Annotated in this window: 53 protein-coding genes and 1 tRNA gene (1 of these 54 only partly in view); 26 read left to right on the top strand and 28 right to left on the bottom strand. The window is 69.5% G+C overall.

Going from position 1 to position 55260, the window contains the following annotated elements; all coding sequences use genetic code 11:
- From F0Q34_RS08995 to F0Q34_RS08985, 3 genes are all read right to left on the bottom strand, one after another.
- Positions 1 to 143, bottom strand: the start of a protein-coding gene (locus F0Q34_RS08995; RefSeq protein ID WP_149811877.1) for a tellurite resistance TerB family protein. It extends 688 nt beyond the left edge of the window; the window shows 143 of its 831 coding nt (coding positions 1-143); its start codon is at positions 141 to 143; its stop codon lies beyond the left edge, outside the window.
- A gap of 74 nt (positions 144 to 217) precedes the next feature.
- Positions 218 to 1189: a D-2-hydroxyacid dehydrogenase gene (locus F0Q34_RS08990; RefSeq protein ID WP_149811876.1), complete on the bottom strand. Its 972-nt coding sequence runs from the start codon at positions 1187 to 1189 to the stop codon at positions 218 to 220.
- Between the two features lie 18 nt (positions 1190 to 1207).
- Complete coding sequence (locus F0Q34_RS08985; RefSeq protein ID WP_149811875.1) at positions 1208 to 1957, bottom strand: aspartate/glutamate racemase family protein; 750 nt, start codon at positions 1955 to 1957, stop codon at positions 1208 to 1210.
- Positions 1958 to 2066: 109 nt separating this feature from the next.
- Between F0Q34_RS08985 and F0Q34_RS08980 the strand changes: the two genes are divergently transcribed.
- The 12 genes from F0Q34_RS08980 (at position 2067) to F0Q34_RS08925 (ending at position 15075) form a co-directional block, all read left to right on the top strand.
- Positions 2067 to 2795 carry a GntR family transcriptional regulator gene (locus tag F0Q34_RS08980; protein WP_149811874.1) on the top strand — a complete coding sequence of 243 codons (729 nt, stop codon included), beginning with the start codon at positions 2067 to 2069 and terminating at the stop codon, positions 2793 to 2795.
- Between the two features lie 21 nt (positions 2796 to 2816).
- A complete protein-coding gene (locus F0Q34_RS08975) occupies positions 2817 to 4112 on the top strand; it encodes an NAD(P)/FAD-dependent oxidoreductase (RefSeq protein WP_149811873.1) in 1296 nt (431 codons plus the stop codon).
- Between the two features lie 50 nt (positions 4113 to 4162).
- Positions 4163 to 5197, top strand: coding sequence for an amino acid ABC transporter substrate-binding protein (locus tag F0Q34_RS08970; RefSeq protein ID WP_149811872.1), 1035 nt, complete (start codon positions 4163 to 4165; stop codon positions 5195 to 5197).
- Positions 5198 to 5274: 77 nt separating this feature from the next.
- Positions 5275 to 6861, top strand: a complete 1587-nt coding sequence (locus tag F0Q34_RS08965) for an ABC transporter substrate-binding protein (protein WP_241665403.1) — start codon at positions 5275 to 5277, stop codon at positions 6859 to 6861.
- 9 nt (positions 6862 to 6870) lie between these two features.
- The gene (locus tag F0Q34_RS08960; RefSeq protein ID WP_456316239.1) at positions 6871 to 7848 is read left to right on the top strand and encodes an ABC transporter permease; all 978 of its coding nucleotides are present in this window, start codon (positions 6871 to 6873) and stop codon (positions 7846 to 7848) included.
- A complete protein-coding gene (locus F0Q34_RS08955) occupies positions 7848 to 8693 on the top strand; it encodes an ABC transporter permease (RefSeq protein ID WP_149811870.1) in 846 nt (281 codons plus the stop codon). Before F0Q34_RS08960 ends, F0Q34_RS08955 begins: the two co-directional genes overlap by 1 nt.
- Positions 8690 to 10303, top strand: a complete 1614-nt coding sequence (locus F0Q34_RS08950) for an ABC transporter ATP-binding protein (protein WP_149811869.1) — start codon at positions 8690 to 8692, stop codon at positions 10301 to 10303. The genes F0Q34_RS08955 and F0Q34_RS08950 overlap by 4 nt, the downstream gene beginning before the upstream one ends.
- A 13-nt stretch (positions 10304 to 10316) precedes the next feature.
- On the top strand, positions 10317 to 11603 hold the full coding sequence (locus F0Q34_RS08945) for an ArgE/DapE family deacylase (RefSeq protein ID WP_149811868.1): 1287 nt from the start codon (positions 10317 to 10319) through the stop codon (positions 11601 to 11603).
- Complete coding sequence (locus F0Q34_RS08940; protein ID WP_149811867.1) at positions 11600 to 12838, top strand: Zn-dependent hydrolase; 1239 nt, start codon at positions 11600 to 11602, stop codon at positions 12836 to 12838. The genes F0Q34_RS08945 and F0Q34_RS08940 overlap by 4 nt, the downstream gene beginning before the upstream one ends.
- A 4-nt stretch (positions 12839 to 12842) precedes the next feature.
- Positions 12843 to 14327 (top strand): M81 family metallopeptidase, encoded by a 1485-nt coding sequence (locus tag F0Q34_RS08935; RefSeq protein WP_149811866.1) that lies wholly within the window; start codon positions 12843 to 12845, stop codon positions 14325 to 14327.
- Positions 14324 to 14725: a VOC family protein gene (locus tag F0Q34_RS08930; protein ID WP_206667981.1), complete on the top strand. Its 402-nt coding sequence runs from the start codon at positions 14324 to 14326 to the stop codon at positions 14723 to 14725. The genes F0Q34_RS08935 and F0Q34_RS08930 overlap by 4 nt, the downstream gene beginning before the upstream one ends.
- A 275-nt stretch (positions 14726 to 15000) precedes the next feature.
- Positions 15001 to 15075 (top strand) — tRNA-Gly (locus tag F0Q34_RS08925).
- Between the two features lie 316 nt (positions 15076 to 15391).
- On the opposite strand, the gene F0Q34_RS08920 is transcribed toward F0Q34_RS08925, so the two are convergent.
- The 4 genes from F0Q34_RS08920 to F0Q34_RS08905 form a co-directional block, all read right to left on the bottom strand.
- A complete protein-coding gene (locus F0Q34_RS08920; protein WP_149811865.1) occupies positions 15392 to 16744 on the bottom strand; it encodes an MFS transporter in 1353 nt (450 codons plus the stop codon).
- Between the two features lie 308 nt (positions 16745 to 17052).
- On the bottom strand, positions 17053 to 18027 hold the full coding sequence (locus F0Q34_RS08915) for a glutathione S-transferase family protein (protein WP_149811864.1): 975 nt from the start codon (positions 18025 to 18027) through the stop codon (positions 17053 to 17055).
- Positions 18028 to 18154: 127 nt separating this feature from the next.
- Positions 18155 to 18595 (bottom strand): DoxX family protein, encoded by a 441-nt coding sequence (locus F0Q34_RS08910; RefSeq protein ID WP_149811863.1) that lies wholly within the window; start codon positions 18593 to 18595, stop codon positions 18155 to 18157.
- A 41-nt stretch (positions 18596 to 18636) separates the two neighbouring features.
- Entirely contained in the window at positions 18637 to 19269 is a 633-nt protein-coding gene (locus F0Q34_RS08905; protein ID WP_306419384.1) for an FMN-dependent NADH-azoreductase, read from the bottom strand.
- Positions 19270 to 19468: 199 nt separating this feature from the next.
- On the opposite strand from F0Q34_RS08905, the gene F0Q34_RS08900 reads away from it, so the two are divergent.
- The 6 genes from F0Q34_RS08900 (at position 19469) to F0Q34_RS08875 (ending at position 25870) form a co-directional block, all read left to right on the top strand.
- On the top strand, positions 19469 to 20413 hold the full coding sequence (locus tag F0Q34_RS08900; protein ID WP_149811862.1) for a LysR family transcriptional regulator: 945 nt from the start codon (positions 19469 to 19471) through the stop codon (positions 20411 to 20413).
- 459 nt (positions 20414 to 20872) lie between these two features.
- A complete protein-coding gene (locus F0Q34_RS08895; protein WP_149811861.1) occupies positions 20873 to 21727 on the top strand; it encodes an ABC transporter permease in 855 nt (284 codons plus the stop codon).
- 3 nt (positions 21728 to 21730) lie between these two features.
- The gene (locus tag F0Q34_RS08890) at positions 21731 to 22474 is read left to right on the top strand and encodes an ABC transporter ATP-binding protein (RefSeq protein WP_149811860.1); all 744 of its coding nucleotides are present in this window, start codon (positions 21731 to 21733) and stop codon (positions 22472 to 22474) included.
- A gap of 100 nt (positions 22475 to 22574) precedes the next feature.
- Positions 22575 to 23519: an ABC transporter substrate-binding protein gene (locus F0Q34_RS08885; RefSeq protein WP_149811859.1), complete on the top strand. Its 945-nt coding sequence runs from the start codon at positions 22575 to 22577 to the stop codon at positions 23517 to 23519.
- Positions 23520 to 23531: 12 nt separating this feature from the next.
- Positions 23532 to 24836: an O-acetylhomoserine aminocarboxypropyltransferase/cysteine synthase family protein gene (locus tag F0Q34_RS08880; RefSeq protein WP_149811858.1), complete on the top strand. Its 1305-nt coding sequence runs from the start codon at positions 23532 to 23534 to the stop codon at positions 24834 to 24836.
- Between the two features lie 14 nt (positions 24837 to 24850).
- On the top strand, positions 24851 to 25870 hold the full coding sequence (locus F0Q34_RS08875) for an isopenicillin N synthase family dioxygenase (protein ID WP_149811857.1): 1020 nt from the start codon (positions 24851 to 24853) through the stop codon (positions 25868 to 25870).
- 120 nt (positions 25871 to 25990) lie between these two features.
- On the opposite strand, the gene F0Q34_RS08870 is transcribed toward F0Q34_RS08875, so the two are convergent.
- From F0Q34_RS08870 to F0Q34_RS08845, 6 genes are read right to left on the bottom strand one after another with little or no spacing between them, the layout of a single operon-like run.
- The gene (locus tag F0Q34_RS08870) at positions 25991 to 26986 is read right to left on the bottom strand and encodes a Bug family tripartite tricarboxylate transporter substrate binding protein (protein WP_149811856.1); all 996 of its coding nucleotides are present in this window, start codon (positions 26984 to 26986) and stop codon (positions 25991 to 25993) included.
- Positions 26987 to 27044: 58 nt separating this feature from the next.
- Positions 27045 to 28184 (bottom strand): mandelate racemase/muconate lactonizing enzyme family protein, encoded by a 1140-nt coding sequence (locus F0Q34_RS08865; RefSeq protein ID WP_149811855.1) that lies wholly within the window; start codon positions 28182 to 28184, stop codon positions 27045 to 27047.
- Positions 28181 to 29356 (bottom strand): mandelate racemase/muconate lactonizing enzyme family protein, encoded by a 1176-nt coding sequence (locus F0Q34_RS08860; RefSeq protein ID WP_149811854.1) that lies wholly within the window; start codon positions 29354 to 29356, stop codon positions 28181 to 28183. Before F0Q34_RS08860 ends, F0Q34_RS08865 begins: the two co-directional genes overlap by 4 nt.
- Complete coding sequence (locus F0Q34_RS08855; protein ID WP_149811853.1) at positions 29353 to 30345, bottom strand: hydroxyacid dehydrogenase; 993 nt, start codon at positions 30343 to 30345, stop codon at positions 29353 to 29355. Before F0Q34_RS08855 ends, F0Q34_RS08860 begins: the two co-directional genes overlap by 4 nt.
- Before the next feature lie 3 nt (positions 30346 to 30348).
- Positions 30349 to 31488, bottom strand: coding sequence for a mandelate racemase/muconate lactonizing enzyme family protein (locus F0Q34_RS08850; RefSeq protein WP_149811852.1), 1140 nt, complete (start codon positions 31486 to 31488; stop codon positions 30349 to 30351).
- Between the two features lie 38 nt (positions 31489 to 31526).
- Positions 31527 to 32285 (bottom strand): FadR/GntR family transcriptional regulator, encoded by a 759-nt coding sequence (locus F0Q34_RS08845; protein ID WP_149811851.1) that lies wholly within the window; start codon positions 32283 to 32285, stop codon positions 31527 to 31529.
- Positions 32286 to 32348: 63 nt separating this feature from the next.
- Between F0Q34_RS08845 and F0Q34_RS08840 the strand changes: the two genes are divergently transcribed.
- The gene (locus F0Q34_RS08840; RefSeq protein WP_149811850.1) at positions 32349 to 32672 is read left to right on the top strand and encodes an NIPSNAP family protein; all 324 of its coding nucleotides are present in this window, start codon (positions 32349 to 32351) and stop codon (positions 32670 to 32672) included.
- A gap of 43 nt (positions 32673 to 32715) precedes the next feature.
- Here F0Q34_RS08840 and F0Q34_RS08835 read toward each other — a convergent pair whose 3' ends face one another.
- Positions 32716 to 33621 carry a LysR substrate-binding domain-containing protein gene (locus F0Q34_RS08835; RefSeq protein WP_149811849.1) on the bottom strand — a complete coding sequence of 302 codons (906 nt, stop codon included), beginning with the start codon at positions 33619 to 33621 and terminating at the stop codon, positions 32716 to 32718.
- Positions 33622 to 33738: 117 nt separating this feature from the next.
- On the opposite strand from F0Q34_RS08835, the gene F0Q34_RS08830 reads away from it, so the two are divergent.
- The 3 genes from F0Q34_RS08830 to F0Q34_RS08820 are packed head-to-tail and all read left to right on the top strand — an operon-like array spanning position 33739 to position 36192.
- Positions 33739 to 34890, top strand: a complete 1152-nt coding sequence (locus F0Q34_RS08830; RefSeq protein WP_149811848.1) for a muconate/chloromuconate family cycloisomerase — start codon at positions 33739 to 33741, stop codon at positions 34888 to 34890.
- A gap of 40 nt (positions 34891 to 34930) precedes the next feature.
- Positions 34931 to 35206, top strand: coding sequence for a muconolactone Delta-isomerase (catC, locus tag F0Q34_RS08825; RefSeq protein WP_149811847.1), 276 nt, complete (start codon positions 34931 to 34933; stop codon positions 35204 to 35206).
- A 14-nt stretch (positions 35207 to 35220) separates the two neighbouring features.
- Positions 35221 to 36192, top strand: a complete 972-nt coding sequence (locus F0Q34_RS08820; RefSeq protein WP_149811846.1) for a Bug family tripartite tricarboxylate transporter substrate binding protein — start codon at positions 35221 to 35223, stop codon at positions 36190 to 36192.
- 75 nt (positions 36193 to 36267) lie between these two features.
- On the opposite strand, the gene F0Q34_RS08815 is transcribed toward F0Q34_RS08820, so the two are convergent.
- Positions 36268 to 37869: an ABC transporter substrate-binding protein gene (locus F0Q34_RS08815; RefSeq protein ID WP_149811845.1), complete on the bottom strand. Its 1602-nt coding sequence runs from the start codon at positions 37867 to 37869 to the stop codon at positions 36268 to 36270.
- A 247-nt stretch (positions 37870 to 38116) separates the two neighbouring features.
- Entirely contained in the window at positions 38117 to 38332 is a 216-nt protein-coding gene (locus F0Q34_RS08810; RefSeq protein WP_149811844.1) for a DUF1127 domain-containing protein, read from the bottom strand.
- 109 nt (positions 38333 to 38441) lie between these two features.
- Here F0Q34_RS08810 and F0Q34_RS08805 point away from each other — a divergent pair, with 109 nt between their 5' ends.
- Positions 38442 to 39422, top strand: a complete 981-nt coding sequence (locus tag F0Q34_RS08805; RefSeq protein ID WP_149811843.1) for a transcriptional regulator GcvA — start codon at positions 38442 to 38444, stop codon at positions 39420 to 39422.
- 69 nt (positions 39423 to 39491) lie between these two features.
- Here the strand turns inward: F0Q34_RS08805 and F0Q34_RS08800 are convergent, their stop codons facing one another.
- Positions 39492 to 40754 (bottom strand): MFS transporter, encoded by a 1263-nt coding sequence (locus tag F0Q34_RS08800; RefSeq protein WP_241665402.1) that lies wholly within the window; start codon positions 40752 to 40754, stop codon positions 39492 to 39494.
- A 335-nt stretch (positions 40755 to 41089) separates the two neighbouring features.
- On the opposite strand from F0Q34_RS08800, the gene F0Q34_RS08795 reads away from it, so the two are divergent.
- A complete protein-coding gene (locus F0Q34_RS08795; protein ID WP_149811842.1) occupies positions 41090 to 42712 on the top strand; it encodes an ABC-F family ATP-binding cassette domain-containing protein in 1623 nt (540 codons plus the stop codon).
- Between the two features lie 103 nt (positions 42713 to 42815).
- On the opposite strand, the gene F0Q34_RS08790 is transcribed toward F0Q34_RS08795, so the two are convergent.
- The 11 genes from F0Q34_RS08790 to F0Q34_RS08740 all read right to left on the bottom strand — a co-directional run bounded on the left by F0Q34_RS08790 (position 42816) and on the right by F0Q34_RS08740 (position 54415).
- Positions 42816 to 43946, bottom strand: a complete 1131-nt coding sequence (locus F0Q34_RS08790) for a branched-chain amino acid ABC transporter substrate-binding protein (protein ID WP_149811841.1) — start codon at positions 43944 to 43946, stop codon at positions 42816 to 42818.
- Between the two features lie 100 nt (positions 43947 to 44046).
- Positions 44047 to 44763 (bottom strand): ABC transporter ATP-binding protein, encoded by a 717-nt coding sequence (locus tag F0Q34_RS08785; protein ID WP_149811840.1) that lies wholly within the window; start codon positions 44761 to 44763, stop codon positions 44047 to 44049.
- Positions 44760 to 45587, bottom strand: coding sequence for an ABC transporter ATP-binding protein (locus F0Q34_RS08780; RefSeq protein ID WP_149811839.1), 828 nt, complete (start codon positions 45585 to 45587; stop codon positions 44760 to 44762). Before F0Q34_RS08780 ends, F0Q34_RS08785 begins: the two co-directional genes overlap by 4 nt.
- The gene (gene livM, locus F0Q34_RS08775) at positions 45587 to 46897 is read right to left on the bottom strand and encodes a high-affinity branched-chain amino acid ABC transporter permease LivM (protein ID WP_149811838.1); all 1311 of its coding nucleotides are present in this window, start codon (positions 46895 to 46897) and stop codon (positions 45587 to 45589) included. Before livM ends, F0Q34_RS08780 begins: the two co-directional genes overlap by 1 nt.
- Positions 46894 to 47808, bottom strand: a complete 915-nt coding sequence (locus F0Q34_RS08770) for an ABC transporter permease subunit (RefSeq protein ID WP_149811837.1) — start codon at positions 47806 to 47808, stop codon at positions 46894 to 46896. The genes livM and F0Q34_RS08770 overlap by 4 nt, the downstream gene beginning before the upstream one ends.
- A gap of 200 nt (positions 47809 to 48008) precedes the next feature.
- Positions 48009 to 49229 carry an MFS transporter gene (locus tag F0Q34_RS08765; RefSeq protein WP_149811836.1) on the bottom strand — a complete coding sequence of 407 codons (1221 nt, stop codon included), beginning with the start codon at positions 49227 to 49229 and terminating at the stop codon, positions 48009 to 48011.
- A 148-nt stretch (positions 49230 to 49377) separates the two neighbouring features.
- Positions 49378 to 51357 (bottom strand): acetyl/propionyl/methylcrotonyl-CoA carboxylase subunit alpha, encoded by a 1980-nt coding sequence (locus F0Q34_RS08760; RefSeq protein WP_149811835.1) that lies wholly within the window; start codon positions 51355 to 51357, stop codon positions 49378 to 49380.
- A 5-nt stretch (positions 51358 to 51362) separates the two neighbouring features.
- Complete coding sequence (locus tag F0Q34_RS08755) at positions 51363 to 52985, bottom strand: carboxyl transferase domain-containing protein (RefSeq protein WP_149812119.1); 1623 nt, start codon at positions 52983 to 52985, stop codon at positions 51363 to 51365.
- Positions 52986 to 53351: 366 nt separating this feature from the next.
- Positions 53352 to 53531: a hypothetical protein gene (locus F0Q34_RS08750; protein WP_149811834.1), complete on the bottom strand. Its 180-nt coding sequence runs from the start codon at positions 53529 to 53531 to the stop codon at positions 53352 to 53354.
- 112 nt (positions 53532 to 53643) lie between these two features.
- Positions 53644 to 53856, bottom strand: coding sequence for a hypothetical protein (locus F0Q34_RS08745; RefSeq protein WP_149811833.1), 213 nt, complete (start codon positions 53854 to 53856; stop codon positions 53644 to 53646).
- A 352-nt stretch (positions 53857 to 54208) separates the two neighbouring features.
- Positions 54209 to 54415 (bottom strand): cold-shock protein, encoded by a 207-nt coding sequence (locus F0Q34_RS08740; RefSeq protein ID WP_149811832.1) that lies wholly within the window; start codon positions 54413 to 54415, stop codon positions 54209 to 54211.
- 214 nt (positions 54416 to 54629) lie between these two features.
- On the opposite strand from F0Q34_RS08740, the gene F0Q34_RS08735 reads away from it, so the two are divergent.
- Both F0Q34_RS08735 and F0Q34_RS08730 read left to right on the top strand, forming a co-directional pair.
- The gene (locus tag F0Q34_RS08735; RefSeq protein WP_149811831.1) at positions 54630 to 54968 is read left to right on the top strand and encodes a hypothetical protein; all 339 of its coding nucleotides are present in this window, start codon (positions 54630 to 54632) and stop codon (positions 54966 to 54968) included.
- A gap of 106 nt (positions 54969 to 55074) precedes the next feature.
- On the top strand, positions 55075 to 55260 hold a 186-nt coding region (locus F0Q34_RS08730), incomplete at its 3' end, for a hypothetical protein (RefSeq protein ID WP_206667980.1).

The raw sequence follows: 55260 nt of genomic DNA, 5'->3' as shown, positions 1-55260 counted from the left end.
CAGAACTCGGGCGGGGTGGGGGGCGTGGCTGCCCCAGGATGGGTCCAGGGCGAGACACCCTGGCCCTGCGGAGGCTGCCGTGCCTGGCCGGGCGCCCCCGCGGCACCGAGGAACTGGTTGAGCAGAGCCTTTGCGTCGATCATGCCGCAACAGATCGGGTGGCGGCCCGCTGGCCGCAAGATTGCGGCCGGTTCATCTTTTCCGGGAAAGCGGCCGCTCAGACGACCTGGTTCACCAGCTTCGTGCCATTCTCCAGCGCCGCCAGGTTCTGCATCAGCAGGCGGATGACGTTGCGCTCATAGAACTGCGTCTCGCCCGCCGAATGCGGCGTGATAATGGTGTTCGGCGCGTCCCAGAGCGGGGAGGCGGGGTCCAGCGGCTCCTCCACGAAGGTGTCGAGCCCGGCGCCCCGGATCTGGCCCGCACGCAGCGCCTCGGCCAGCGCCGCCTCATCGACCACCGGGCCGCGCGCCACGTTGATCAGCAAGGCGGAAGGCTTCATCGCCCGCAGCACCTCGGCCGAGACGATGCCGCGCGTTTCCGGCGTCAGTGGGCAGGTCAGCGCCAGCACGTCGGCCTCGGTGGCCAGGGCCTTCAACTCCTCCGGCCCGCGCAGCTCGATGCCGTCCGGATTGGCGCCGGCGCGGTTGCGCTTCAGCCCGATCACTCGCATGCCGAACGCCCTGGCCAGCCGCGCCAGGCGCCCGCCGATGCCGCCGAGGCCCAGGATCACCATGGTGGAGCCTTCCAGCTCCGCCTCGCGCTCGGCGGGATTGGAGATCATGCCGCGCCATTCATGCTTCCGCTGGTTCAGCACCGCCTCGTTGACGCGGCGGGTCAGGCTGAGCAGCAGCGCCATGGCATGGTCGGACACGGCGTTCACATTGACGCCCTGGCCGCTGCACAGATGCACGCCGCGCGCCTTCAGCGCTTCCAGGCCATAGCGCTCGGTGCCGGCGCTGATCGACTGCACCAGCTTCAGATTCGGCGCGTGGTCGAGGATGTCGTCGGTCCAGAAGCCGGAGATCACCAGCGCCTCGACATCGGCAAGGTTGGCCATCATCTCGGCCTTGCTGCCGTAGACCTTGGCCGGGCCGCTCCAGCCCTGGGCGCGCAGCGCGGCGCCGAGGTCATAGGCGCCATGGGCGAGGCAGAGCACGGGCGCGTCGCCCTTCCAGGTCTTGGCCATGGGATGGCCTCCCCGGGGTCAGGCGAAGTCGCGCGGGCGGATGCCGGCGTGGAAATAGCTGATCATAGAATAGATGTCATAGACTGGCAGGCCCAGCGCCCGCTGCAGCGCCGCCGCGTAGGGCGGCATGTTGGTGCATTCCAGCACGATGGCGCCGACCTCCGGATGCTTCGCCACCAGCTCGCGCCCGGCGGCGAGGATGTCCTGCTCGGCCAGGTCGACATCCATGTCGTCCTTTTCCGCCTTGATCAGCACGCGAAAGAATTCCTGGCCGTTTTCCGTGCCCACCACGGGGATGTCCTGCGGCACGCCGGCGGCTTCCAGGTGGCGCGGCGTCAGCGTGGCGCTGCTGACGGTGATCAGCCCGACCCGCTTGCCGGGCGGCAGCATCGCCTGCACCCAGGGCACCTGCATCAGCGAGGAGGTGGCCACCGGCACCCCGACATGCGCCGCGATCTCGCGCTGGAACAGCGACAGGAAGCCGCAATTGGTGGTGATGGCCTCAGCGCCGAGGCGGACCAGATCCTCCGCCGCGTCCAGGAAGTCCTGCAGCAGGCCGTTGGCGCCGTTCAGCACCACCCGCTCCGGGCTGGCGCCGCGCACCACGCGGAACAGCACGGGGAACGGCCAGGTGGCGCCATTGCCCATGTCGCCCAGGATGCGCGGGAAGCGGGCTTCCAGCATCAGGATGCCAAGAGGAGCGCCATAAACGGCCTTGCCGCCGCGGGCGATGCCGCGGCGCGCGGCGGGCAGGGGAAGCGTGGTCATGGAAAAAGGCCTGCTGGTAGGGATCGGCGGCAGTCTGGCGGTGCTTGCGAAGGGGCGTCAAGTCTGTGCGTTGACCTGTATACAGTTTTGTATCTACCGTGGTGACACAATGACCGATGCCGATGCCCATCCTGTTTCCGGCGACGCGCCGCTGCGTTCCGCCGACCGCGTCTACGCCCGGATCAAGGCGATGGCGATCTCTTATCGCCTGCGCCCGTCGGAGCGGATCAACGAGGTGGAGCTGGCGCGCCAGCTCGGCGTCAGCCGCACGCCCTTGCGCGAGGCGCTGAACCGGCTGGCCGCGGAGGGCTTCCTGGAGGCCACGGCCAATCGCGGCTATTCCGTGCTGCCGCTCGATCCCAAGCGGGTGCTGACCTTTTACGAATACCGCGCCATGCTGGAAATCGGCGCGCTGCGCCTGGCGGCCGCCCGCGCCACGGATGAGGCGCTGTGCGGCCTGGCCGGGCTGGCGCAGCGGACGCGGGAGATGGCGGCGCAGGATGCCTTCGCCCAGCTGACCGCGGACGAGGCCTTCCACACCCGGCTGGTGGCGCTGGCCGACAATGCCGAGATGCTGCGCTCCCTCCGCTCCCTGAACGAGCGCATGCGCTTCATCCGCTGGATCGACCTCGACAAGGGGCGCGGCGAGCATTGGACGGATGAGCACATGGCGATGGTGGAAATGCTGCGCGCCCGCGACGCCGAAGCGGCGGCGGCGCTGATGCAGGCGCATATCGCCCGGCGCCTGGACCGGATCACCGAGATGATCCGCGCCGGCTTCGCCGAGATCTACACCGGCAACACCCTGGCCGCCCGCATCCTGGGCGACGCCGCCTGACATTCCTCGCAGAGGTTCCGCATGACCGACCGTTCCGCCCGGACTTCCGCCAGCCGCCATGTGGTGGTGATCGGCGCCGGCATTGTCGGCGCCGCCAGCGCCCTTGAGCTGCTGCGGGACGGGCATCGCGTCACCCTGCTGGAGCCGGGCACCCCCGGCGGGGAGCAGGCGGCCAGCTATGGCAATGGCTGCTGGCTGTCGCCGCAATCGGTGATTCCGCCGGCCGGCCCCGGCGTGTGGAAGAAGGTGCCTGGCTATCTGCGCGACCCGCTGGGGCCGCTGGCGATCCGCTGGTCCTATTTCCCGCGCGTGCTGCCCTGGCTGGTGAAATACCTGCTGTCCGGCTGGACGGAGGCGCGGGTGCTGCGCGTCGCCCAGGCGATGCAGCCGCTGCTGCATGACGGGCCGGCACTGCACCGCCGCCTGGCCGCGGAGGCCGGCGTGCCGGAGCTGATCGAGCAGCGCGGCGACATGTACATCTATCCCGACCGCGCCGCCTTCGAGGCGGAGGCCATGTCCTGGCGCATCCGCAAGGCGGTGGGCATTCCCTGGCTGGAACTGTCCGGCGAGGAGCTGCGCCAGCGCGAGCCGGAGCTGGACCGCCGCTACACCTTCGCCGTGCTGATGGAGCAGGGCGGGCATTGCACCGATCCCGGCGCCTATGTGGCGGCGCTGGTGGCGCATGCGGCGGCGCAGGGCGCCGCGCTGCGGCGGGACAGGGCGACCGGCTTCCGCATCGAGGCCGGGCGGCTGAAGGCGGTGCGCACGGGAACGGGCGAGATCGCCTGCGACGCCGCCGTGATCTGCGCCGGCGCCCATTCCAAGGCCCTGGCTGCCGCCGCCGGGGATGACGTGCCGCTGGAAACCGAGCGCGGCTACCACGCCGTGCTGAGCGACCCGGAAGTGCGGCCGCGCACGCCGATGATGCCGTCCGACGGCAAGATGGCGATCACCCTGACCCGCGGCGGGCTGCGCTGCGCCGGGCAGGTGGAGATCGCCGGGCTGGAGGCAGCGCCGAACTGGAAGCGGGCCGAGATCCTGCGCGACAAGCTGCTCGGCTGCTTCCCCAACCTGCCGCGCGACCTGCCGGCCGACCGCGTCAAGGTGTGGATGGGGCACCGCCCCTCCATGCCGGACGGCATGCCCTGCATCGGTCCCGCCCGCGCCACGCCGGACATCCTGCATGCCTTCGGGCATGGCCATGTCGGCCTGGTGTCTGGGCCGCGCACGGGCCGGGTGGTGGCGCAGCTGCTGGCGGGGCGGGCGCCGGAAATCCCGGTGGAGGCCTTCTCCGCCCGCCGCTTCCGCGCCCGATAGCCCGGCCCGCGGCCAAACCCGCTTCATCCCGCACTGCAAGGATTGTTTTCATGACACGACGCCTCCGCATCCTGGCCCTTCTGGCGGGGCTGGCGGTGCCGGCCCTGCCGCCGCCCGCCGAAGCGCAGACCCGCGGCGGATCGCCCACCCTGGACGCCATCCGCGCCCGTGGCGCGCTGGTCTGCGGCACCTCGCCCGACCTGCCGGGCTTCGCCTTCCTGGGCGAGCGGGGCGAGTTCAGCGGCCTTTACATCGATTTCTGCAAGGCGGTGGCGGCCGCGGTGCTCGGCGACGCGGCCAAGGTCCGCTATGTGCCCACCACCTATGCCAACCGCCTGACGGCGCTGCAGGCGGGCGAGATCGACATCCTGTCCTCCAACACCACCTGGACCATGCCGCGGGAAGCGGCGCTGGGGCTGATGTTCACCGGCGTGCTGTTCTATGACGGGCAGGGCTTCCTGGTGTCGCGGAAGCTGGGCGTCGCCTCGGCGAAGCAGCTCGACGGCGCCAGCGTCTGCGTGCAGCCTGGCACCACCACGGAAAAGAACCTGGCTGATTATTTCCGCGCCAGCGGCATGCGGCTGAACCCGGTGGTCATCGAAAGCGTCGAGGAGATCCGCAACGCGCTGGTCGCCGGCCGCTGCGATGCCTTCACCGTCGGCACCTCCACCCTGGCCGCCTTCCGCGAGGGGCTGGGCGACCGCAAGGAGGATTACATCGTCCTGCCCGAGATCATCAGCAAGGAGCCGCTCGGCCCCGTGGTGCGCAAGGGCGATGAGCGGTTCTTCGACGTGGTGCGCTGGACCCAGAACGCCATGATCCTGGCGGAGGAATTCGGCATCACCAGCGGCAACCTGGCCAGCCGGATGGACGACGCCCAGCCGGATGTGCAGCGCCTGCTCGGCCGTTCGGACGATTTCGGGGCCATGCTGGGCCTCAACCGCCAATGGGCGGTGGATATCATCCGCCAGGTGGGCAATCTCGGGGAAGTGTGGAACCGGCATGTGGCGCCGATGGGCCTGCCGCGCGGCCGCAACGCCCTCTACACCGAGGGTGGCCTGCAATACGCCCCGCCGATCCGCTGAAGCCGCCAGGGCCATGGGCTTGTCGATATGGCTGAACCAAGGCTAGCGTTCGGCCAGGGAAGTTCATGGAGACGACAATGGCTGTTTCGCGTCGTGGCCTCATGGCCACTGCCGCCGCCCTGCCTTTTCTGATGCGCGCGGAGGATGCCCTGGCCCAGGGCATCCAGCCCAAGCGTGGCGGAACGCTCGCCAGCATCGTCAATCCCGAGCCGCCGATCCTGCATGTCGGCATCAACAACCAGGCGCCGACCCTGATCGTCGGCGGCAAGATCTTCCAGGGGCTGCTGCGCTACGACCCGCAGCTGAAGCCCATGCCGGAGCTGGCGAAAAGCTGGGAGATCAGCCCCGACGGGCTGGAATACACCTTCCACCTCCAGGAGAACGTCAAGTTCCACGACGGCAAGCCGATGACGGCCGACGACGTGGTGTTCTCCATCATGAAGTTCCACATGGAGGTCTCACCCCGCGCCCGCGGTGTCTTCGCCCGCATCAAGGACGGCGTGGCGGTGAACCCGACCACGGCGAAGTTCGTGCTGTCGGAGCCTTTCGAGCCTTTCATCCTGATGTTCGACAACACGGTCTCGGCCATTGTGCCGAAGCACCTGTTCGACGGGCAGGATTACCGGCAGGCGCCGGCGGTGCAGAAGCCGATCGGCACCGGGCCCTTCAAGTTCGCCGAATGGCAGCGGGGCAACTTCATCCGCCTTGAGCGCTTCGAGGAATACTGGAAGCCGGGCCAGCCCTATCTGGACGCCATCATCTACCGCGTGGTGCCGGACAGCCAGAGCCGCCGCCTGGCGCTGGAAAGCGGCCAGGTGCAGCTGACCCAGTCCAACGATATCGAGCCCTTCGACGTGCCGCAGATGCGCGCGCGCCCCAACCTGGAGGTGAAGACCACAGGCTGGGAGTATATGGGCCCGCTGATGTGGATGGATTTCAACCACCGCGTGAAGCCGCTGGACGATGTCCGGGTGCGGCGCGCCATGACCATGGCGGTCAACCGGGACTTCATCGCCCAGCGCCTCTGGTTCGGGATCGGCAAGCCCGCGACGGGGCCGTTCCACAGCGCCACGCGCTTCTACGATGCCTCCGCCAAGGCGCCGGCCTATAATGTCGAGGCCGCCAAGAAGCTGCTGGACGAGGCCGGGCTGAAGCCGAACGCCCAGGGCGTGCGCTTCACCATCAAGCATCTGAGCCTGCCCTATGGGGAGGTGTTCACGCGGCTCGGCGAGTTCCTGCGCCAATCCTTCCGCCAGGTGGGGGTGGACCTGCAGCTTGAAAGCGTCGATGTCGGCACTTGGTCCCAGCGCACGGCCAACTGGGAGTTCGACACCACCATCAACTATCTCTACCAGTATGGCGACCCGACGCTGGGGGTGGAGCGTTCCTATGTTTCCACCAACATCAAGAAGATCCTGTTCTCCAACGTCGCCGGCTACGAGAACCCGAAGGTGGACGAGCTGTTCAAGCAGGCCCGCGACGCCGCCGACCCCAAGGTGCGCCAGCAGGCCTTCAGCGAGGTGCAGAAGATCCTGGTGGAGGACGTGCCGCTGCTGTGGCTGATGGAGATGTCCTTCCCCACCATCTACGACAAGAAGCTGAACAACGTCATCACCTCGGGCTCCGGCGTGCATGCGAGCTTCGACGACGTGTTCATGGCCTGACGGATGGAGTTGTCGCGTTTCCCCGCCTATCTGGCGGGGCGCCTCGTGAAGGCGGCGATCGTGGTGCTGGCGATCGTCGTCTGCAATTTCTTCCTGATCCATGCCGCGCCGGGCGACCCGGCCAGCATCATCGCCGGGCAATCCGGCGCGGCGGACGCGAAGTTCCTGGAACAGCTCCGGGCGCAGTTCGGGCTGGACCAGCCGCTCTACGTGCAGCTCTGGGTGTATCTGAAGGGCGTGCTGACGCTGGATCTCGGCTTCAGCCACCGGCAGCAGGCCAGCGTCGCGGCGCTGCTGTGGGACCGGCTTCCGGCCACCCTGCTGCTGACCGGCGCCGCCTTCCTGTTCGCCATCGTCATCGGCGTCACCATGGGGGCGCTGGCGGCGCGGCGCGTCGGCAGCTGGTCGGATTCCGTGATCACGGTGCTGGCGCTGACCTTCTACGCCACGCCGCTGTTCTGGGTCGGGCTGATGCTGGTGCTGCTGTTCAGCGTGACGCTGGAATGGTTGCCCTCCTTCGGCATGATGTCGGTCGGGGTGGAGCTGTCCGGCTTCGCCTGGCTGCTGGACATCGGCAAGCACCTGCTGCTGCCGGCACTGACCCTGGGGTTGTTCTACGTCGCCGTTTACGCGCGCCTGACGCGCGCCACCATGCTGGAGGTGGCGGACCAGGACTTCGTCAAGACCGCGCGCGCCAAGGGCGTGCCCGAGGGCCGCATCCTGCGCCGCCACGTGCTGCGCAACGCCATGCTGCCGGTGATCACCTTCGCCGGCATCCAGGCGGGGCAGCTGATCGGCGGCTCGATCCTGGTGGAAACGGTGTTCGCCTGGCCAGGCATCGGGCGCCTGGCCTTCGAGGCGCTGCTGGCGCGCGACTACCAGGTGCTGATGGGCGTGTTCTTCTGCACCAGCGTCATGGTGGTGTTGTTCAACCTCATCACCGACCTGCTCTACGCCATCGTCGATCCGCGCGTGGAGGTGTCGTGATGCGCGGCTTTTGGCGCAATTTCTGCCGCAACCGCGGCGCCGTGGTCGGTCTGGTGATCCTGCTGCTGGTGATCGCCACCGCCATCGCCGCGCCCTGGCTGTATCCCGGCAGCCCGTGGGACATGGCCGGCATGCCCTTCGCCCCGCCGGGCGAGATGGGGATGATGCTGGGCACGGACAGCCTCGGGCGCGACGTGGCGGCGGGCATCGCCCATGGCGCCCGCGTTTCCCTGCTGGTGGGCGCGGTGTCCACCGTGGTGGCGCTGGTGATCGGCATCGGGCTCGGCGCCATCGCCGGCTATCTGGGCGGGCTGGCGGACGATCTCGTGATGCGCTTCACCGAGTTCTTCCAGACTATTCCCTCCTTCGTGCTGGCCATCCTGCTGGTGGCGATCTTCACGCCCACCATCGGCTCCATCGTCTTCGCCATCGCCGTGGTGTCCTGGCCGCCCGTGGCACGGGTGGTGCGGGCCGAGTTCCTGTCGCTGCGCTCGCGCGAGTTCGTCCAGGCCTCGGAAGTGCTGGGCAAGTCGCGCATCAGCATCGTGTTCGGCGACATCCTGCCCAACGCGCTGTCGCCGATCGTGGTGCTGTCCTCGCTGATGGTGGCCTCGGCCATCCTGCTGGAAAGCGCGCTGTCCTTCCTCGGCCTCGGCGACCCGAACATGATGAGCTGGGGCTTCCTGATCGGCTCCGGCCGCAGCGTCATCCGCATGGCCTGGTGGATGAGCGTGTTCCCCGGCATCGCCATCTTCCTCACCGTGCTGTCCCTCAACCTGGTGGGCGAGGGGTTGTCCGACGCGCTCAACCCGCGCCTGGCGCGCAACCGCGGGGGCAAGGCATGACCCGGCTTCTCACTGTCGAGAACCTGACCGTCGGCCTGCCCGCCGGCGCCGACCGCCCGCACGCGGTGGAGGATGTTTCGCTGCATCTCGATGCGGGCGAGATCCTGTGCGTGGTGGGCGAAAGCGGCTCGGGCAAGTCGATCACCGCCAACACGGTGATGGGGCTGCTGCCCAAGGGCCTGCCGGTGAAGGGCGGCGCCATCACCTTTGAGGGCGAGCCGCTGCTCGGCCTGTCGGCGGAGGCGATGCGCTCCCGCCGCGGCCGCCGCATGGCCATGGTGTTCCAGGAGCCGATGACGGCGCTGAACCCGCTGATGAAGGTGGGCGACCAGATCGCCGAGGCCCTGGCCGTGCATGGCAAGGGCGCGGAAGCGAAGGCGCGCGTGCCGGAATTGCTGGCGGCGGTGAACCTGCCCGACCCGGCGGCCATCGCGCGGATGCACCCGTTCCGCCTGTCCGGCGGGCAGCGGCAGCGCGTCATGATCGCCATGGCGCTGGCGCTGGAGCCGGCGCTGCTGATCGCCGACGAGCCGACCACCGCCCTCGACGTGACGACGCAGGCGCAGATCCTGCGGCTGATCCGCGAGATCCAGCAGCGGCGCGGCATGGGCGTGATGTTCATCACCCATGATTTCGGCGTGGTGGCGGAGATCGCCGATCGCGTCGCGGTGATGCAGCGCGGCCGCATCGTGGAGCAGGGCACGGCGTCCGAGGTGCTGAACGCGCCCCGCCATCCCTATACCCGCACCCTGATCAGCGCCGTGCCGCATGGCCGCGCCTCGGACCGCGCCGCGATCGGCCCGGAGCCGGTGCTAGCAATGAAGGGCGTCACCAAGACCTATCAGCGCGGCGGCTGGTTCGGCGCGCGCGCCGTGGTGAAGGCGGTGCACGATGCCGACTTCACCCTGAACAAGGGCGAGACGCTCGGCCTCGTCGGCGAAAGCGGCTCCGGCAAGTCCACCCTGGCGCGCTGCGTGGTCCGGCTGGTTGAGCCTGAACAGGGCGAGATCCTGTTCCACGGCGCCAATCTGCGGCCGCTGTCGCGCCAGGGCTGGCTGCCCTACCGCAAGCGCATCCAGATGGTGTTCCAGGACCCCTACGCCTCGCTCAATCCCCGGCGCAAGGTGGGTGACGCGATCACCGAGGGCCCCGTCACCCACGGCGTCAGCCCGGCCGAGGCGCGGCAGCGCGCGCTCGAATTGCTGAGGCTGGTGAAGCTCGATCCTTCGGCGATGGACCGCTACCCGCATGAGTTCAGCGGCGGGCAGCGGCAGCGCATCGGCCTGGCCCGCGCCCTGGCGATGCAGCCGGAACTGCTGATCGCCGACGAGCCGGTCTCCGCGCTGGACGTGTCCGTGCAGGCCCAGGTGCTCGACCTGCTGGCGGAGATCCGCCAGCGCCTCGGCCTCACCATGCTGTTCATCACCCATGACCTGCGCGTGGCGGCCCAGATCTGCGACCGCATCGCGGTGATGCAGCGCGGCGCCATCGTCGAGCTTGGCCCGACCGCCGAGGTGTTCGGCGCACCGAAGCATCCCTACACGCGCTCATTGCTCGACAGCATTCCCGGCCGGGGCTGGACTCCGCCCGAACTCGCCGAAATCAGCTGAAGGAGGACCGTCCATGTCCCTCGATCCCGGTGTTCGCCGCGCCATCCTCGATGCCGTCGCCGCCCTGGAGGCGGACTCCGTCGCGGCGCTGGAGCGGCTGGTGCGCTGCCCCTCCACCCTCGGCAACGAGGCCTCGGCGCTGGAGGAGATGGCGCGCAACTACGCGGCGCTCGGCCTGGAGCCGCGCCGCGTGCCGACCGTGCCGGAGGAGCTGGCCTCGCATCCCGGCTTCTCGCCGCCGCTGATCTCCTATGAAGGCCGCGACAACGTCGTGGCCGTGCACCAGCCGCGCGAGCGGAAGGGCCGCTCCCTGGTGCTGCAGGGCCATGTGGACGTGGTGCCGGAAGGCGCCGCCGACATCTGGGCCACGCCGCCCTACGAGCCCTCCATCCGCGGCGGCCGCATGTATGGCCGTGGCGCGGGCGACATGAAGGCCGGAGACATCTCCAACGTCATGGCGTTCCGCGCGCTGCAAATGGCCGGGCTGCAACCGGCGGCGGAAGTGCAGTTCCACTCGGTCATCGAGGAGGAATGCACCGGCAATGGCGCACTGGCCTGCATGGTGGCGCTGCCGAAATGCGATGCCGTCATCATCCCTGAGCCGGGCCCGGGTGTGGAAGGCCTCTACACCGCCGAGGTCGGCGTGATCTGGGCCTGGGTGACGGTGACGGGCCGGCCCGTCCACGTGCGCGACATGCAGGCCGGGGTGAACGCCATCGAGGCGGCCTATGTCATCTCCCAGCGCTTCAAGGCCTATGAGTCGGAGATGAACCGGGCGGAGAACATCCATTCCTCCTTCTTCGGCGTGAACCACCCGGTGAACGTCAATTTTGGCACGGTGCAGGGCGGCGAGTGGAACAGCTCCGTCCCCACCCGCGCCAAGATCGGCCTGCGCGTCGGCATCATGGTCGGCAACACGGCGAAGCAGGTGAAGGCCGACATTGAGCGGCTGGTGGCGGAGGCTTCGGCCGATGAGCGGCTGCGCGGCACCAAGGTGGCGCTGGAATTCGCCGGCTTCATGGCCGACCCTTGCGTGTTCAACAAGGAAGCGCCCATCGTGCAAATGGTGCAGCGCCATTTCGCGGAAGCGAATGGCCGCGAGCTGCGGGACTACCCGGCCTCCGGCCTCACCGATGGCCGCTTCTTCGAGCTGTACCAGAACACGCCGGTCGCCTGCTTCGGCCCGGATGCGGATTCCATCCATGGCATCGACGAAAGCGTCAGCCTGGAAAGCTTCCACGCCACGACGCGCACCATCGCGCTGACCATGGCGGAATGGTGCGGGGTGGAAAAGGCATGAGCAACCTTCCGGTATCCGGCGCCAGGCTGTGGGACAGCCTGATGGAGATGGCGAAGATCGACGCCACGCCGAAGGGCGGCAACAACCGCCAGACCCTGACCGATGGCGACGGCCAGGCACGCGCCCTGCTGCGGCGATGGGCCGAGGCGATCGGCTGCTCCGTCGCGGTGGACCGCGTCGGCAACATGGTGATCCGGCGGGAAGGGCGCGATCCGTCGCGCGCGCCCGTCGCCATGGGCAGCCATCTCGACACCCAGCCCTCGGGCGGCAGGTTCGATGGCGTGCTGGGCGTCCTCGCCGGGCTGGAGGTGCTGCGCGCGCTGCATGAATCCGGCACCGAGACCGAGGCGCCGATCGTGCTGGTCAACTGGACCAATGAGGAAGGCGCCCGCTTCTCGCCGCCGATGATGGGCAGCGGCGTCGCCATGGGATTGTTCGAGGAGGCGGAGATCCTGGCCAAGCAGGACCCGGCCGGCGCTGTGTTCGGCGAGGAACTGCGCCGCATCGGCTGGCAGGGAGATGCCGATCCCGCCGCGCTGCAATCGCTCGGCGCCTATTTCGAGCTGCATATCGAGCAGGGCCCGACGCTGGAGGCCGAGAACATCCCTGTCGGCATCGTCGACCGCGCCCTGGCGCAGCTTTGGCTCGACATCACCGTCACCGGGGAGGAAGCGCATGGCGGCTCCGCCATGGCGCCGCGGCGGGACGCGATGATGGGCGCGGCGCAGCTGGTGCAGGCGGTGGAGGAGATCGCGCTGGCCGAGGGCGGGCGCGGCACGGTGGGCCGCCTGACCGTGCAGCCGGACAGCCGCAACGTTGTGCCGTCCCGCGTCTGGTTCAGCGTCGATTTCCGCCATGGCGAGCCTGCCGCGCTGGCGCGCATGGACGCCGCGCTAAGGCAGCGCGCCGCGGACATCGCCGCGCGGCGCAGGATCGGCATCGATGTGGCGCATTTCTGGGATTTCCCGCTGACGCCCTTCAGCGAGGACCTGGTGGCCGCGCTGCAGCGCGCGGCCGAGGGGCGCAACCTGCGCAGCAAGCGGATGCCCACCGGCATCGGCCATGACGCCGTCTACCTCGCACGCCGCGTGCCGACGGCGATGATCTTCGTGCCCTGCGAAGGCGGCGTGAGCCACAACGAGGCCGAGAACATCACGCCCGAATGGGCCGAGGCCGGCCTTGTCGTGCTGGCCGACGCCGTGCTGGCCACCGCCAATTCCATCCGTGAAGGATAATCCCATGCGCATCGCCATTGGCGGCTTCCTGCACGAAAGCCATTCCTTCGCCCCACGCCCCACGGGCTGGCCGGAGTTCCGTAAGCCCGGCGGCTTTCCCGGCTATGTGCGCGGCGGCGCCCTGGTGGAGACGCTGCGCCCGACCTCCGTCGCCAGCGCCGGCGCCATCGCCGAGGCGGAGGCGCGCGGCTTCGAGCTGGTGCCGCTGTCCTGGTGCTTCGCCAACCCGGCCGGCCCCGTCAATGAGGAAGCCTTCGAGCGGATCTGCGCCTGCCTCGTCGCCGACCTTGTCCGGGTGCTGGACGAAGGGCCGCTGGATGGCGTGTATCTCGACCTGCACGGCGCCATGGTCGCGGAGAACTTCCCCGATGGAGAGGGCGAGGTGCTGCGCCGTGTCCGCGCCGTGATCGGCCCCGACATGCCGCTGACCATCAGCCTGGACCCGCATTGCAACCTGACGGCGCAGATGGTCCGGCTGTGCGACGCGGTGGCGCCCTATCGCACCTATCCGCATGTGGACATGAAGGCGGCCGGCGCCCGCGCCATGCGGCTGCTGGCGGAGCGCATCACGCGCGGCGCCCCCTTCGCCAAGGCGTTCCGCCAGGCCGAATACTGGATGCCGCTGACCACGCAATGCACCATGGTCGAGCCGATGGCGGGCGTGATGGATGCGCGGGAAGCGATCGCCGGGCAGGAAGGCGCGGCCGAGCTGGCCTTCTGCTTCGGCTTCCCCTACGCCGATTTCGCCGATTGCGGCGTCGCCCTGGCCGCCTTCGCGGACAGCCAGAACGCCGCCGATGCCGCCGCCGACGCGCTGGCCGGCGTGCTGGCCGAGCGGGAGCCGCTTTTCGCCGGCAGCGCGCTGCCGGCGGCGGAAGGCGTGGCCCGGGCGGTGGAGCTGGCCGCCACGGCCGGCAAGCCGGTGGTGATGGCCGACACCCAGGACAATCCCGGTGGCGGCGGCCATGGCGACACCACGGGGCTGCTGGCCGAGCTGGTGCGCCAGGGTGCGCCGGCGACGCTTGGCCTGATCAACGACGCGGAAAGCGCCGCCGCCTGCCACGCGGCGGGGGAGGGGGCGGAGCTGTCCCTGCGGCTGGGCGGCAAGTCGGATGGCGTGCCCTTCGAGACGCGCGCCAGGGTGCTGCGGCTGAGCGATGGCCGCTTCACCTGCACGGGACCGATGAATCGTGGCAACCCGGCCGATCTCGGCCCCACCGCGCTGGTCGCCATCGGGCCGGTGAAGGTGATCGTGGTCAGCCGCAAGATGCAGGCGCATGACCAGGCGCTGTTCCGCCATATCGGCGTCGATCCGGCGGCGGAGAAGATCCTGGCGCTGAAAAGCAGCGTGCATTTCCGCGCCGATTTCCAGCCCATCGCTTCCGAGGTGCTGGTGGTCGCGGCGCCCGGGCCGGTGGTGGCCGATCCTTCCTCGCTGCCCTTCCGCAACCTGCGCCCTGGATTGCGCACCCGGCCGCGGGCGGCATGAGCGGGCTGTTCAGCCACGTCACCGTGGGCGCGCGGGATTACGCCGCCGCCACGCGCTTCTATGACGCCGTGCTGCTGCCGCTCGGCCTGGAGCGCAGGACGGATGAGCCGGAGATCGGCTGGGCCTGCTGGCAAAGGCCCGGCGACCCGGCCGAGTTCTATGTGTGCCGCCCCTTCGATGGGCAGCCGGCCACCCCGGGCAATGGCGGCATGACGGCCTTCTTCGCCCCCGACCGCGCCGCGGTGGATGCCGCCCATGCCGCCGGGCTCAAGGCGGGTGGCAGCGACGAGGGGGCGCCGGGCCTGCGCCCCCACTACAGCGCGCAGTATTACGGCGCCTATCTGCGTGATCCGGACGGCAACAAGCTCTGCATCGTTCACCGCGCCCTTCCGGGTTGATGGCGCGCCCTCCCGGACCGGAAGCCCGGCGGCCGGGCAGGGCGGCTGCCGTCCCCCCTGGCCTTTGTCGCGGGATCAGACGCTCACGGCGCCCCTGGAACATGTCTGGCGGCCGCCTGCGGGAGGTCGCCGCCCCAACCTGGCCTTTCCGGCCTGAGGATGCGGAACCGTTCCAGGGCCGCACCGCGACCTTCAGGATTTTTTGCCGAATGCCATCCGGAGGGCCTTGCATGCGTCCAATCGGCGTGACATATGGCTGCCACGCCGAACGGAGCGCGGGCGTAGCTCAGGGGTAGAGCACAACCTTGCCAAGGTTGGGGTCGAGGGTTCGAATCCCTTCGCCCGCTCCAGTTTCTTCCAAAGGATGCCGCAACTTCGCGGATGGCTTCCACGGGAAGCCGGTTCATCTTCCATCAGCGATCAGCATCACCACCCTGCCATGCGGGCGTGGCGCAATGCGTTTGGTCCGTCGCCCTGCGATGCCGAAGCACGCGACGTCCTCAAGCCGGAAATGATCCTGCTCGCTGGGGCTGCGGCAACCGGTGGCCCATCCGCTTCCATCATGGTTGCCGCCCGCGAAGGGGCGGCCACCGGCATTCCGTTGCCGGTGGCTTTCCGGTGCGATGCCCGGTCAAGCGGCCTTCACGCCCCCCCCCAGGCCGGGCTTTAGGCCTCGATATCGACATCTTTGGTTTCCGAGCCCAGCAGCAGGGAAACCAAGGTCAGCACCGACATCACCGAAAGATAGATGCCCACCCAGAACGGGCTGCCCTCGCCCAGGCGCCACAGGGCCACGGCAATAAAGGGCGCCACCGCCGCGCCCAGGATCGACGACACGTTGTAGGAGATGCCGGAGCCGGTATAGCGCACATTGGCCGGGAAAAGCTCCGGCAGCAGCGCGCCCATCGGGCCGAAGGTCAGGCCCATCAGGGTGAAGCCGAGGATCAGCCAGGCCATCACGCCCACAAAGCCGGCCGACAGGAACGGCACCCAGACAAGGCCGAACACGGCGATCCCGACCGTGACCCAGATCAGGGTCCGGCGGCGGCCCCATCTATCGGCCCAGGGGCCGGACACCAGCGTGAAGATGCCGAAGAACACCACACCGACGATCATCATCAGCACGAAGCTGTTGTAGCTGTAGCCGAGGCCCGGCACCGCGCCCTCGGCCGCCGCGCGGCCATAGCTGAGGGAGAAGGTGGTCATCAGGTAGAAGAGCACATAGGTGGCCAGCATGTAGAAGGTGCCGAGCACGAGCTCCTTTCCATGCGTCCGGAACACCTCGGCCAGGGGCAGCCGCGTCACGCGCCCACGCTTCACCGTCTTCTCGAAGGCCGTGCTTTCCACAAGGTTGAGCCGCACCCAGAGCCCGACCACCACCATCACGGCCGAGAACAGGAACGGGATGCGCCAGCCCCATTCCAGAAAGGCCTCCGATGGCCGGGAAGGATCGCTGGAAGGCAGCATCGCGGCGATGATCAGGAACAGGCCATTGGCGACAATGAAGCCGAGCGGGGCGCCAAGCTGCGGAAAGGTGCCGAAAACGGCGCGCTTGCCCGCGGGCGCGTTCTCGGTCGCCACCAGGGCGGCGCCGCTCCATTCGCCGCCCAGCGCGAAGCCCTGCGCGAGGCGCAGCACCACCAGCAGGGCAGGGGCAAGCCACCCCGCCATCGCATAGGTCGGCAGCAGGCCGATCAGAAAGGTCGCGATGCCCATGGTCAGCAGCGCGCCGACAAGGGTGGCCTTGCGGCCGCGCTTGTCGCCGAGATGGCCAAAGAACACCGCGCCCAGCGGCCGGGCCACCATGGCGGCCCCGAAAACGGCGAAGGAGGACAGCAGCGCCGTGGTTTCGTTGCCGGTGGGAAAGAACAGGTGCGGGAACACCAGCACCGCCGCCGTCGCATAAACGTAGAAGTCGTAGAACTCGATCGTGGTGCCGATCAGGCTGGCGAAGATCACGCGCGATCGCGAATTGGCGGGCGCTGCCGAAGCCTGCGGGTCGGTTGTTGTCGGTGGCATGGAATGCGTCCTTCACGGGGCCGGGCCCGAGTGGTGGGCCGGCGCGGAATATTTCTGGTGCCCAGGCCCTGCGCTGCCGCGCGCCCTGGGCTCAGTCCGGCGGCACGCCCAAGGCGCGTGGCCTTCCGAGCCACGCGGGCCAGCAGGCGCTCGCGCGGGCGGGACACTAGCCTGCATGGCCCCGGCCATCACGGCGCCATCATGCAGGCCAGCAATGCGCCACCCATCAACGCGGCGCCTGGGAACGCCCCGCCGGCGGCGCGGAACCATGGCATGAACGCGCGGGGCGCCTCACGGTCCCGGGGCGGTCAGCGCCGCCGGTCCACGGGCGCGTCGAAGTCGATGGCGGGGCCGAGGGGCACGATCCCCGTGGGATTGATCGTGGCGTGGCTCTGGTAATAATGCCCCTTGATGTGGGCGAAATCGACCGTCTCGCGAATGCCGGGCTGTTGGTAGAGCTCGCGCGTGTAGGCCCAAAGGTTCGGGTAATCGACCAGCCGGCGGATGTTGCACTTGAAGTGGCCGACATAAACCGGATCGAAGCGCAGCAGGGTGGTGAACAGGCGCCAATCGGCCTCGGTCTGCCGCTCGCCGCACAGGAAGCGGCGGTCCGACAGCTGCGCCTCCAGCCAGTCCAGCGTTTCGAACAGCGGTCCGATGGCTTCCTCATGGGCGGCCTGGGTGGTGGCGAAGCCCGCCTTGTAGACGCCGTTGTTCACCGTGTCGTAGATGCGGGCGTTCAGGGCGTCGATCTCGCCGCGCAGCTCCTCCGGATAATAATCGTCCTCCGTCGCGCCGGCTTCATTGAAGGCGCTGTTGAGCATGCGGATGATGTCGGCGGATTCGTTGCTGACAATGGTGCCCCGCTGCTTGTCCCACAGCACGGGCACGGTCACGCGGCCGGAATAGCGCGGATCGGCGCGGGTATAGACCTCGTGCAGGGCATGGGCCCCGGTGACCATGTCGGGCACCACGCCGGGGCCGGCCTCGAAAGTCCAGCCCTGCTCGGCCATGAGCCAATGCGTGACCGAGAAGGAGATCGCATCCTCCAGCCCCTTCAGGGCGCGGAAGATCATGGTCCGGTGCGCCCAGGGGCAGGCGCGGGCGATATAGAGATGGTAGCGGCCGGGCTCGGCGGCGAAGCCGCCCTCACCGGTGGGGCCGGGTGCGCCATCGGGCGTGACCCAGCTGCGGAACCGGCTTTCGCCGCGGACGAAGCGCCCGCCGCTTTTCCCGGTGTCGTACCACTGGTCCCGCCAGACGCCGTCCACAAGAAGGCCCATCCCGGAACTCCCGTTCAAGCTGAAGCTGTTTCAAAGCCCCGGCGCGGCGTGCCGGGATGGGAAGGCCGGCCTTCTGCGGCGCTGCGGAGCGGAACACCCGGCGACGCCGCCGGGTTGCGTGCCCGGCTCAGGGCGTGGCGCGCCGGACGCGGCCGGCCCCGGCCCGGCCGAGCAGGGTGGCCGGCTTCAAGGCATAGGCGCCATCGCCGAGCAGGGCCTGCACAACCAGGGTCACGCTCCAGAACAAAGGAAATTCCCAGCCGCCGCCCGGGGCGCTGAACAGCCAGCCGCTGCCGGCATGTTGCAGCGTGGCGCCGATCATGATCGGCAGCAGCGCCAGGGAAATGACCCGGGTCCAAAGGCCGAGAAGCAGCGCGGCACCGCCGCCCACCTCGCCCAGCATGACGAGATAGGCGAGGAAACCGGGATAGCCGAGGCTTTCGAAGAACTGCGCGGTCCCGGCTGGCGTGAACACAAAAACCTTCATCAGCCCATGCGCCAAGAACAGGATGCCGAGGCTGAGGCGAAGCAGGAGGGCCGCATGGGCGGTGTTGCGGTTGTCGGTCATGGGGGCTTTCTCGATGTCTGGGTGCGTGGTGGGGGAAGCGTTCAGGCGGCGGCGCGCGGCGCCATGGCGTCGATCTGCGCCTGCGCCCGTAGCAGCGCCTTGCCGCGGGCCGCATCGCCCAGGGCGAGGCCCTCGGCGCGCACCACGCTGATATCCGTGATGCCGAAGAAGTTCAGCACGGTGCGCAGATAGGCTTCCTGGTGGTCGAGCGCCTGCGACGCCGCATCCGCCGCATAGGCGCCGCCGCGCGAGGAGGCGATCACCACGCGCTTGCCGCCGGCCAGCCCGACCGGGCCGTTTTCCGTGTAGCGGAAGGTCTTTCCCGCCTGGGCGATGCGGTCGATCCAGGCCTTGAGCTGGGTCGGGATGGAGAAATTGTACATCGGCGCGCCGATCACCACGATGTCGGCCGCAAGGAACTCGGCCAGCAGCGCATCGGTGAGGTCGCGTTCCTGGCGCTGCGCCTCCGTCAGCGCCTCAGGCTGGCTGCTGGTCATGGCCTGCAGCACCTGCCCCGAGAGATGGGATGGCGGCGTGGCGGCGAGGTCGCGATAGGAAATCCCGGCCCCCGGCGCATCCTGGCGCAGGGCGCCGACAATCGAGGCCGTCAGCCGGCGGGAAATGGAAGCGTCGCCGAGCAGGCTGGAATCGATGTGCAGGATCTTCATGGTCATTGCCTCTCATCTGGCCGTTGGCCCCGCTGGGGAGCGGCCATCTGGTTGCGGAAGGAAACGGACCGGAGCCCTTCCTTGGTTGACCCGAAAGGTAGAGAGGTGGAATTTCTGGATAAACGCGCTTCTTCTTGACAGATTGTCTCGTCAGATTGACCAATCATGCACTGCCCGATCTGGGCGCTGCCGAGGGAACAGGGGCATGGATCGTCTGGCGGCGATGGAAGCCTTTGTCAGGGTGGCCGAGCGGGGCGGCTTCACCGCCGCCGCCGCCGAGCTGCGGCTTTCCCGGGCCATGGTGAGCAAGCATGTGCAGGACCTGGAGGAGCATCTGGGCGCGCGCCTGCTGAACCGCACGACCCGCAAGGTCAGCCTGACCGAGGCGGGCCGGGTGTATTACGAGCGCACGATCCAGCTTCTGGCCGACCTCGCTGAAACCGAGGGGGCGGTGGGGGAACTCCAGGCCAGGCCGCGCGGCCGGCTGCGGGTCAATGCGCCGGTTTCCTTCGGGGTGCTTCACCTGGCCACCGCGGTGGCCGACTACATGGCGGCCCATCCCGAAGTCACGGTGGAGCTGACGCTGAACGACCGTGTCGTCGACCTGGTGGAGGAGGGCTACGACCTCGCCATCCGCATCGCGCGGCTTCCGGACAGCAGCCTGATCGCCCGCCGCCTCGCGCCCTGCCGGATGGTGGCCTGCGCCGCGCCGGAATACCTGGAACGGCGCGGATGGCCGCGGCACCCGGCCGACCTCACCGGGCATGACTGCCTGGGCTACCGGTATCAGGCCCGCGCGGAATGGGTGTTCGAGGGCCCGCAGGGGCCGGTTCCGGTCCGCATCCGGGGCAGGCTGGATTCCAACAATGGCGATGTCCTGCGGGCCGCGGCGCTGCGCGGCGCCGGCATTGTCCTTCAGCCAAGCTTCATTGTCGGGGCGGACCTCGCGGCCGGGGGGCTGGTTCCGGTCCTGCCCGGCTACCGCCTGCCGGACCTCGCCATCCAGGCGGTTTATCCGCCGGGGCGACACCTGTCGGCCAAGATCCGCAGCTTCATCGATTTCCTGCTGCCCCGCTTCGGGGAGCACCCAGGCTGGGATGACTGGATGCCAGACACCACCGCGGCGGGAGAGGGGCGGCATCCGGGCTGATCCCTGCGCCGCCCAGGCCCAGGCGCGGTGGCGGCTGCAAGGCGGTCCTCCCGCCGAAGCGGCCATCATGGGGATGCTTCCGACGATCTATCAACGATTCATCTTCGTTCTTCATGCTTCCTGTTCGCCGTATCCGGCCTTCGCGCATTCCGCTGCCCGCGTTCGGAGCGGTTTCGTAGCAGCGGCTTCAAGGCCCTGGGTCCACCGCCCCCGAATAATTTGCCATTTGTATAAGTGGAAGTTGACGAATATCTAATACGGTGCGTGAATATGCTTCCGTCTTGGCGATGGTGAGCCGCATGAACCGACCCTGCTTGATACCGCAGCCGCCTGACCATGCCTCCCGGCTGTCCAGCTCGCCTTCCATCATGCCGTGCCGACCTGTCATCGCGGGCTGTCGCTGCGTCTGAATTGCCGACTCAGATCCCGATATCACTCTCTCCCGGCGGAGTATCCGGCATGTCCGTTTCAGTCGATCTCACCGCGCAACCAGCATCCGACCGGCCGGCCGCCCCGCCCGCCGCCACCCGGCATGGCTTCATCCGGCTACCGAAACCCAGCCATCTGCGCCGCTTCCTGGTGCCGGTTCTGCTGGTGCTCTCCTGGCAGGTGGCGGCACAGGCGGGATGGATCTCGACGCGCCTGATGGCGCCGCCGCTCGACATCGCCGCCGCCGCCTGGTCCCTGACCGTGACGGGCGAGTTGCCCTACCACCTGCTCGTTTCCTTGCAGCGCGTGGTGATCGGCCTCGCCATCGCGATCTTCGCCGGCGTTTCGCTGGGCCTGACGGCGGGGCTTTCGAAGCTGGGCGAGGATGCGGTGGATGCCAGCATGCAGATGCTGCGCGCATTGCCCTTCCTGGCGCTGGTGCCGCTGTTCATCCTCTGGTTCGGCATCGGGGAAACAACCAAGATCGCCCTGGTCGCGCTGGGCGCCACCTTCCCGATCTACCTCACCCTGTTCGGCGGCATTCGCGGCGTGGACCCGAAGCTGCTGGAGGCGGGCCGCATCCTCGGCCTCGACCGTGCCGGGCAGATCCGCCACATCATCCTGCCCGCCGCGCTGCCACAGGCACTGGTGGGGCTGCGCTACGGGCTCGGCACGGCCTGGCTCAGCCTTGTGGTCGGGGAACAGATCAACGCCACGGCCGGCATCGGCTTCCTGGTGATGGATGCGCGCGAATTCCTGCGCACCGATGTCATCCTGGTGGGCCTCCTGGTTTATGCGCTGCTCGGCCTCGGCGCCGACCAGCTGGTGCGGATGGTGGAACGCCGCGCCCTGGCCTGGCGCCCGTCCCTGGTGCGGGAGGGCTGAACGATGGGCGACGCCGTTGTCACCCTGCGCGCGCTCACCCGCCGCTTCCATGGCTCCGCGGTACCGCCGGTGCTGGACCGCATCGACCTCACCATCCGCAAGGGCGAGTTCGTCGCACTGCTGGGTCGCAGCGGTTCCGGCAAGACGACGCTGCTGCGCACCCTCGCCGGGCTCGATCCCGTCACGGAAGGCGAGGCCAGCCTTCCGGAACGGCGCGCCGTCGTGTTCCAGGAACCGCGGCTGATGCCGTGGAAACGCGTCTGGCACAATGTCGCGCTGGGCCTGAGGGGGGAGGCGGGAACCATCCGCGAGCGCGCCCTGAGCGCCCTGCGGGAAGTGGAGCTTTCGCACCGGGCAACGGCCTGGCCCCTGACGCTTTCGGGCGGGGAAGCGCAGCGCACCGGCCTGGCCCGCGCCCTGGTGCGGGAGCCGGAGCTTTTGCTGCTGGATGAACCCTTCGCCTCGCTGGACGCGCTGACGCGCCTGCGCATGCAATCCCTCGTGGCCGAGCTGTGGCAGGCCCACCGCCCCGCCGTGCTGCTGGTGACGCATGACGTGGAGGAAGCCCTGCTGCTGGCGGACCGGGTCCTGGTTCTCGCGCAGGGCCATCTGGTCGAGGACCTGTCCGTGAAGCTGCCGCGCCCCCGCCGCCGCTCGGCGGAAGGGTTCGATGCCTTGCGGGTGCGCCTGCTCGGCACGCTCGGCGTCGATGAGGATGGCCATGACGCCACCGCCAGGGCCGCCTGAGGTGAAGCGGCGCCTGCCCCTGATGGAGCGATGTCGGCGCGGGCCCCGCGCCTTGCCGCCGCCCGCCATCGCCATCCGCACGCAGCTGAATGAGAATCCCATGACCCTTGCCCTCCGCCGGCGCGCCCTTTTCGGTGCCGCCACCCTGCTCGCCGCCCCCGCCATCGCCCGCGGCGAGCTCCCGATCCTGCGCATCGGCAACCAGAAGGGCGGCCTGCGCTCGTTGATCGATGTTTCCGGCGAGGGGCGGGACCTGCCCTACCGCATCGAATGGAGCGAGTTCCCCGCCGCCGCCCCGTTGCTGGAAGCGCTCAATGCCGGCGCGATCGACCTCGGCTCGCAGGGCGACCTCGCCTTTCTGAGCGTTTACGCCAATGGCGCGCCCATCCGGGCGATCGGCGCCACCCGGCACAACCCCGCCTCCCAGGCCATCCTGGTGCGGGGCGACAGCCCGATCCGCACGATCGCCGATCTGCGCGGCAGGAAGGTCGTCGGCAACCGTGGCGGCTGGGGGCAGTACCTGGTCCGCGCCGCGCTGAAGCGGGACAACATCGCGCCCGGGGAGGTCACCATCGTTCCCCTCGGCCCGGCCGATGGCTCGCTGGCCTTCCGCTCCGGCGCCGTTGATGCCTGGGCCATCTGGGAACCCTACATCTCCATCGAGGTGGAGGGCTTCGGGGCGCGTGTTCTGGCCGACGGCACCGGGCTGACGCCGACGGTGAACTTCATCTCGGTGAATGAAAAGGTCATCCGCGAGAAGCGGCCCCTGTTGCAGGATTTCCTGCGGCGCAACCAGCGCGGCTGGAACTGGGCCCGCGGCAACATCCCCGCCTTTGCCCGCAGCACTTCGGAACTGACGCGCATCCCCGAGCCGATGCTGCGCCGCGCCTATGAGGTGCAGCAAAGCCGCGCCGTGCCGATCGACGCCGCGCTGGTGGCGGAATTGCAGCAGGCCAGCGACCAGGCGGTGGAGTTCGGCGTCTTCTCCCGCCCGATCCGCGTGGCCGAGGCCTTCGACACCAGCTTCGCCCTGCCCGAAGGCTGAAGGAAAAGCACCATGTCCCATCGCCCGGAAACCCAGGCCCTGCATGCCGGATGGCGCGCCGATGCCAGCAATGGCGCCGTCGCCGTGCCGATCTTCCAGACCACCTCCTACCAGTTCGCCGACAGCGAGCATGCCCGGAGCCTGTTCGGGCTGGAGCAGACCGGCTTCATCTATTCGCGCACCGGCAACCCCACCGTTGACGTGCTGGAACGCCGCCTCGCCGCGCTGGAAGGGGGCGCCGGCGCGCTGGCGCTCGGCTCCGGCCAGGCGGCCTCGGCCTTCTCGGTGCTGGCGCTGGCCCAGGCGGGGGACAACATCGTCTCCTCCACCGATCTTTACGGCGGCACCTGGAACCTGTTCGCCAACACGCTGAAGCGCCAGGGCATCGAGGTCCGCTTCGTGGACCCGGCCGACCCGGAGAACTTCCGGCGCGCCACCGACGGCCGCACCCGCGCTTATTACGGGGAAACGCTGCCCAACCCGAAGCTCGCGGTGTTTCCCATCGCCGAGGTCGCCGCCATCGGCCGCGGGGCCGGCATTCCGCTGATCCTGGACAACACCGCCGCGCCGCTGCTGGCCCGCCCCTTCGACCATGGCGCGGCGGTGGTGGTGTATTCGGCCACCAAATATCTGGGTGGCCACGGCACCTCCATCGCCGGCGCCATCATCGATGGCGGGAATTTTGACTGGGCGGCGCATCCGGAGCGCCAGCCCTCGCTCAACGCGCCGGACCCGAGCTACCACGGCACCGTCTGGACGGAGGCCGCGCCAAGGCTGGGCGTCGCTCCCTATATCGCGGCGGTGCGCAGCTCCGTGCAGCGCGACATCGGCGCGCCGCTTTCGCCCTTCAACGCCTTCCAGATCCTGCAAGGCATCGAGACGCTGCCGCTGCGCATCCGCCAGCATTCGGCCAATGCCACGGCGGTTGCCGCATGGCTGGCGAAGCGGCCCGGCGTGTCGCGGGTGATCCATCCCTCCCAGCAGCAGGGCGAGGCGCGGGCGCGGGCGGAACGCTATCTGCGCGGCGGCCATGGCGGGCTGGTGGGCTTCGAGCTGGAAGGCGGGGCGGCAGCCGGGGCCCGCTTCATCGACGCGCTCAGGCTGTTCTACCACGTCGCCAATATCGGCGATGCGCGCAGCCTCGCCATCCATCCCGCCAGCACCACGCACAGCCAGCTTTCGCCCGAGGACCAGCGCGCGACCGGTGTCACGCCTGGCTATGTGCGCCTGTCGGTCGGGCTGGAGCATATCGACGACATCCTTGAGGACCTGGACCAAGCCCTGGCCGCCACGGCCCTTCCGATCGCCGCAGAATAGGAACCGCAGACACCATGCCAGCCGATGCCGATTTCGCCCTTCCCCTGCTCGACCTTCGCCGCCTGGAGGGCGACCAGGTCTCGCGTGCCGCCTTTCTGGCCGATCTCCGGGCCGCGGCCCGCGATGTGGGCTTCTTCTACCTGACCGGCCATGGCGTCGATCCCGCCCTGGAAGCCGATCTGGTGGCCGAGGCGAACCGCTTCTTCGCCCTGCCGGAAGCGGACAAGCTGGCCGTGCAGATGATCCATTCGCCGCATTTCCGCGGCTACAACCGCGCCGGGCAGGAACTCACCCGCGGCAAGCAGGACTGGCGCGAGCAATTCGACATCCATGCCGAGCGCGAGCCCTGGCCGCAGACGGACGGCGCCCCGGCCTGGACGCGCCTGCAGGGCCCGAATCAGTGGCCGGCGGCGCAGCCCCGGCTGCGGGAGGTGCTGCTGGCCTGGCAGGCCGCGCTGACCGGGGTGGCGATCCGCCTGGTCCGCGCCTTCGCCGAGGCGCTGGAACAATCCCCCGACGCCCTGGCCCCGATCTATGAGGGCGCGCCGAACCAGACCATGAAGATCATCCGCTACCCGGCGCGCGACGACGCGGAAAGCGACCAGGGCGTCGGCGCCCACAAGGACAGCGGCCTGCTGACCCTGCTGCTGCAGGACGAGATCGGCGGGCTGCAGGTCCAGGGCAAGGATGGCTGGATCGACGCCGTGCCCGTCCCCGGCACCTTCATCGTGAACATCGGCGAGCTGCTGGAGCTGGCCTCCAACGGTTACCTGCGGGCCACGGTGCATCGCGTTGTCAGCCCCCGGGGCCGGGACCGCCTGTCCGTCGCCTTCTTCCTGGGCGCGCGGCTGGACTCCACCGTGCCCGTCCTGGCGCTGCCGCCGCATCTGGCGGCCGAGGCGACCGGCCCCACGGCGGACCCGGACAACCCGTTGTTCCGCAATGTGGGCGAGAACTACCTCAAGGGCCGCCTGCGCTCCCACCCGGACGTGGCGCAGCGGCACCATGCCGATCTGCTGGCGGTGGCCGGCTAGGGCGCGCCGCATCCGGCCGCCCTCCATAGGGGGAGGCGGCCGGATGCTTCTCCGATGCCATGGCCCTGCGAGGTGGGGCCATGGCGCTTCGCGCGGGCATCCCGGTGGGCGGTTGCCCGGTCAGTCGGCGCGGATGTTGTGCTCGCGGATGATGGCGCCCCACCGCGCGCGGTCGGTGGCGATGTGGCCCTGGAAATCGTCCCGCGAGCCGCCGATCCTTTGCAGGCCGTTCTCGGTGAAGCGGCGCTGGACCTCGGGCGTTTCCAGGGCGCGGTTCAGCTCCGTGTTCCAGCGGTCCACCACCGCCTGCGGCGTGCCGCGCGGCAGCGCGACGCCGAACCAGCTCGGGATCACGAATTTCGGCAGCCCGTCCTGCGAGATCACCGGCAGGTCCGGGATCAGCGGCGAGGCGGAGGGCGCGCCATAGGCAACCGCGCGCAGCCCGCCATCGCGGATCTGGCCCAGGAATTCCGGCATGTTGCCGAACATCACGTCGACCCGCCCGCTGGAAATGTCGAGAATGGCCGGCGCGCCGCCGCGATAGGGCACCTGGGTGATCTGCGCGCCTGTCAGGGCCGAGAACAGGATGCAGGAAAGCTGCTGGCTGGAGCCCGCGCCCACCGTGGCGCAGCTGACCGCGCGGTTCCCTGCCTTGGCGAGCCGCGCCAGATCCTGCCAGCTGCGGATCTCGGATCGCGGCCCGGTCACCAGGATGTTGTAGACCGAGGCGATGTTGGCGACCGGGATCAAGTCCTTCTCGACGTCATAGGGCACGGACTGCATCTGCGGCGTGATGGTCATGATACCCATCGAAACAAGCAGCAGCGTGTGGCCATCAGGCGCGCTGCGCACAAGCTCCTGCGTGGCGATGACGCCGCCGCCGCCGGTCTTGTTCTCCACCACCACGTTCTGGCCGACCTGCTTCGACAGCTGCTCCGCCAGGATGCGCCCGATCAGGTCGGAGGTGCCGCCCGGCGCGAAGGCGTTGAGGAACCGCACCTCGTGGTTCAGGAACGGGGCCGGCGCGGCGGCCCCGGCGGCCCGCGGCAGGCCGCCGGCCAGGACGGCCGCGGCGGCGGAATGGCGGAGCAGGCTCCGCCTCGTATGCTGTGTCATGAACGCCTCCTGTTGAGGCGGCGCCGCCCTCTGCCGGGGCGGTCACCGCGGGAATGGGTCAGACGTAGCCGGGGCCCTCCATGGCCGGATGGGCGCGCAGCCATGCCTCATCGACCTCGACGCCGATGCCCGGCGCCTCCAGCGGGCGGACGCAGCCATCCGCGCCGATCCGCCAGGGCTCGCTGACCAGCGCGTCGCGGAACAGGTTGCCGCGCGAGATGTCGGCCTCGAAATAGCCCGCATTGTCGATGGCGCAGAGGAAGTGGATGCTGGCCGCCTGGTTCAGCCCCGTCATCGAGCTGTGCGGATGCACCGCGATCTTGTGCGCCGAGGCGATGGCGGCGATCCGCAGCGCCTCGGTGATGCCGCCGCATTTGGACAGGTCGGGCTGCCAGATGCCGATGGCGTTGTCCTGCAGCAGCGGCATGAACTCGAAGCGGGTGAAATGGTTCTCGCCGGCCGCGAGCGGGGTGCGGCCATAGCCGCGCGCCACGGCGTAGTCGTGCCGGTCATGGGCGGGGAAGGGCTCCTCCAGCCAGCCCATCTGCAACGCGTCCATGGCCGGCATCACCCGCCGCGCATCGGCGAGGCTGTAGGCGGTGTTGGCATCGGCCAGGATGTCGATCTGCGACCCGAAGGCCTTGCGCACCGCTTCCATCCGCATGATGTCGTTCGGCACGGTGTCGCCGATGCGCAGCTTCAGCGCGCGGTAGCCGGCTTCCAGATGCGGCGCGGCTTCCGCGATCAGCTCCTCCGCCGGCTGGTAGCCGAGCGCGACGCCGCCCGCATAGGCGGGCACCGGCCTCGCCGCGCCGCCCATCAGCTTGTAGAGCGGCAATCCCGCCGCCTTGCCGCGGATGTCCCACAGCGCCATGTCGAGCCCCGACATGGCCAGCGCGCAGCCCGCGCCCATGCCGTGGCTGGCGAGCTGGCCGCGATAGATCTTCTGCCAGACGCCCACCGTGTCGGTGGCCTCCATGCCCAGCACCAGGCGCCTGAGCGTGGTTTGCAGCAGCGCCGCGACGGCGGTGTGGGCGCGGCCATGATGGCTTTCGCCCCAGCCGACGATGCCGTCATCCGTGGTCACCTTGACCACCACCGCGTCCCGCTTCACCGCGCGGCCGACGCCCAGCGCCACGCGGGCGCTTTCCGGGACCGGAAAGGAGGTCGGGAAGGCTTCGATGTCCGCGATCTTCATGCGGCGCTCCTTTGTCCGTATTCGCGCAGAAAGCTGTCCCGCACGGTGATGCCGAGGCCGGGCCGGTCGGGGATGGCGACATGGCCGTCCTCCACAGGAAAATCCTCCTCGATCAGGTCGTGCAGCATCGGGTTGTGGCCCAGCGAGTATTCCAGGATGAAGCCGGCGCTTTGCGTCGCCGCGAGGTGCAGCCCGGCGGCGAAGGCCGGCGCGCCGGACCACAGATGCGGCGCGAGGCGCAGGTTGAAGGCCGAGGCGATGGCGGAGATGCGCAGCCCCTCGGTGATGCCGCCGGCGATGGCGAGGTCGGGCTGCAGCACGTCGGCCGCGCGCAGCTCGGCCAGCTCCCGGAAGTCGTGCCGGGTGAACTCGCTTTCGCCCGCGCTGATCGGCACGGTGGAACAGCGCCGCACCTCGGCCATGCCGGCCTTGTCGTCGGCGCTGCACGGCTCCTCGAACCAGAACAGGTCGAGGTCTTCCACCATGCGGCAGAAGGCGCGGGCCTCGGCCACCGTCCAGGTGCCGTGCGCATCGGCCATCAGGCGGATGTCCGGCCCCAGCGCCTCCCGCGCCGCGCGCACCCGGGCGGCGGAACGGGCGGGCGAGCCATCCATCACGCCGACGCGCATCTTCACCGCGCGGAAGCCGGCCTTGTCGCAATAGCCCTTGAGCTGCGCGCCGATCTTGGTGACATCCGCCCAGCCGCCCGAGGCATAGGCCGGCATGCGCTCCGCCCGCCGCCCGCCCAGCAGCCGCCAGACCGGCGCGTCCAGCGACTTGCCGAGGATGTCCCACAGCGCGATGTCGACGCCGGCGATGGCCGAGATCGAAAGCCCGCGCCGCCCGAGCTGCGGCAGGCCATGGCCATCGGCGATGGCGTAGCCCTCGCGCGGGGTGTTGTACATCACGTCCCACAGGCGGGAAATGTCGCGCGGGTCCTGCCCGAGCAGCAGGGGCGCGTAATCCGCGTTGACGATGGCGGCGAGGCCGGCGCAGGCGGCGGCGCTGCCCACCCCCGCCTTGGCCTCGCCCCAGCCGGTGAGGCCGCATTCGGTGTCGATGCGGACAATGACGGAATCGAAGGTCGAGACCAGGCCGAAATCGCTGGTGAAGCGGCGTTCCTCGGGGATCGGCACGCGGCACCAGGTGGCCTGCACGCGGGAAATCTTCATGCCGTGGCAATCTCCGGATGGCCGAGGCTCTGGCGCCTTGCGCGCGAGGCCTCCCAGGCTTCGGGGTTGACGAGGTTGCGCGGCTGTTCGCCGCGCAGGATGCGCACCACCTCCTCCGCCGCGCCGGTGCTCATGCGCAGCACCGCTTCCCGGCTGAGGCCCGCCGCATGCGGCGTCAGCAGCACATTGGACAGGGCACGCAGCGGATGGTCCGGCGCAAGCGGCTGCGCGGCATAAACATCAAGCGCGGCGCCGCCGATGCGGCCCCCGCGCAGCGCCTCCAGCAGCGCGTCCTCCTGCACCACCGCGCCGCGCGCCAGGTTCAGCAGCCAGGCGCCGGGTTTCATCCGCCCCAATAGCGCGCTGGAAACCAGGCCGCGCGTCGCCTCCGTCAGCGGGCAGGCGAGCACGATGAAGTCGCTTTCGGCAAAAAGCGTTTCCAGCGATGCATAATCTACGCCCGGCGGCAGGGCGTCGCGGTCGCGGCGGTGGCCCAGCACGCGCATGCGGAAGCCGGTGCCGGCGATCTCCGCCAGCCGCCGCCCCACGGCGCCGACGCCGACAAGGCCCAGCGTGCGGCCGCGCAGCTCGAAGGCCGCCGCCGTGCGCGCCCGCGCGCGGTCCCAGCCATCGGCGAGCAGGGCGTTGTGCATCGCCTCCGCCCGGCGGGCGATGGCGAGCATCTGCGCGATGGCGAACTCGGCCACGGAATCCGCGTTGGCGCCGGGCACATTGGCCACCAGAACGCCATGCGCGGTGCAGTCGGGAATGGGGATCATGTCCACCCCCACCCCCTGGCGCACCGCCGCCAGCAGGCGCGGCGCGCGGGCGCAAAGGTCGTCGGGCAATTGGCGGCGCACCACCACGGCCTCGGCGCGGGCCAGCAGGGCATCGAGCCCGCCCGGCGCGGCGAGCTCGACCTCGTGCCCGGCTCCGCGCAGCACGGCCTCGCCGGCGGGGTCGATCGGATCGGTCAGGGCGACAAGCATCGCTCAGGCCACCTTGTATTGCGCCAGCACGGCGCGATCGACCTCGATGCCGAGCCCAGGCCCTTCCGGCACGCGGACGGTGCCGCGGTTCTGCACGATCGGCTCCTTGGCCAGATGGTCGCGCAGCGGGTTCGGCGTTTGCTCGAATTCCAGCATGGGCGGCATGGGGCGGAAGGCGGGCGGCGTATCGGGAAGCGCCGCCAGGAACTGCACCGTGGCGGCGAGGCCGATGGCGGAGCCCCAGGCATGCGGCACGCATTCCACGCCATGCGCCGAGGCCATGGCGGCGATCTTGCGGCATTCGCTGATGCCGCCAGCCGCGCAAACATCCGGCTGCACGATGTCCATCGCCTTGCGGGCGATAACGTCGCGGAAGCCCCATCGGGTGAAATCGTTTTCGCCGCCCGCCACGGCCATGTCGAGCGCCCGCGTCACCTCCACATAGCCGTCATGATCCTCGGGGGAGATCGGCTCCTCGAACCAGAGCAGGTCCAGCTCCTCCATGGCGCGGCCGAGGCGGATGGCCTGTGGCACGGTGAAGCAGTGATTGGCATCCACGGCGAGCTTCACATCCGGCCCGATCGCCTCCCGCACCGCCGCCACGCGCCGCAGATCGAGCTTCGGGTCGCCGAGGCCGATCTTCATCTTGATGGCGCGGAAGCCCTGCTCAACGTATTCCCGCGCCTCCTCGACCGCTTCCTCCACCAGCCGGTCCATGTCGATGAAGTAGAGGCCAGTGGCATAGGCCTGGATCTCGGTGCGGTGCGCGCCGCCGATCAGCTTGTGCGCCGGCTTGCCCACCGCGCGGCCGATGATGTCCCACAGCGCGATGTCGATGCCCGACAGCGCGGCGATGGTCATGCCGGTCAGGCCGTAATCCTTGATGCGGTTGTAGAGATCCTCCCACACCACCTCCACATCGAAGGGGTCGCGGCCGATCACACGCTGGCGGTACTGCGTCTCGATGATGGTCTTGTTCACCGCGGCGGGGCCGTAGCACTCGCCCCAGCCGGTGATGCCCGCATCGGTCGAGATCTCGACAATGCAGGAAGCGCGGGTGGTGTAGAGCCAGCCCCGCGCCGAGGTGAAGGGCTGCTCCACCTTGGATTGCAGCACATGGCAGGTGACGTCGGTGATCTTCATTCTTTTGCGTTTCCTCCCCGTGGCGCCGCGCGGCGCCGTCAATCGTCCCGCGTGCGCCGCTCCAGCAATTCCAGCCAATAGCTTTCGACGCCGCGCAAATGCCCGCCCATGGCCGCTTCGGCGCGGTCCGGATCGCCGGCCGCCACGGCGTCGCGCATTGCCACATGCTGGAGATGCGACAGGGGCGCCCGGTTGCCATCGGCGAAATAGGCGCGCCTGCGGCCGCGGGACATCAGGTAGAAGGCATGCACCACGCGCAGGAAGACGTGGTTGCCCGTGGCTTCCACCATGGCCAGGTGGAAGGCGGCGTCGTTGTCGGCCAGGTTCTCGCCCGCCGCCACGGCGGCGGCGCCTTGCGCCAGGATGGTGTCCAGCCGCTGCACGTCATCCTCGCTGCGGCGTTCGGCGGCGAGGCGCATGGCCTGCATCTCCAGGATGCGGCGCAGCTCCACCACCTCGCGCACCTCGGCGCCGGTCAGCGGGATGCCGAGCTCGGCCTGGAGCACGATTGCCTCGATCGAGCCCTGCTTCTCCACGGCGCGCAGATAGATGCCGGAATTCGGGCGCCGCTCCACGATGCGCAGCGTTTCCAGCACCACCAGCGCTTCCCGCACCGCGCCGCGGCCGACGCCGAAACGCTCGGCCAGGTCGCGTTCCGCCGGCAGGCGGTCGCCGGGCTGCAGCCGGTGATAGGCGATGAAGGTCAGCAGGCGGCCGAGCAGCCCGCTCCGTTCATCGGAAGCCGGGGCAGGAGCCGTAGGCAGGGTGCTTTTTTGACTTGAGTCAGTATTGGACATACCAAATTGGTAAGACCAAAGCGCGAAAGCCGCAAGGCCTTCCGCCAGAAGAAGGAAGCTCCGGTGATTGTCGAGGAACGCATCTACACGCTTCAGCCCGGCCAGGCCGCCGCCTATCTGGCGGCGTATGAGGCCGAGGGCCTTGCCATCCAGAAGCCGATCCTGGGGCGGTTGGTGGGGTATTATTCCACGGAGTTCGGGCCGCTGAACCAGGTCATCCATCTCTGGGCCTATGCGGATCTGGCGGAGCGGACGGAGCGCCGCGGCCGGCTGCTCGCTGATCCGGCGTGGAAGGCCTATGCCGCCAAGGTGCGGCCCATGGTGGTGACGCAGGAAAACAAGCTGCTGATGCCGGCGCCCTTCATGCGGCCGCTCTGGCAGGATTGAGGCGCGGCCTGAAGGGGGCGGTGCGGGCCATCGCCGGCGCCGGTCAGCGTGGCGGCCTGTTCCGTGCCGGGCGGCGGCGCATGCCGGCGGCATCCTGCTCGGCCAGCCTGGCGCGGACAAGGGTGGAGAAGGCGCGCGACGCCGCGCTCTGGTAGCGGCTGGAACACCACAGCAGGGCGGCGCTCCGGATCGGCGGCGGGTCGGTGAGGGGGCAGCATTCTAGCCCTTCTCCGACCACCGAGCGCGCGGACAGGATGGTGCCCACCGCGCCGCTGCGCACCAAAGCGAGGATGGAGCCGATGGCATCCACCTCGGCCACCACCCGCGGTGCCCAGCGCCCCTGCAGCGCGGCGTCGATCATGCGTCGGGTGGCGAAGCGGGCGGGCAGGAGGGCGAGGGGGATGGTCTCGGCCGGCGCGCCCGCCCAGGCGCTGTTCCGCGCCGTGACGAGCACGAGCGGCTCGTCGAAAAGCTTGGCGCAGCCCAGGCCGGGCCGCCCCGCCGGGGCGAAGGCGAGGCCGAGATCCAGCGCGCCGTCCAGCAGCCCCGCCTCGATGTCGCTGGCGATCATCTCCCGCGCCTCGACGCGGATCGCCGGATGGGTGGACAGGAACTCCGCCAGCAGCCGGGGCAGCAGGTTGGCGTGGAAGGAATGAATCACGCCGAGCCGCAGCGTGCCGCTTTCCGCCCGCTCCTGCTCGGCGATGGCGGCACGCGCCGCCTCGGCCTCGTTGTTGATGCGGCTGGCGAAGCCGCGCAGCAACTCGCCCGTTTCCGTCAGGCGCATCCCCCGCCCGACCCGGTCGAACAAGGTGGTGCCGAGGCTGCGCTCCAGCGCCGCCAGGTGATGCGACAGCGTGGCGGAAGACAGGTCCAGGTCCGCAGCGGCCCGGCCCAGATGCTGGGTTCGAGCAAGGGTCAGGAACAGCCGGAGATGGTTCAGGTTCATTCGAGAATTTCAAACGATCCATTCGACGGAGCATTATTGATCGAAGGCACGGAATTCACCAGCTTTCCTGCGGTTCGCTGCCCAGCCCGGCAGCAAGCCCAACAGGAGGACCCGCCCATGCCGCGCCTGCGCCTGCCGATCGAACGCATCGAGGCGATTCCGGCCCGGGTGCCGACCATCCGCCCGCACCACCTGTCCTTCGCCACGGTGGATGCCATGGATGTGGTGATCGTCCGCGTCACCGCCGGCGGCGTCGTGGGCTATGGGGAAGCCAGCACCATCGGCGGTCCCCGCTGGGGGGAGGAAAGCCCGGAAGGCATCGCCGCCATTGTCGGCACCTATCTCGCGGAAGCGATGCTGGGGCAGGACGCGGCGCAGCTGAACCTGGCCGAGGCCCGGATCGCCCGCGCCGTGCGCGGCAATTTCTTCGCCAAGGCCGCCCTTTCCATGGCGCTGCACGACGCGGTGGCGCGGGCCGGGGGCATCCGCCTGGCCGACCTGCTGGGTGGGCCGCAGGCCATCCATCTGCCGCTCGCCTGGACGCTGGCCAGCGGCGACACGGCGCGCGACATCGAGGAAGGCGAGCGGATGCTGGCGCTGCGCCGGCACCGCGACTTCAAGCTGAAGATCGGCGCCCATGCGCCGGAGGACGACGTGGCGCATGTCGCCGCCATCGCGCGCGCCTTCGAGGGCCGGGCTTCCGTCCGCGTGGACGTGAACCAGGCCTGGGACGAGCCCACCGCCGCCCGCTTCCTGCCCGCCCTGGCCGGAGCCGGCGTGGCGATGGCGGAACAGCCCGTCGCGGCCTGGAACGTGGCCGCCATGGCGCGGCTGCAACGCGCCAATCCGCGTCTCGCCATCATGGGCGATGAAGGTATCGCGACGCCGCAGGACGCGCTGCGCCACGTAACGGAGGCGGCCTGCCACGCGGTGGCGCTGAAGCCCGCCAAGCATGGCGGCGTGGCCGGCACGCGCGCCGTGGCCGCCATCGCGCGCAGCGCCGGGCTGGGCCTTTACGGCGGCACGATGCTGGAGGGGACGATCGGCACCCTGGCGGCGCTGCACCTCTACACCACGCTGGGCGACCACGCCTGGGGCACGGAGCTGTTCGGCCCGCTGCTGCTGCGCGACACGCTCGCCACCAGCGGGATCGAGTTCCGCGACTTCGCCATCCACCTGCCGGAAGGCCCCGGCATCGGCACGGAGCTGGACGAGGACAAGCTCGGCTTCTTCCGCACGGACCGGAGCCGCACGTCGCTGCCCGCCTGACCAGGCCAGTCACAAAGAAACCGAGGAAACAAGAACCATCATGCTGTTCCACGTCACCATGGAAGTGAACCTGCCGCCCGACATGCCGAAGGCCGAGGCCGACGACATCAAGGCGCGCGAGAAAACCTATGCGCAGGCGCTGATGCGCCAGGGCAAGTGGCCGCATATCTGGCGCGTGGCCGGGCGCTACGCCAACGTCTCGATCTTCGACGTGGCGGACAATGACGAGCTGCACGCGCTGCTTTCCGGCCTGCCGCTGTTTCCCTGGATGGACATCCAGGTGACCGCCCTCGCGCGGCATCCGTCGGCGCTGTGAGGGGGGATCGGGTCATGGATCGCCGCAGCCTCCTGCTCGGCCTTTGCGCCGTGCCGCTTTGCACCCCGGCCCTGGTCGGCACCGCCCGGGCGCAGTCCTGGCCGGCGCGGCCGGTCCGCATCATCGTGCCGTTCCCGCCCGGCGGCGCCATCGACGCGATGACGCGCCTGCTGGCCCCGTCGCTGAGCGAGGCGCTCGGCCAGCCCTTCGTGGTGGAGAACCGCGCCGGCGCCGGCGGCACCATCGGAACCGAGGCGGCGGCGCGCTCCGATGACCAGGCGACCCTGCTCATGGTGTCCATGGCGCATGCGGTGAACCCGGCCCTGTATCCGCGCCTGCCCTATGGCCCGGCGGATCTGGCGGCCGTCGCGCCGGTCGCGGTGGTGCCGAACATCCTGGTGGTGCCCGGCGCCTCGCCCATCCAGGACGTGCGGGGGCTGGTCGCGGCCGCGAAGCAGGACCCGGGACAGATCACCTATGCCTCGGCCGGCAACGGCACCTCTATCCACCTGGCCGCGGCGCTGTTCTGCGCCCTTGCCAAGGTGGAGATGACGCATGTGCCTTATCGCGGCTCCAGCCCGGCGATCGCGGACCTGCTGGCCAGCCGGGTGGATTGCATGTTCGACAGCATCACCTCCGCCGCGCCGCATATCGCGGAAGGGCGGCTGCGGGCGCTGGCGGCCACCACCACCCGGCGCGCCCAGGCCTATCCGGACCTGCCCACCGTGGCCGAGGCGGGGCTGGCGGATTACGCCGTCGATCCCTGGTTCGCCATGCTGGCCCCGAGGAACCTGCCGGAAGCCGCCCGCGGGCGCCTGGGGGAGGCCGTGCGCGCCGCCATCCAGCAGCCTGCCATCCGCGAGAAATTCGCCATCATCGGCGCCGAGCCGATGGAAGGCGACGGTGCCAGCCTGCAAGCCCTGATCGAGGCCGAAACGGCGAAATGGGGCAAGGTGGCGAAGGAGGCCGGCATCCAGGCCGATTGAGGCCGCCGGCCGCCCCGCCCCCATGGGTGGCGGCGACGCGGGGCGCGCGGGCCCCGCAATCGCCGCCGCTGCGGCTCAGGACTCGCCGGGCTTGATGTCCATGGCGCGCGTCCGCTCATCCATGCGCGGCTCGTGCTTCAGCCCCTTCTTCACCGCCCAGGTGTTGACAAGCTGGTGCAGCGGGAAGAGGGCGACGTCGTCCATGGCCAGCTTCACCGCCTGTTGCAGCAGCTTCTCGCGCTCGGCGTCATCCAGTGTGCTGGTGGCCTTCACCGTCAGCGCGTCCAGCTCCGGATTGCTGTAGCGGCCGGAGTTGTTGGCGCCGAAGCGGGTTTCCTGGCTGTAGGTGCCCATGATGTTGACCAGGGCATAGGAGCCCTCGCCCGTCAGGCTGCCCCAGCCCAGCAGCCGGATGCCGAACTCCTGGCGATTGGAGCGGACCGAGTAGGTGGACCAGGGCAGCGCCTCGACCGTGGTCTGCACGCCGGCGCGCGTCCACATCTGCGCCACGGCCTGGGCGGTCTTGGCGTCGTTGGGATAGCGGTCGTTCGGCGTGTGCAGGGTCAGCTTGAAGCCCTGCGGGAAGCCGGCCTCCGCCAGCAGCTTCTTGGCGCCATCGATATCGTAGGCCGGCACCTTCACGTCCGGGTTGTAGGAATAGGTGCCCGGCGGCAGCCATTGCCCGGCCGGCTTGGCGGTGCCTTCCATCACACGCTCGGCCAGCGCCTCGCGGTTGATGGCGATGGACAGCGCGCGGCGCACCCGCAGGTCGTTGAACGGGTTCTTCGGCAGCGGCTTGCCGTCATTGTCGGTGACGAAAACCGGGTTCTCGTCGCGCGAGCGGTCCGCCGCCAGGTAGATCAGGCGCAGGCCCTGCACCGATGTCACCTGCAGCTTCGGGTCCTGCTTCAGCTTGGGGATGTCGGAGGTGGGAACGGTGTCGATGATGTCCACATCGCCCGACAGCATCGCGGCCGTGCGAGCGCCGGGATTGGAGATGATGCGGAAATCGACGCTGGCCCAGTCCGGCTTGCCGCCCCAGTAATTGTCGTTGCGCGTCATCTGCACGCGGTTGCCCGGCGTGTAGGAGGAGAAGCGGTAGGGGCCGGTGCCGACCACCGCCTTGCCGCTGTTGTATTCGTCGGTGGAGGCACCCTCCCCGACATGGCGGGAGACGATGAACAGCGAGGCGAAGTCCACCGGCAGCAGGGGATAAGGGCCGGGGGTGTGGAAGCGGATGGTCAGCGGATCGACGATCTCGACCCGCTTCACCCCGCGCACGAAGGCGCCGAAGCCGCCGGGGCTGCCCGGCACATTGGGCGCGCGCTCGATGGTGAAGGCCACGTCGTCGGCGGTGAAGTCCCGCCCGTCATGCCACTTGACGCCCGGGCGCAGCTTGAACTCCCACACATCCGGCGCGACCGGCTTCCAGGATTCGGCCAGCGCGGGCCGCAGCTGGGCGTTGCTGTCGAAATCGGTCAGCCGCTCAAAGAAATGCGCGGCGGCGCTGTGGTTGGGGGAGGCGTTGTAGAAATGCGGGTCCAGCGAGGTGACGGAACCGCCGATGGCGATGGTGAGGTCCTGTGCGCCCGCCATTCGGGGGGGCAGAACCAGGGCGGCCAGGGCGAATGTGCCGGCCAGCAGGGCGGCCCGGGACTTCGGTATCAGGGAATTCATGGGAAATTGCCTCCTTGTGCGACGGTCCGAGTTTCGGCGGAAACGGGTCCCCTGTCGCCCCCCGGCCTGGCCGGGGGCTGAAACTCAGGGAGAGTTTTTTGCCCGGACAGCGCGTCACTGCTTCGGATCGGTTCCTGGGTCCAGTGTGTCAGAACCGGCCCCGTCGCGTGAAGGTCCCCTCTGCAAGCTTTCCGGCGCCGGCCGGGCCGCGGCCCGGCCGTTTCCCCTGTGGCCCCCGGACCGCCGCTCAGGGCCGCCAGAACGGCTTGCTCGCCTCGACCCCCGCCTCATAGGGCGTGACGCCGATGTCGCGCAGCATGTTCGCGTCGAGATCGGCCAGCATCTGGCGCTCGCGCCGGCGGGCGAGCATCAGTTGAGCTGCGCGAAGAACGGCGCCGAGCGATGCGGAGAGAGGATGGCGCCGGCAGGCGTCGCCATGGGTGGCGAAGGTCAGAACAGGCATGATCCCAAACCTTTCCTGGGCTTTGCGATGACGGAAGCCTGGACCTGTCACGGTTGGGGAACAAACCAATTCGCTTGCTGTTGAGGCTTAGCGGAACTAAGCCTTCCCTATGCGCAACAAGCTGCCCCCGCTTGCCTCGCTGCGGGCCTTCGAGGCCGCCGCGCGCCATCTCAGCTTCGCCAGGGCGGCGGAGGACCTGCTGGTCACGCCGGGCGCCGTCAGCCAGCAGGTGAAGCAGCTGGAAGACTGGCTGGGCGTCGCCCTGTTCCGCCGCCTGCCCAAGGGCGTGCTGCTGACCGATGCCGGGCAGCTTTATGGCGGTGAGCTGCGCGAGGTGTTCGCGCGGCTCGCCGCCGCCAGCGAGCGCGTGCGCCGCCATGCCACCGCGCCGGTGCTCACCATCAGCACCTCGCCCTCCCTGGCCGCGCGCTGGCTGATCCCGCGCCTCGGCGAGTTCCGCGCCCGGCATCCCGACATCGATGTCCGCATCGAGGTGAACCCGGCGCCCACCGACTTCGCACGGGAGAACGTGGATGTGGCGATCCGCCACGGGCCCGGCCCTTCCTGGCCGGGGCTGCATGCCGACCTGCTGTTCACCGACGTGCTGTTTCCCGTGTGCAGCCCCCGGCTGCTCGAGGCGGGGCCGCCGCTGCGCGCGCCGGCCGATCTGGCGCATTTCACCCTGCTGCACGAGGACCCCTGGATCGACAGCCTCGGGCGGTTGCAGGACCTGACCTGGGGCACATGGCTCGCCGCCATGGGCGCGGGGGATGTGGACGCCTCGCGCGGGCTGCATTTCTCGCAGACCCATATGAGCCTCCAGGCGGCGCTGGCGGGGCAGGGCGTCGCGCTCGGCAGCCAGCTCCTGGCGGGCGAGGATCTCCGCGCCGGCCGCCTGGTGCGGCCCTTGCCGCAGGAGGTGAGGGGGGAGAACAGCTACTGGTTCGTTTGCCCCGAGGATGCCGTGTCGCGACCCCGCCTCGCCGCCTTCCGCGCCTGGCTGCTCGAGGAGGCGGCGCGCGAGCGCCGCGCCACAGTCGCCCTGCGCCAGCGCCCGCGGCGCGGAGCGGCGGGCGGCGCGAAGGCCTGAGCCGGGAAAAGGCAGCCTCCGGCATTCCTGCCGGAGCCGCGCGGTCAGCCCGCGCCCCGTTCCTGGCCTTCAGGCATGGGCAGCCCGGCGCCAGGAGCGCTGCAACAGCCAGAAGGCGATGGACATGTTCAGCATGTTCCACAGGATGCCGTTGAGCAGCGCCACCTGATAGGAGCCGGTGGCGTCGAAGATCGCGCCCGACATCCAGCCGCCCAGCGCCATGCCGGCCAGGGTCGAGGACAGCACCAGCCCGACCCGCGCGCCCGCCTGCCGCGCGGGAAAGAATTGCCGCACGATCATGGCGTAGCTCGGCACGATGCCGCCCTGGAACAGGCCGAACACGGCGGAGATGACATAGAGCGACACAAGGCCGTCGAAGGGCAGGAACAGCGCCAGGGCGAAGGCCTGCAAGGCCGAGCCGAGCAGCAGCGTGGCAAGCCCGCCGATGCGGTCCATGATCAGGCCGAAGGCGAGGCGGCTGACCACGCCGCAACCCAGCATCAGCGACAGCATCTCGGCCCCGCGCGCGGCGCCGTATCCCAGGTCGATGCAATGAGCGATGATGTGCACCTGCGGCATCGCCATGGCGACGCAGCAGGAAACCCCGGCCACGATCAGCAGGGCCTGCAGGGCGTTCGGCGACATGCCGAGCGCCAGCCCCGCCGGCGCGGTGTCGGCGCCGCCATGCCGCGGGCCGGTCCCCGGCGAGGACCGGCGCAGCGCGAGGGCGAGCGGCAGCATGGTGGCCAGGCAGAAGACGCCGATGCCAATATGCGTTTCGCGCCACCCCGCCGTCGCGATGAAATGCTGCAGGATCGGCGGCCAGACCGCCCCGGCGAAGTAATTGCCGCTCGCGCACAGGGCCACGGCGATGCCGCGATGGCGGCTGAACCAGTGCGAGATGTCGGCAACCAGCGGGCCGAACACCACCGAGCTGCCGACCCCGATGGTGAGGCCATAGGCCAGGGTGAACAGCCACATGCTTTCGGCATGGGCGGTGACGATGTAGCCGAGGCCGAGCAGGGCCGAGCCGGCCGCCACGGGGCTGAAGACGCCGATGCGGTCGGCCAGCCGGCCCAGCCCGATGCCGCCCAGGGCGAAGCCGACCATGGCCAGGGTGTAGGGCAGGGAAGCGCCGGCCCGGGCCACGCCAAACTCGGCCTGCACCACCGGCAGGGCCACCACCACCGACCAAAGGCCGACGCCGCCGATCATGGCGAGCAGCAGGGATGCCGCAAGCCGCATCCAGGCATAGCGCGATTCCACGCCATCCCCCGCAGGCCCCCCATGCGGCGGGGCGCTCCCCAGGCCGCGCATTTCCGGACCTGCCATTCTCTATCTCCTCCCGGGCGCGGGCGCCGCCGGCCGGGCCAGCATGCGCCGGCCCTGCGCGGTCCTTTCCCCGCCCTTTTTCCTCACCGGGGCCGGAGCGCCCTCGCTCCCCATCCCCGGTGCTTTCAGGATGGCAGGCCGTTCCTGCCTTGGCGAGGGGGCGCACTTGCGGCACCGGGCCGACGGGACCTTGGCTGCCGCCGCGGGCAGGAGCGCCCCCGGGAAGCCACGGCCGGAAAGCTCCATGATGGCCTGCCATCCGGGAAACGGGCATGGCCCGGCGCAGCGGGCATGGCATAAGCGCCCCTGAATTCTTCCGCCCGGTTCAGGTATCCATGATTCGTCTAGACAATATCAGCAAGCAGAACGGCCAGCAGCTTCTCTTCATCGAGGCTTCGGCGGCACTCCAGAAGGGCGAGAAGATCGGCCTGGTCGGCCCCAACGGCGCCGGCAAGACCACGCTCTTCCGCATGATCACCGGGCAGGAGCCGCCGGATGAAGGGCTGGTGCTGGTCGAGCGCGGCGTCAGCATCGGCTTCTTCAGCCAGGATGTGGGGGAAATGTCCGGCCGCAGCGCCGTGTCCGAGGTGATGAACGGCGCCGGCGATGTCAGCACCGTGGCTGCCGAGCTGGCGGCGCTGGAGGCGGCGCTCGCCGACCCGGAGCAGATGGACGCGCTGGACGCCAATATCGAGCGCTTCGGCGAGGTGCAGGCGCGCTTCGAGAGCCTGGGCGGATACGCGCTGGAAAGCCAGGCGCGCGAGGTGCTGGCCGGCCTCAGCTTCAGCGACGCCATGATGGAAGGCGATGTCGGCGCCCTGTCGGGCGGCTGGAAGATGCGCGTGGCTTTGGCCCGCATCCTTCTCATGCGCCCCGATGTCATGCTGCTGGACGAGCCGAGCAACCACCTCGACCTCGAAAGCCTGATCTGGCTGGAACAGTTCCTGAGGAATTACGACGGCGCGCTGCTGATGACCTCGCACGACCGCGAATTCATGAACCGCATCGTCAACAAGGTCATCGAGATCGATGGCGGCACGCTGACCTCCTATGCCGGCGATTACGAGTTCTACGAGCAGCAGCGGGCGCTGAACGAGAAGCAGCAGCAGGCCCAGTTCGAGCGCCAGCAGGCGATGCTGGCGAAGGAGATCAAGTTCATCGAGCGCTTCAAGGCGCGCGCCTCGCACGCGGCCCAGGTGCAGAGCCGCGTCAAGAAGCTGGAGAAGATCGACCGCGTCGAGCCGCCGAAGCGCCGGCAGACCGTTGTGTTCGAGTTCCGGCCGGCGCCGCGCTCCGGCGAGGACGTGGTGAACCTGAAGGGCGTGCACAAGCGCTATGGCGACAGGGTCATCTATGACGGGCTGGACTTCCTGGTGCGCCGCAAGGAGCGCTGCTGCATCCTCGGCACCAATGGCGCCGGCAAGTCCACCCTGCTGAAGCTCGTCGCCGGCGTGACGGAGCCGGATCAGGGCACGGTTTCCGTCGGCGGCAGCGTGAAGATGGGCTATTTCGCGCAGCACGCCATGGAATTGCTGGATGGCGACCGCACCATCTTCCAGGCCCTTGAGGATTCATTCCCGCAGGCGGCGCAAAGCTCGCTGCGCGCCCTAGCCGGCTGCTTCGGCTTTTCCGGCGACGAGGTGGAGAAGAAGTGCCGCCTGCTGTCGGGCGGCGAGAAGGCGCGCCTCGTGATGGCCATGATGCTGTACGACCCGCCGAACTTCCTGGTGCTGGACGAGCCGACCAACCACCTGGACATGGCGACAAAGGAAATGCTGATCACGGCGCTTTCGCAATATGAGGGCACCATGCTGTTCGTTTCGCATGACCGGCACTTCCTGGCCGCCCTGTCCAACCGGGTGCTGGAGCTGACGCCGGAGGGCATCCATCAATATGGCGGCGGCTACACGGAATATGTGGCCCGCACCGGGCAGGAGGCGCCGGGCCTCCGCGGCTGACGCCACGGCCTGCGGGCCGGGCGTGGGCCAGGAACGCCGGGGCCTGAAAACGCGAAAGCCGGGGCGGACCGCCCCGGCTTTCCTTGATCGGGAAGCCCGTGCCTCAGACCTCGCCGTAGGAGCCGTTCTTCCAGACATAGAAGACATAGTCGGGCACGGTCACGTCGCCCTTCCTGTCGAAGCTGATCGGGCCCAGCACGCTGTTCCAGGGGCCACCGGATTTCAGCGTGTCCGACACCTTCTTGGGGTCGGTGCTGTTGGCCTTCTTGGCCGCATCCGCCCAGATCTGCACGGCGGCATAGGTGTAGAGCACATAGCCTTCCGGATCGATGTTCTTGGCCCGGAAGCGCTGAACCACCTCGGCCGCGCTGGGGCGCTTGCGCGGGTCGGAGGCGAAGGTCATCAGCGTGCCCTCGCCGGCGGCGCCGGCGATCTGCCAGAACTCGTTGGTCACCAGCGCGTCGCCGCCGATCAGCGTCACCGGCATGCCCTGTTCCTTGGCCTGCCGCAGGATCAGCCCGGCCTCGGTGTGGTAGCCGCCGACATAGATGATCTCGACGCCCGAGGATTTCAGGCGGGACACCAGGGCGGAATAATCGCGCTCGCCCGGCGTGTAGGCGGCATACATCGTTTCAGTCGTGCCGGCGGCGTTCAGCGACTTCTTGGTTTCGTCCGCCAGGCCTTTGCCATAGGCGGAGTTGTCATGGAGGATGGCGACCTTCTTGCCCGGATAGGTCTTGGCGATATAGGCGCCGGCCACCTGGCCCTGCTGGTCGTCGCGGCCGCAGGTGCGGAAGGTGTTCCAGCCGCCGGCATCGGTGTATTGCGGGTTGGTGGAAGCCGGGCTGATCTGCAGCACGCCTTCCTCCGCATAAACCTTGCTGGCGGGGATGGAGGAGCCGGAGCAGAAATGCCCGGCGATCAGCTTCACCTGCCGGCTGGCCATCTGGTTGGCCACCGAGACCGCCTGGCGCGGGTCGCAGGCATCGTCGCCGATCTCCAGCGCCAGTTGCTGGCCCAGTACGCCGCCCGCCGCGTTGATGTCGGCCACCGCCTGCTCGGCGCCGGCGCGGAGCTGCGCGCCGAAGGCCGCGTATTGCCCGGTCATGGGCCCGACCGAGGCGACGCGCAGGGTGCCGGACTGCGCCGCCGCCCCGGGGATGGTGCCCACCCCCGCCACACCGGCGGCCGTCAAGCCGGCCACGGTGCCAAGAAGCTGTCTGCGTCGCATCATCGGAGCCTCCGCTCTTCAGCCGCCGGCACCGATCGCCGGCCGGTGTTATTCATTGCAGCCTAGGAAGCTTCTCGCCGCTTCGCCAGTCCGTTTCGCGGCCTCAATGGCCACCCAGATAGGCGTCCCGCACCTCGGGCCGCGCCAGCAGCTCGCGCCCGGTGCCGGACATGGTGATCCGCCCGGTGACCAGGACGTAGCCGCGATGGGCCAGCCGCAGCGCCTGGTTGGCGTTCTGCTCCACCAGCAGCACGGTGAGCCCCGTCTCGGCGTTCAGCTTGCGGATGGCCTGGAAGATCTGCTTCGACACCAGCGGCGCGAGGCCGAGCGAGGGCTCGTCCAGCAGCAGCAGGCGCGGGCGCGACATCAGGGCGCGGGCGATGGCCAGCATCTGCTGCTCGCCGCCCGACAGCGTGCCGGCCCGCTGCGCCTGGCGCTCCTCCAGCCGGGGAAACAGGGTGAAGGCTTGTTCCAGGCCCGGCGCGGGGTCGATGCCCTGGCTTTGCGCGCCCAGCAGCAGGTTCTCATGCACGCTCATGCGCGGAAAGACGCGGCGGCCTTCGGGCGACTGCGCGATGCCGCCGCGCATGATATGGTGCGTCGGCCGTTCCGTGATGTCCTGGCCATCGAAGATGACGCGGCCGGAGCGCGCGCGCGGGTCGCCGCAGATGGTCATCAGCAGCGTTGACTTGCCCGCGCCATTGGCGCCGATCAGCGTGACGATCTCGCCCGGCGCCACGCTGATGGAAACGCCCTTCAGCGCCTCCACCGCGCCGTAGAAGGTGGAAACCTCGCGGATCTCCAGCAGGGGCGTGCTCATGCCGCGCCCTCCTCGTCCTCATCGCCCTCGCCCAGATAGGCGGCGATGACCTTGTCGTCGGCGCGGATGGCGGCCGGGGGTCCGTCAGCGATCTTGCTGCCATGGTCCAGCACCACGATGTGGTCGGAAATGCCCATCACCACGCCCATGTCGTGCTCGATCAGCAGGATGGAGCAGGGGGCCGCGCCTTCCGCCGCCTTTCCGTCGCGGATGGCGCGCAGCAATTCGCCCAGCGCCAGGGATTCACGCGGGTTGAGGCCCGCCGCGGGTTCATCGAGGCAGAGCAGCGCGGGTTCCGTGCACATGGCGCGCGCGATCTCCAGCCGCCGCTGCGCGCCATAGGGCAGGCTGCCCGCCGGGTCGTCGGCGCGGTCGATCAGCCCGCAGGCTTCCAGCCAGGCGGTGGCGCGGCCGATCGCCGCCTGTTCCGCCGCGTGGTAGCCGGACAGGCCCAGCACGGCGCCGATGCCGAAGCCGGTGGCCGCCATCAGCGTGCGGTGCTGCGCCACCAGCAGGTTCTCCAGCGCCGTCATGCCGGCGAACAGGCGGACATTCTGGAAGGTGCGCGCCACGCCGGCGCGCGCGATGCGGTGGCCGGCCAGGCGGTGCAGCGCGACCTCCCGCCCCTCATGGCGCAGCGTCAGGCTGCCGCTGGTGGGCCGGTAGAAGCCGGTGATGCAGTTGAACATCGTTGTCTTGCCGGCGCCATTCGGGCCGATCACGGCGGTGATGGCGCCGGGCGCGGCGGCAAAGGAAACATCGCGCACCGCCGTCAGGCCGCCGAAGCGCATAGTCAGGTTCTCGACCGTCAGGATCGGCGCCATCAGCCGCGCCCCTCGGCCACCATGGCGGCGCTGATGGTCCGCTTCTCGCCCAGGGCGACGGTGGGGTTGCGGCTGCCGACCAGTCCGCGCGGCTTCCAGATCATGATCAGCACCATGGCGGCGCCGAAGACCAGCATGCGCCATTCCTGCAGGTCCCGGAACACCTCGAAGCCGCCGATCAGCACCAGCGCCGCGATGGCGACGCCGAGCTGGCTGCCGAGGCCGCCCAGCACCACGATGGCCAGGATGATGGCGCTTTCGATGAAGGTGAAGGATTCCGGGCTGATAAAGGCCTGCCTTGTCGCGAAGAAGGCGCCGGCGAAGCCGCCAAACATGGCGCCCAGCGCGAAGGCCGTCAGCTTGGTGGTGGTGATGTTGATGCCGAGGGAGCGGCAGGCGATCTCATCCTCCCGCATCGCCTCCCAGGCGCGGCCGAGCGGCTGGCGGCGCAGGCGCAGCGTGACCCAGTTGGTCAGCAGGGCCAGGGCCAGGATGAGGTAGTAGAGGAAGACGACGCGGTGCGTCGGGCTCGGCTCCAGCCCGAAGAAATCGGCGAAGGAGCCCGGGCCGCCGCCCGCGGTGAAGGCCAGACCGAAAAAGGAGGGGCGGGGAATGCCGGAGATGCCGTTGGGCCCGCCGGTCAGCGAAACCCAGTTCAGCAGAACCAGCCGGATGATCTCGCCGAAGCCGAGCGTGACGATAGCGAGGTAGTCGCCCCGCAGCCGCAGCACGGGAAAGCCTAGCAGGATGCCCCAGAAGGCGGCCAGCAGCCCCGCCAGCGGCAGGCAGATCCAGAAGGAAAGGCCGAAATACTGCGCCAGCAGCGCGTAGGAATAGGCGCCCACCGCGTAGAAGGCGACATAGCCGAGGTCCAGCAGCCCGGCGAGGCCGACCACGATGTTCAGCCCCCAGCCCAGCATCACATAGGTCAGCACCAGGATGCCGAGGTCCAGCTCATAGCGCCCGATACCGGGAATGGCCGGCAGCAGCAGGGCGAAGAGCAACAGAACGGGGGCCACGAAGCGGCCGGAGCGGGACAGCGGCCCGGCCAGGCGCTTCTGCACGGAAGGGCCATGCCGTTCCGCCCGCCATTCCTGCCAGAACCGCAGCAGGAAGCGCCCGGCGAAGACGATGGCCATCAGCAACAGCACATCGGTCCATCGGGTGCGCAGGAACAGGGCGCCGGTGGGGCCGACATCGGTGCGCAGCCCGACCATGGGCAGGAACAGGCCGGCCGCGACCAGCGCCGCCAGTCCCGCATCCTTCAAAGCGGCGCCGAGCACGGGGCGCCGGGTCCGGGCCAGGCTCATACCTTCTCGACCTCGGCGCGGCCGAGCAGCCCGGTCGGCATGAAGACCAGCGTCAGGATCAGGATGGAGAAGGCGGCGACATCCTTGTACTGCACGCTGAAATAGGCGGACCAGAAGGTTTCGATCAGCCCGATCAGCAGCCCGCCCAGCACGGCGCCCGGCAGGCTGCCGATGCCGCCCAGCACGGCGGCGGTGAACGCCTTCACCCCCACCAGGAAGCCGATGTAGAAGTCGATCACGCCATAGCGCAGCAGGTACATGGTGCCGGCGACCGCGGCCAGCGACGCGCCGATGACAAAGGTGACGCTGATGGTCCGGTCGGTGTCGATGCCGAGCAGGCTGGCCATGCGGCGGTCCTGCTCGCAGGCGCGCATGGCGCGGCCGAGCGGTGTTCGCGTCACCAGCCAGGTGAAGATGGCCAGGATCGCCAGCGTCGTCGTGATGATCAGGATCTGCATGGTGGAAAGCTGCACGGCGAAGCTGCCGTCCCGCATCAGGGTGAAGCCGCCCTGCACCACCGGCTCGATGGGCTTCACCCGGGCGCCCTGCGCCACCTGCACGTAGTTCTGCAGCACGATGGACATGCCGATGGCCGAGATCAGCGGCGCCAGGCGGAAGGAGCCGCGCAGCGGCCGGTAGGCGACCCGCTCCACCGTCCAGCCATACAGGGCGGTGAAGACCATGGACAGGGCCAGGACCAGGATGATCGCCGCCGTCCCGTCCAGCATCCCGCCGGAGGTGATCAGCAACAGGCCGATCAGGGAAAGGAAGGCACCGACCATGAAGATGTCGCCATGGGCGAAATTGATCATGCCGATGATGCCGTAGACCATGGTGTAGCCGATGGCGATGAGCCCGTAGATCATTCCGAGCGAGACGCCATTGATGAGCTGCTGCAGCGCGTAGGCCAAGCGACACGTCCCTTCCTGATTCGAAACCTCCGGGGAAGCCTAGTCTCCGCCTCGATCGGTTGGAAAGGAAGATCGCGGCCCCGGGCCCCGGCAACGGGCGTCCCCCATGTTTCCCGGACCAGGGCGCGGGGCCGGTGCGGGGATCGGAGTTGGGCGTCAGCCTGGCTGGCGCATGCCCTTCCGGCCGGGAGGCAGGCCTTTCACGGGGCTGGCTGCCGCCGCAACGCGAGGGGCAGCAATGGCAGCACCAGCAGGATGTTCAGCACCGCGGCCGCGCATAGCACGGTCAGGGCCGGGCCGGCGCCGAAGGCGGCGAGCAGCCAGGCGCCGAGAAAGGGGGATGCGGCCTGCGCCACCAGCGTCGGCATGGCGATGCGGCCCATCAGGACGGCGTAGTTGTTCTTGCCGAACAGGGCGAGGGGCACCGTGCCGCGGGCGATGGAGCGGATGCCGGCGCCCATGCCGTAAAGGACGAGGCCCGCCGCCACGACGCCCGGCGCGCTGGCGAGCATGCCGAGCCCGATCGCCGCCAGGATGGTCGAGGCCAGCAGGCTCCACAGCGGATGGGCCTTGCGGCCGAAAACCATCTCCAGCACCCGGGCGCCGACCTGGGCGGGGCCGATCAGCGCACCCAGCGCCACCGCCGTCGCCAGGTCCAGGCCCTGCGACTGCAGCAGGGTCAGCAGGTGGACGGACACGACGGTCATGATCACCGCCGCCAGGGTGAAGCTTCCCGCCAGCAGGATGAAGATGCGGCACTGCCCGGCCTGCACCGGCGGGGATGGCGCCGCGGTGCCGGCCGCCGGCGCCGCCGGCACCGCCCGGCGCGCCTCGCGCGGGATGCCCAGCAGGTAGAGCGGCAGCACGATGGCGATGTGGATGGCGGCATAGGTCAGGCAGGCTCCGCGCCAGCCCAGCTGTTCCACCAGAAGGGCGCTGAGCGGCCAGCAGACGGTGCTGGCGAAGCCGCCGAACAGGGTGACATGGGTAATGGCCGGGCGCGCCGCCTCCCCATAAAGCCGCCCGAGGGTGGAGAAGGCCGGGTCGTAAAGCCCCGCGCCCATGCCGAGGCCCATGAGGACCCAGGCCAGCATGAAGACCGGAAGGCCGGGCGCCAGCCCCAGCAGCAGCAGCCCGGCCGCGAGCAGCACCGCGCTGGCCGCCAGCACAGGCCGCCCGCCATGCCGGTCGATGAAATGGCCGACGCGCGGCGAAACCAGGCCGGACACCAGCATGCCGACGGACAGGGCGCCCATGATCCAGGTGAGCGGCCAGCCCGTGTCGGCCACCATCGGCCCCGCCAGCACCGCCAGGAGATAATAGGACGAGCCCCAGGCCAGGATCTGGGCGACGCCGATGGCGGTGACGACAACCAGCCTAGGGCGGCTGGCGGAGCGGCCGGTGGGCGCCAGCCGGCTCATCCGGCGGAGCCGGCTGGCGGCATCCGGCAACAGGGATGAAACGGCACGGAAGCGGCGGTCAGCCTGGGCATGGCAAGACGCTATGCCGTGTTGTGCGGTGCATCAACCATAACCATCTTCGCCGATCCGCTGCCGGCCCGGATGGCCCCTAGCCCAGCGTCACCAGCTCCATGCCGTCCTCCACCAGATCCCCCGCCGCGCAGTGGATGGCGGACACGGTTCCGTCCGCCGGGGCGGTGATGCGCATCTGCACCTTCATGGCCTCCAGCACCAGCAGCACGGCGCCGCGCGCGACGACATCGCCGGGGGACACCAGCACCTCCAGCACCTTGCCCGGGATGGGGGCGAGGATGCGCCCCGCGGCGGGCCCCTCCGTGTTCGCCGCCGCGAGGGGATCAGCCAGGCGCAGCGCGTGGCTGGCGCCATCGACGAACACCGTCAGATGATCGTCCCGCCGCAGGACCCGCGCGGCGAAGGCGCGCCCGTCGAGCCGCAGGGCCAGCGCGCCATCCGCGCCAGGGTGCTGGACAACATCGGCGGCGCCATCCGGCAGGTCCAGCCGGAAGCCGCCGGGGCGAAGATGGGCCCGCAGCACGCGGACCCCCTCGCCATCCGCCAGGTGGAAATCCTGGTAGCCATCGCCATTCATCCGCCAGGCCGTGGCGGCCGCCCAGGGCGAATGGGGATCGGCGAGATCGGCGGCGGCCCGCGACGTGCGCTCCGCCAGCAGGAAGGCGGCGGCGGCGGCGAGGGCGGCGCGCGGCGCCGCGGCCGGAGGCGCCAGCAACTCCGCGCCGTGCCGCGCGATGAAGCCCGTATCCACCGCCCCGGCGCGGAACTCCGGCTGCGAGGCGATGGCGCGCAGCAGGGCGAGGTTGGTGGCGGTCCCGGCGATCTCCGTGCCGGCCAGGGCGCGCGAAAGGCGGGCGAGGGCGGCGGCGCGGTCCGGCCCATGGGCGATGATCTTGGCGATCATCGGGTCGTAATGGATGGTGACGGCATCGCCCTGGCGGATGCCGGTGTCCACCCGGATGCCGTGCTCCCCGGCGGGAAAGCGAAGATGCTCGACCCGGCCGGTGGAGGGCGCGAAGTCGCGCGCCGGGTCCTCGGCATAAAGCCGCACCTCGACGGCGTGGCCGGCGATCCGCAGGTCGTCCTGCGCCAGCGGCAGGGGCTGCCCGGCCGCGACGCGAAGCTGCCATTCCACCAAGTCCTGCCCGGTGATCGCCTCCGTGACGGGATGCTCCACCTGCAGGCGGGTGTTCATCTCCATGAAGTGGAAGGCATCGCCCTCGGCGATGAACTCCACCGTGCCGGCGCCGACATAGCCGATGGCGCGCGCCGCGTCGCAGGCGGCGCGGCCCATGGCGTCCCGCCGCGCCGGGTCCATGCCGGGGGCGGGGGCTTCCTCCACCACCTTCTGGTGGCGGCGCTGGATCGAGCAGTCGCGCTCGAACAGATGCACCATGTTGCCCTGGCTGTCGGCGAAGACCTGGATCTCGATATGCCGGGGCCGGGTGAGGTAGCGCTCCAGCAGCACGTGGTCGTCGCCGAAGGCCGAGCGCGCCTCGCCCTTGGCCAGCGCCAGCGCGCCGTCCAGATCCGCTGGCGATTCCACGATCTTCATGCCCTTGCCGCCGCCGCCGGCACTGGCCTTGATCAGCAGCGGGTAGCCGATGCGGTCCGCGGCTTCGCGCAGAATGGCGGCCGACTGGTCGGCGCCGTGATAGCCGGGCACCAGCGGCACGCCGGCCTGCTCCATCAGCGCCTTGGCGGCGGATTTCGAGCCCATGGCGCGGATTGCCGCCGGCGGCGGGCCGATGAAGACGATGCCGGCGGCGGCGCAGGCTTCGGCGAATTCGGCATTCTCCGACAGGAAGCCATAGCCGGGATGGATGGCCTCGGCGCCGGCGGCGAGGGCGGCGGCGATGATGGCGTCGATGCGCAGATAGCTGTCCCGCGCGGGCGCCGGGCCCAGCAGGCGCGATTCATCGGCCATGGCGACGTGCATTGCCCCGGCATCGGCCTCCGAATGCACGGCGACGGTTCGGATGCCGAGGCGCCGGGCGGTGCGGATGACGCGGCAGGCGATCTCGCCGCGATTGGCGATCAGGATGGTCCCGAACATCGGCGTCACATCCGGAACAGGCCGAAGCCGGGGCCGCGGCTGGCCCAGGATTCGACCGGCGCGTTGAGGGAGGCCGAGATGGCCAGGGCCAGCACCGTGCGGGTGTCGGCCGGGTCGATGATGCCGTCATCCCACAGCCGCGCGCTGCTGTAATAGGGATGGCCCTGCGTCTCGTATTGCGCGCGGAGCGGCGCCTTGAACTCCTCCTCCTCCTCCGCCGTCCAGCCTCCGCCCTTCGCCTCGATCGCGTCGCGCCGGATGGTGGACAGCACGGAGGCCGCCTGTTCCCCGCCCATCACGCCGATGCGGGCGTTGGGCCACATGAACAGGAAGCGCGGCGAATAGGCGCGGCCGCACATGCCGTAATTGCCGGCCCCGAAGGAGCCGCCGATCACCACGGTGAATTTGGGCACGGTGGCGGTGGCGACGGCGGTGACCATCTTGGCGCCGTCCTTCGCGATGCCGCCGCTCTCGTATTTCCGGCCGACCATGAAGCCGGTGATGTTCTGCAGGAACACCAACGGAATGCCGCGCTGGCAGCACAACTCGATGAAATGCGCGCCCTTCTGCGCGGATTCCGAGAACAGCACGCCATTATTGGCGATGATGCCGACCAGATAGCCATGCAGCCGCGCGAAGCCGGTCACCAGCGTCGCGCCGTAGAGCGGCTTGAACTCGTCGAACTCGGAAGCGTCCACCAGCCGCGCGATCACTTCCCGCACGTCATAGGGCTGGCGGAGGTCGGCCGGGATCAGCCCGTGGATTCCCCGCGGGTCATGCAGGGGCGGGCGGGGCGGCGCGATGTCGAGCGAGGCCGGCTTGCGCGTGTTGAGGCCGGCGACGATGCGGCGCGCGATGCCCAGCGCATGCGCGTCGCTTTCCGCCATGTGGTCGGTGACGCCGGAGATGCGGGAATGCACCTCGGCGCCGCCAAGCTCCTCGGCGCTCACCACCTCGCCCGTGGCGGCCTTCACCAAAGGCGGGCCGGCCAGGAAGATGGTGCCCTGGTTGCGCACGATGATGCTCTGGTCGGACATCGCCGGCACATAGGCGCCGCCCGCTGTGCAGGAGCCCATCACCACCGCGATCTGCGGGATGCCCTTGGCCGACATCTGCGCCTGGTTGAAGAAGATGCGGCCGAAATGGTCGCGGTCGGGAAAGACCTCGTCCTGGTTGGGCAGGTTGGCGCCGCCGGAATCAACGAGATACAAGCAGGGCAGGCGGTTCTGCTCGGCAATCTCCTGCGCGCGCAGATGCTTCTTCACCGTCAGCGGGAAGTAGGTGCCGCCCTTCACCGTGGCGTCGTTCGCCACGATCATGCATTCGCGGCCCGAAACGCGGCCGATGCCGGTGATGATCCCGGCGGAGGGCACTTCCCCCTTGTACATCCCATGCGCGGCGAGCTGCCCGATCTCCAGGAAAGGGGAGGCGGGGTCGATCAGCGCCCGCACCCGGTCGCGCGGCAGCAGCTTGTTGCGGGCCAGGTGCTTTTCCCGCGCCATGGGGCCGCCACCCTCGCGAATGCGGTCCGCCTGCGCCCGCAGATCCTCCACCAGCGCCCGCATCCGGGCGGCATTCGCCGCATATTCGGGGGAGCGCGCATCCAGCGCCGTCTGCAACACCGACATCAGCCTTTTCCCCGCCACGGGATGCACCCGTTCCACCTCGCCCGGCTCCCGGATGCCCCGGTCCCGCCGCATCGGCGCGGCGAGACGGGCCGGCATGTTGCGCCGGCCATGAGGCGCGTTCCAGGCTTCCAGCGTCACATCCGCGCCCGGATTCTTCAAGCTCGGCGTCTTTGGGCAGGGAATCCGCGCAATTGCCGGCGGAATGGCAAGGGCTCTGGCTTGCCCCTCGCGGCCCGGGTCAGGGGCGGCGGTGATCGCGCCGGTGGCGGGGCGGCGGCCCGCGGCGCCTTCGGCACCTCCAGCCGGGGGTGCGAAGGCGCGGCCATTCGCCGCCTGCGGATCGGGGCAGGCAGCGGAAGCGGGCGCTCAGCGCCGGGCGAGGCCCTTGCGGATCTCGCGTTCCACCGCCGAGCGCTCGCTGGAGCCGATGCGGCGGATGATCTCCCGCACAATGGCGGCCGATACGCGGTGGCGCTTCGAGAGGTATTCCACCTCCGCCTCGGCGGCCTGTGGGGGCGCCTCGGGCTTCGTCTTGCTCTCGGGCATGACGTGTTTTCCTGTTGTGTGTGCCCCGCCGGAGCGGGGCGTTGATTCCGGCCGCTATCCGCCGCCCTCGCGGCGGCGGTCCGGCCGCATCTTGGTCAAGGAACGCGCGGCCTCAGCGGAAGAAAGGAGCGGGGCCGCTGCGGAGCTGGCTTTCCCGCACGACGCGCTCATGCCCGTCCTGCTGGAACCGCACGCGGTATTCGCGGTCCGCGCCATCATTCGGCAGGAGGCGGAGAACCGTATAGGTTCCACGCGGAACATTGCTGTCATACTTGCCGGGAGAAAGCTCGACGCTCTGGCCGACGGCGAAACCGTGAGGTTGCATGTGCGAATCCTCGCGGGACGGGGTTGGCCTCCGTCAGGGGCCGGACAGCGGGACGGCCCGCGCGTCCCTGCCGCTTATTCGGACAACAAGGGAGCGAAAGCCGGCCTGACGAAACGGCTTGCATTCCGGGCCGCGAGGCCGGAGCAAGGGCGGCAGGCAACTGCGACACGGAGGCCGCGATCAGCCCGCCTGCGGCGTAAGGCGTCCCGCCATTCAGCGGCGGAATACCGGATCGCGGTCCTGGTGCTCGCGCCAGTGAAGATGCCCGCTCCCAGGCGTCTTTCATTCGCGACGGACCGCGAAGCGGTTTCGGGACGTGGCGGAAGGCGCAGGCCCTCCGCCACGTTTTCGTTCAGGCCTGCTTCAGATTGCCGGCCGAGGTCTTGCCCTGCTGGCCACGCTGCAGCTCGTATTCGAGCTTGTCGCCCTCGCGCGGCTCGGCCAGGCCGGAGCGCTGAACGTCGGAGATGTGCAGGAAAACGTCCTTGGAGCCGTCATCCGGCTGGATGAAGCCAAAGCCCTTGGTCGCGTTGAACCACTTGACGGTGCCGGTCGGCATGATGGTGTTCCGTTCATGACTGGAGTGCCGCCCGCGACAACCGCGGGACGGATCGGACTTCGAGGGAAACGGACACCGGGCTCGGCGCTCGATCGTGAGCAGGGAGAGCAGGCCGAACCAAACGAGACTGACGGGGCATAGATGGGCTTTCCCGGTGGTTCCCACAAGCCCTGAACGCGCCGCTCCTGCCATGCGATCCGCGGGCGGCATTCTCATGGCCCTACCGGCAGGCCGCTCCGCACAAGCTCGCGGCCGGATGAAGGCAGCAGCGGGCGCCTGTTCCGCGGAATTCTTGGAAAGCCTTCACACGCTGCTGCCGGAAACGCCGCGCGGCATCGCGAATCTTCTGTGGGCCGCAGGCATCCTGCCGTTGCCGAAGCATGCCGTGGCTTCGCTTTCCTTCGCAGGGGCGGGGACAGCAATCCCGAAATGCCAGCGCTGGAGCCCGACGGAACGGCTCTTCGCAGGCGGTTGGACCCCGAACCAGCGATACGAATTTACGGCTAAGCTTCAGCATCCCAGTCCCGCACCCAAGAAAATCACGAAAAAGTGAAAAAACGGGGTTTGGCTCCCCCAAAATTAACCTTTTCTTGGTCATTTCCGCTCACTTTCCCGTGAGCAGGCCCCTGGAGGCCAGCGCTTCCAGAAGGCAAAATGCAATGACCGCTCTTGGTGTTTACGTCGGCAACAATCCCTCGGACCTGGCGAAGTTCTCCTCCTGGCTCGGCGACAAGCCCGATTATGTTCATGGCGTGGTCGGCTATGCCAACTGGAAGGACTACACCGGCTCGGCCAGCTGGCAGGCCAATCTGTGGAAGTCCTCCGGCGTGGACGTGCAGTGGTCG

Origin of the sequence: Teichococcus oryzae (assembly GCF_008386565.1) — a bacterium.
Lineage (GTDB): Bacteria > Pseudomonadota > Alphaproteobacteria > Acetobacterales > Acetobacteraceae > Pseudoroseomonas > Pseudoroseomonas oryzae.
This window is presented reverse-complemented; position numbering and strand designations above follow the sequence as displayed.

Coding starts and splice junctions, on each gene's coding strand:
- F0Q34_RS08990 (WP_149811876.1), bottom strand. CDS start 1,189: ATGGCCAAGACCTGGAAGGGCGACGCGCCCGTGCTCTGCCTCGCCCAT.
- F0Q34_RS08985 (WP_149811875.1), bottom strand. CDS start 1,957: ATGACCACGCTTCCCCTGCCCGCCGCGCGCCGCGGCATCGCCCGCGGC.
- F0Q34_RS08980 (WP_149811874.1), top strand. CDS start 2,067: ATGACCGATGCCGATGCCCATCCTGTTTCCGGCGACGCGCCGCTGCGT.
- F0Q34_RS08975 (WP_149811873.1), top strand. CDS start 2,817: ATGACCGACCGTTCCGCCCGGACTTCCGCCAGCCGCCATGTGGTGGTG.
- F0Q34_RS08970 (WP_149811872.1), top strand. CDS start 4,163: ATGACACGACGCCTCCGCATCCTGGCCCTTCTGGCGGGGCTGGCGGTG.
- F0Q34_RS08965 (WP_241665403.1), top strand. CDS start 5,275: ATGGCTGTTTCGCGTCGTGGCCTCATGGCCACTGCCGCCGCCCTGCCT.
- F0Q34_RS08955 (WP_149811870.1), top strand. CDS start 7,848: ATGCGCGGCTTTTGGCGCAATTTCTGCCGCAACCGCGGCGCCGTGGTC.
- F0Q34_RS08950 (WP_149811869.1), top strand. CDS start 8,690: ATGACCCGGCTTCTCACTGTCGAGAACCTGACCGTCGGCCTGCCCGCC.
- F0Q34_RS08945 (WP_149811868.1), top strand. CDS start 10,317: ATGTCCCTCGATCCCGGTGTTCGCCGCGCCATCCTCGATGCCGTCGCC.
- F0Q34_RS08940 (WP_149811867.1), top strand. CDS start 11,600: ATGAGCAACCTTCCGGTATCCGGCGCCAGGCTGTGGGACAGCCTGATG.
- F0Q34_RS08935 (WP_149811866.1), top strand. CDS start 12,843: ATGCGCATCGCCATTGGCGGCTTCCTGCACGAAAGCCATTCCTTCGCC.
- F0Q34_RS08930 (WP_206667981.1), top strand. CDS start 14,324: ATGAGCGGGCTGTTCAGCCACGTCACCGTGGGCGCGCGGGATTACGCC.
- F0Q34_RS08920 (WP_149811865.1), bottom strand. CDS start 16,744: ATGCCACCGACAACAACCGACCCGCAGGCTTCGGCAGCGCCCGCCAAT.
- F0Q34_RS08915 (WP_149811864.1), bottom strand. CDS start 18,027: ATGGGCCTTCTTGTGGACGGCGTCTGGCGGGACCAGTGGTACGACACC.
- F0Q34_RS08910 (WP_149811863.1), bottom strand. CDS start 18,595: ATGACCGACAACCGCAACACCGCCCATGCGGCCCTCCTGCTTCGCCTC.
- F0Q34_RS08905 (WP_306419384.1), bottom strand. CDS start 19,269: ATGACCATGAAGATCCTGCACATCGATTCCAGCCTGCTCGGCGACGCT.
- F0Q34_RS08900 (WP_149811862.1), top strand. CDS start 19,469: ATGGATCGTCTGGCGGCGATGGAAGCCTTTGTCAGGGTGGCCGAGCGG.
- F0Q34_RS08895 (WP_149811861.1), top strand. CDS start 20,873: ATGTCCGTTTCAGTCGATCTCACCGCGCAACCAGCATCCGACCGGCCG.
- F0Q34_RS08890 (WP_149811860.1), top strand. CDS start 21,731: ATGGGCGACGCCGTTGTCACCCTGCGCGCGCTCACCCGCCGCTTCCAT.
- F0Q34_RS08885 (WP_149811859.1), top strand. CDS start 22,575: ATGACCCTTGCCCTCCGCCGGCGCGCCCTTTTCGGTGCCGCCACCCTG.
- F0Q34_RS08880 (WP_149811858.1), top strand. CDS start 23,532: ATGTCCCATCGCCCGGAAACCCAGGCCCTGCATGCCGGATGGCGCGCC.
- F0Q34_RS08875 (WP_149811857.1), top strand. CDS start 24,851: ATGCCAGCCGATGCCGATTTCGCCCTTCCCCTGCTCGACCTTCGCCGC.
- F0Q34_RS08870 (WP_149811856.1), bottom strand. CDS start 26,986: ATGACACAGCATACGAGGCGGAGCCTGCTCCGCCATTCCGCCGCCGCG.
- F0Q34_RS08865 (WP_149811855.1), bottom strand. CDS start 28,184: ATGAAGATCGCGGACATCGAAGCCTTCCCGACCTCCTTTCCGGTCCCG.
- F0Q34_RS08860 (WP_149811854.1), bottom strand. CDS start 29,356: ATGAAGATTTCCCGCGTGCAGGCCACCTGGTGCCGCGTGCCGATCCCC.
- F0Q34_RS08855 (WP_149811853.1), bottom strand. CDS start 30,345: ATGCTTGTCGCCCTGACCGATCCGATCGACCCCGCCGGCGAGGCCGTG.
- F0Q34_RS08850 (WP_149811852.1), bottom strand. CDS start 31,488: ATGAAGATCACCGACGTCACCTGCCATGTGCTGCAATCCAAGGTGGAG.
- F0Q34_RS08845 (WP_149811851.1), bottom strand. CDS start 32,285: ATGTCCAATACTGACTCAAGTCAAAAAAGCACCCTGCCTACGGCTCCT.
- F0Q34_RS08835 (WP_149811849.1), bottom strand. CDS start 33,621: ATGAACCTGAACCATCTCCGGCTGTTCCTGACCCTTGCTCGAACCCAG.
- F0Q34_RS08830 (WP_149811848.1), top strand. CDS start 33,739: ATGCCGCGCCTGCGCCTGCCGATCGAACGCATCGAGGCGATTCCGGCC.
- catC (WP_149811847.1), top strand. CDS start 34,931: ATGCTGTTCCACGTCACCATGGAAGTGAACCTGCCGCCCGACATGCCG.
- F0Q34_RS08820 (WP_149811846.1), top strand. CDS start 35,221: ATGGATCGCCGCAGCCTCCTGCTCGGCCTTTGCGCCGTGCCGCTTTGC.
- F0Q34_RS08815 (WP_149811845.1), bottom strand. CDS start 37,869: ATGAATTCCCTGATACCGAAGTCCCGGGCCGCCCTGCTGGCCGGCACA.
- F0Q34_RS08810 (WP_149811844.1), bottom strand. CDS start 38,332: ATGCCTGTTCTGACCTTCGCCACCCATGGCGACGCCTGCCGGCGCCAT.
- F0Q34_RS08805 (WP_149811843.1), top strand. CDS start 38,442: ATGCGCAACAAGCTGCCCCCGCTTGCCTCGCTGCGGGCCTTCGAGGCC.
- F0Q34_RS08800 (WP_241665402.1), bottom strand. CDS start 40,754: ATGGCAGGTCCGGAAATGCGCGGCCTGGGGAGCGCCCCGCCGCATGGG.
- F0Q34_RS08795 (WP_149811842.1), top strand. CDS start 41,090: ATGATTCGTCTAGACAATATCAGCAAGCAGAACGGCCAGCAGCTTCTC.
- F0Q34_RS08790 (WP_149811841.1), bottom strand. CDS start 43,946: ATGATGCGACGCAGACAGCTTCTTGGCACCGTGGCCGGCTTGACGGCC.
- F0Q34_RS08785 (WP_149811840.1), bottom strand. CDS start 44,763: ATGAGCACGCCCCTGCTGGAGATCCGCGAGGTTTCCACCTTCTACGGC.
- F0Q34_RS08780 (WP_149811839.1), bottom strand. CDS start 45,587: ATGGCGCCGATCCTGACGGTCGAGAACCTGACTATGCGCTTCGGCGGC.
- livM (WP_149811838.1), bottom strand. CDS start 46,897: ATGAGCCTGGCCCGGACCCGGCGCCCCGTGCTCGGCGCCGCTTTGAAG.
- F0Q34_RS08765 (WP_149811836.1), bottom strand. CDS start 49,229: ATGAGCCGGCTGGCGCCCACCGGCCGCTCCGCCAGCCGCCCTAGGCTG.
- F0Q34_RS08760 (WP_149811835.1), bottom strand. CDS start 51,357: ATGTTCGGGACCATCCTGATCGCCAATCGCGGCGAGATCGCCTGCCGC.
- F0Q34_RS08755 (WP_149812119.1), bottom strand. CDS start 52,985: ATGTCGGTGTTGCAGACGGCGCTGGATGCGCGCTCCCCCGAATATGCG.
- F0Q34_RS08750 (WP_149811834.1), bottom strand. CDS start 53,531: ATGCCCGAGAGCAAGACGAAGCCCGAGGCGCCCCCACAGGCCGCCGAG.
- F0Q34_RS08745 (WP_149811833.1), bottom strand. CDS start 53,856: ATGCAACCTCACGGTTTCGCCGTCGGCCAGAGCGTCGAGCTTTCTCCC.
- F0Q34_RS08740 (WP_149811832.1), bottom strand. CDS start 54,415: ATGCCGACCGGCACCGTCAAGTGGTTCAACGCGACCAAGGGCTTTGGC.
- F0Q34_RS08735 (WP_149811831.1), top strand. CDS start 54,630: ATGGCCCTACCGGCAGGCCGCTCCGCACAAGCTCGCGGCCGGATGAAG.